This window comes from Aeromonas allosaccharophila, from assembly GCF_000819685.1.
GTDB classification, from domain to species: Bacteria; Pseudomonadota; Gammaproteobacteria; order Enterobacterales; family Aeromonadaceae; genus Aeromonas; species Aeromonas allosaccharophila.
Genome location: NZ_CDBR01000007.1, coordinates 1 through 57,671, shown reverse-complemented (window position 1 = coordinate 57,671; position 57,671 = coordinate 1). Strand labels below are relative to the sequence as shown.

The window sequence follows — 57,671 nt, the reverse complement described above, 5'->3', positions numbered from 1 at the left end:
ACGAAGGAGGCAGCGTTCTTGACGTCTTCTTCTTTAACACCCAGTTGTTCGATGATGATTTTCTTTACGCGTTCTTCGATGTTGCTCATGACCTGAATTTTCCTTTAAAAATACGCTATTTGCGTCTGGTTGGGGTAGTTTATTCAATTGACGTGAGTTTGCAAGTAGCTTGCCGCTGGTCAAACCACGAAATGTGCCAAACTTCGGCGTACTATCGCAAATTTGAACAGATCTCACGACAAATTGATTACACCATGTACATCCCGCCATTAACATGCAGGGTTTCGCCGGTGATATAGGCTGCTTCATCAGAAGCCAAGAATACCACAGCTGCGGCAATTTCTTTTGGATCACCCAAACGGGCGGCAGGCACCTGACTCATGATGCCGGCACGTTGATCGTCATTCAGGGCACGGGTCATGTCGGTTTCGATGAAACCAGGGGCAACCGCGTTCACTGTGATACCACGGGATGCCACTTCCCGCGCCAACGATTTGGTAAAACCAACCAGACCCGCCTTGGCGGCAGCATAGTTGACCTGACCCGCATTGCCCATGGTGCCTACCACGGAACCAATGCTGATGATGCGACCGTGACGTTTCTTCATCATGGCACGCAACACCGGTTTGCTCAGACGGTAGAGCGAGGTCAGATTGGTATCGATGATCTCGTTCCACTCGTCATCTTTCATCCGCATCAACAGGTTGTCACGGGTGATCCCCGCGTTGTTGATCAGAATGTCGATGTCGCCAAAGCGCGCCTTGATGGCGGCAAAGACGGCTTCGATGGATTCCTGGCTGGTCACGTTCAGCGCCATACCGCAACCATGGTCGCCCAGATAGGCGCTGATCGCCTCGGCACCGCTCTCGCTGGTGGCCGTCCCGACGACTTTGGCGCCACGGGCCGCAAAAGTCTCGGCAATCGCACGGCCGATGCCACGACTGGCACCGGTCACCAACACTACCTTATCGGTAAAACTCATCACTTGCTCCTGTTTACTTGATCTGGGCCAGCGCCTGCTCGAAAGAGGCGGCATCGTTGGCGTGAATACCTTCCACGCGCTTGTCGATGCGCTTGGCGAGCCCGGTCAGCACTTTGCCCGGTCCCATCTCGATCTCGAGAGTTACGCCCTCATTGGCCATCCGCTCGACAGTCTCGGTCCAACGAACCGGGCTGAACAGCTGACGCACCAGCGCTTGCTTGATGGCGGCCGGATCCTGTTCACAGGATACGTCGACATTATTGATGACCGCGATGGTTGGAACCTTGATCTCGATCCCGTCCAGCGCAGCTGCCAGTTTTTCTGCGGCAGGTTTCATCAGCGCGCAGTGAGATGGAACGGAGACCGGCAGCGGCAGTGCACGCTTGGCGCCCGACTCTTTCATCAGCACGTTGGCTCGTTCAACAGCCTCTTTGTGCCCGGCGATAACCACCTGGCCCGGGGAGTTGAAGTTGACCGGAGAGACCACCTGCCCTTGTGCTGCTTTTTCGCAGTTGGCCGCGATGGATTCGTTGTCCAGACCGATGATGGCAGCCATGGCGCCGGTGCCTTCCGGTACGGCTTCCTGCATTGCCAGGCCACGCAGCTCGACCAGTTTGACCGCATCGGCAAAATCGAGTGCGCCGCTGCAAACCAGCGCGGAGTACTCACCCAGGCTGTGGCCCGCCATCACGGCAGGCGTTGCCCCACCCTGCTGTTGCCACAGACGCCACAGGGCGACAGAGGCAGTCAGCAGCGCCGGCTGGGTGCGCCAGGTTTTGTTCAGATCTTCAACCGGACCATCCATCACCAGGGCAAACAGGTCATAACCCAGCACCTGGCTCGCCTCGGCGAAGGTCTCCTTGATCACGGCATGTTGTTCGGCCAGCTCGGCCAGCATGCCAACGGACTGGGAACCTTGTCCCGGGAAGGCAATGGCAAATTGGGTCATCATTGATTCCTTTTAGATAAGACAAAAATGAAATCGGTGACGGGATGATGGGTACACCATCCCGCCGAAGATCAGAGGCGAACCAGCGCCGAGCCCCAGGCAAAACCGCCGCCAAAGGCTTCCAGCAGTACCAGCTGACCCGGTTTGATCCGGCCATCCCGAACCCCTTCGTCGAAGGCGACCGGAACGGAAGCGGCAGAGGTATTGCCGTGCTTGTCGAGGGTCAGCACCACTTTATCGAGGCTCATGCCGAGCTTCTTGGCCGTGGCGCTGATGATGCGGAAGTTGGCCTGATGAGGCACCAGCCAGTCCAGCTCGCTCGGTTCGATACCGGCAGCGGCCAACGTTTCGGTGACGATCTCGCTCAGACGGGTGACCGCTACCTTGAAAACATCGTTGCCCTTCATATACATGTAGGCTTCGAGCTCGGCACCCGGCATGCCGCGACGGGGGTGAGGCAGTTTGAGCAGCTCGCCATAACGGCCATCGGCATGGAGATGGGTAGAGAGGATGCCCGGCGTCTCGCTGGCACCGACAATCACAGCCCCTGCCCCGTCACCAAACAGGATGATGGTGCCGCGATCTTGCGGATCGCACATGCGGGAGAGCACATCGGCCCCGACGACCAGCACATGGCGGGCGGCGCCGGATTTGACGAACTGATCGGCAATGGAGAGTGCGTAGGTGAAACCGGCGCAGGCTGCAGCCACGTCAAAGGCAGGAATGCCCGGTACGCCGAGCAACCCCTGCAGCTCGCAGGCAGCAGCCGGGAAGGCATTTTCAGCACTGGTGGTGGCCAGCACTATCATATCGAGATCGGCAGCGGTCAGACCGGCTGCTTCCAGGGCCCGCAGGGCGGCCTGGTAAGAGAGGGTGGCAACGGTTTCGTCAGCCCCGGCAATACGGCGCTCACGGATACCGGTGCGTTCCACGATCCACTCATCACTGGTCTCAACCATCTGCTCGAGATCGGCGTTGGTACGCACTGAACTCGGCAGGTAGCTGCCAGTACCTAGAATTTTGCTATGCATAGAGTTCTTATAGATCCCTGTCAGAGAAGACAGCTTCAAGGCGATCTGCTATTTGCAGTGGAAGTTGATGTTTGGCCTCTTGTGCGGCCAGCAGGATCGCATTACACAGGGCGCGCCGTTCGGCCCGCCCATGACTTTTTACCACAATGCCGCGCAATCCTAACAGACTTGCCCCGTTATACTGGTCGGGGTTCAGGTAAGAAAAACGCCGTTTGAACATAAATCCGGCGATCCGGCCAAGAAAACTGCGTTTCTTGCGGGGATATCCGGCCAGCTGGGCCATCATCCGCACCACCCCTTCTGCCGTTTTGAGGGCGACATTGCCGACAAAACCGTCACAGACAATCACATCGCTGTCACCGCTGAAGATGCGATCCCCTTCGACGAACCCGACATAATTGAGCGCGTGGCACTGGCGCAACAATTCGGCGCTGTGACGCACCAGATCGTTGCCCTTGATCTCCTCCTCGCCGATGTTGAGCAAGGCAACACGAGGTGACGCAATGCCTTCGACCTTTTCGGCCACGACGGAGCCCATCACTGCAAACTGCAGCAAGGTATCGGCATCGCAACTGACATTGGCGCCGAGATCCAGCATCACGGTGCGTTTACCGCTCAAGGTCGGCAACGCCTTGATGAGGGCCGGTCTGTCTACCCCCGGCAGGGATTTGAGCACGCACTTGGCCATCGCCATCAGCGCGCCGGTATTGCCGGCACTGACACAGGCATCGGCCTCACCGGCTTTCACCAGATTGAGTACCACCCGCATGGAGGAGTCTTTCAGAGTACGCAACGCCACGATCGGTTTATCGCCCATGCCAACCACCTGGGATGCATGTACGAAACGGACGCGGGGATGATTCAGCAAGCCATGTTGCTGCAGCAAAGAAGAGGTCTGGTGCTGGTCGCCGACCAGGATCAGTTTTAGCTGGGGTAAAAGAGACAGTGCCTGCACGGCGGCAGGCACTGTTTCCGAGGGGCCAATATCTCCCCCCATGATGTCTAGCGCGACAGTTTGCGTAGACAAAGGCAATCCTTAAGCGATTACCTTTTTACCGCGGTAGAAACCATCGGCAGTCACGTGGTGACGACGATGAATTTCGCCACTGGTCTGATCAACAGTCAGGGCAGCGGTGGTCAGCGCATCGTGGGAACGACGCATGCCACGCTTGGCACGGGTTTTACGGTTCTGTTGTACGGCCATTGTAGGCTAACTCCTAAATTCACTTACGTTTAAGCTCTTCAAGAACTGCAAAGGGATTCGGCCGCTCATCAGCAGGTTCGATTTCACCCCAGGTCATCTCCATGTTACCTCTCGGGCAGGCATCCATAGGATGCATTGCGACTTGAGGCAACGAGAGGATAAGTTCATCCTCCAGGATTTTATGAAGATCTATCTCGCCGTTTTCGTCCAACTCAATGGGCTCATAAGCTTCCGGCAGTTCTTCCTCGTTTGTTCTTTCGAACAGCGGAGTGTATATAAATTCAGCTTCACAGAGGTGTTCGAATGTCTCTCCGCAACGTTGGCAAACCAAGTCAACCTTGGCATGGGCAGTGCCTTTCATAACGGTCAACTTCTGGACATCTTTGCCAAAGTGCAGTGATACATCGATATCACTCTGCAAGCCAGCGGTTGATTCCTCCAGCCTGGGCATCTGCGACTTTTCCACTATCCCGATGTAATCGAGCAGCTTCAAGGCACTACGGACTGGATCAACCTTAACGGGCAACTTCACCTTTTGCATAGGGCGCGAATAATATAGGTCCAACAACTGATAGTCAAAGGAAAAAGTCCTTACCGCCGATGATTTTAACGTCACAAGTCCCTAGAATGCCGGTACTCGCTTTCATCGGTATTCGGATTATGCCACAGAATCTTATCCTCGCCTCAACTTCTCGCTATCGCAAAGCCCTGCTGGAGAAGCTTGGCCTCCCCTTTGAATGTGCCGCCCCAGACGTTGATGAGCGCCCGCTGGCTGGCGAATCCGCCAACGCGCTGGTAGCCAGACTGGCCCGCGCCAAGGCTGATGCCATCGCCGGGCAACGTGATCACGGCTTGATCATCGGATCTGATCAGGTGTGTGTCTGCGATGGTCGCATCCTTGGCAAACCGGGCACCATCGACAATGCCATCGCCCAGCTGATGGCGGCCCAAGGGCGCAGTGTTACCTTCTATACCGGCCTGTGCGTGGTGAATGCCGCAACCGGTGAGGCTCATCAACTGGTGGAACCCTTCACCGTCCATTTTCGCAACCTCGATGAAGCCGCCATTCGCCGCTATGTAGAAGCAGAATTGCCCCTCGATTGTGCCGGCAGCTTCAAATGTGAAGGGATGGGGATCGTGCTGTTCAAAGGGCTGGAGGGGCGCGACCCCAATGCCTTGATCGGCTTGCCGCTGATCGGTCTGATCGAGCTGCTGGATCGCCACGGCATCGCCCTGCCCTGATGTCCGGTGTGCTGGCAACCCGCCGTCTCGCTGAGATGCCTGCCTGACAAATGCTTATGACAGGTGGCGCACTGGCGCGCCGCTTCAACCCTATCAACCGGGATCCTGATTGTGCGTATAGATGATTTGAGGCTTTTTCTCTCTGTGGTCGAACTGGGCAACTTTGCCGCCGTGGCACACTCCCTCGATGTGCCACGGGCCCAGGTCAGCCGACGCATTGGCGATCTGGAACATGCTCTGGGCTGCAAGCTGTTTACCCGCACCACCCGCAAGCTAACCCTGACGCCAGCCGGCACCGACTATTTTATGCAGTTGCAGGAGATCATTCCGCGACTAGAGACTCTTAACCAGAGCATCAAGAACCAGAGTTCGGCCCCTACCGGTTCGGTCAAGCTGGGGTTGATCGGGGATGCCGACATACTGGCCCACGACTTGCTGGTCAATTTTCTCGACAAGTATCCCCTCATCACCCTGGAGACCCACGTCAGCAACCTCGGTTATCACGACATCATGAACTACGGGCTCGATGCCTGCGTCCATATTGGCGAGATGAAAGAGAGCTCGTTTGTCGCCCGTCCCCTGACCACGGTCTCACGCAAACTCTACGCCAGCCCGGCCTATGTGGCCGCCCACTGCATGCCGCAACAACTTGACGATCTTCATCAACACGCCCTGCTGATCCATCGCCTGGCCAGCGGCGAGCTGGAGGATTGCTGGAACTTCAATACCGGCCCGCTCAAGGTCAGCAGCCGGCTCATCTCCAACAGCAGCCACTATATCCGCTACGCGGTGCTCAAGGGGGCCGGGATCAGCCTGCTGCCCGAGCTGAGTGTCAAGGCACAGGTCGCCAGTGGCGAATTGCTGGAGATCCTGCCGACCCACAAGGTCTATCTCGATGATGCCTGGCTGGTGTATCCCAGCCGCAAGGGGATGACCCATGCCGCCCGTCTGCTGATAGAGAGTCTGTTGGCAGAATCGGCGTTGTTATTCGGCTGATTGTCACAAATTACGAGACATAGAAGCATAGATAGACGGGATTAATCACAAGGAGTGATTCAATTAGACTGGCGCCATTTGATAACGCTTGTCTAAAGGAATCCTCTCATGACACCTCCCCGCTTCAAAACAACACTGCTCGGCAGCGCTATCCTGCTGCTGTTGAGCGGTTGTGGCGCCGACGCCACCACGCCAGCTGCGCCGCAACCACCGCAACTGCGCGCCGTCCGGGTCATGACCCTGAAAGCCCCCGTCGCCACCCGCCAGCACACCTTCAGCGGCGTGCTGAAATCGGCCCGCACCACCGATCTGTCGTTCCGGGTACATGGAATGTTGCAGGAGCTGGTGGTGACCGAGGGGACACGGGTCAACAAGGGGGATCTGCTTGCCCGCCTCGATCCCCACGATTTCCAGGTCTCTGTCAGTCAGGGAGAGGCCCAGCTGGCCGAAGCCCGTGCGGCCCATCGGCTGGCGCGCATTGAGCTGCAACGGATCAGGCAGGCCACCGCCGACAACGCCATCGCCGATGTCAATCTTGATCGGGCCATCAGTGCCGAAGCCCGCGCCGGCGCGGCGGTCGAGATGGCCAGCCAGGGGCTGCAAAAAGCCCGCGATGCGCTGGCCTACAGCGAGCTGCGCGCCCCCTTTGACGGGATGATCGGCAAGCGACACATCGACAACCACGAGTTTGTGCTGCCCGGCGTCAAGGTACTGACCCTGCACCAGCCGGCGCGGCTCAATGTGGTGATCGACGTACCGGAGCGCCAGGTTGCCAAGATCACTCCCGGCCTGCCTGGCCGCCTCGCCTGGGGCCAGCGCCAGCAAAATATCGCGGTGACGGTGACCGATATCGCCTCCATCCCCGCCCCGCTCAAACGTACCTACGAGGTGACGCTCTCCCTGCCGCGGGATCAGAACAATCTGGTGGCAGGCAAGTCGGTCAATGTCACCCTCGACCTGCCGCAGCAAGCAGACACCCACCTCTTCTGTCTGCCCGCCATGGCGGTCAACAGTCAAGATCGCCAGTGGCATGTCTGGCGGGTAGATGCGGATCGGGTGGTCCGGGTGCCGGTGTCGCTTCATGGCCAGCAGCGGGATGCCCTCTGTGTCAGTGGTGAGTTGGCGACGGGTGATCAGCTGGTGGTGGCAGGCAGCGCTTTTGTCAGCGAGGGTGAACAGGTCGCCGTGATGGCAGATCGCGCGTTGGAGCAGGTGGCCAAATCATGAATCTCTCCACCTTTGTACTGCGTCAGAAGACCTTCGTGATCTTCTTCACCCTGCTCTGCACCCTGGTCGGGCTGGTCTCCTACTTCCAGCTCGGCAAGCTGGAAGATCCAGCCTTCACGGTCAAGAGTGCGGTGATCGTGACCCTCTATCCCGGCGCTGATGCCGGTGAGGTGGAGCGGCTGGTCACCGATCCCATCGAAACCAAGTTGCAGGAGATGGAACATCTGTGGAAGCTGCGCTCTCTCTCCCGTCCCGGCAGTTCGATGATCTTTGTCGATCTGCAAGAGCAGGTGAACTCGGCCGAACTGCCCCAGCAGTGGGATCTGCTGCGGCGCAAGGTCAATGACGTCAAGCTCTCGCTGCCTCCCCAGGCCCAGCTCACCATAGTGCAGGACGAATTCTCCGAAGTGTATGGCATGCTCTTCTCCCTCTATGGTGACAGTGTCGCCATGGCCGAGCTCAAGGATCACGCCCGCGAGCTGCAACGCCGGCTCAAGGCCATCGAGGGAGTGAAGAAGATACAACTGCACGGTATTCAGGAGCAGGTGATCAACATCGATGTCGATGATGAGCGGCTGGCGCAGGCCAACCTGACCACCCTGCAGTTGTTCGAACAGCTGGGTAGCCAGAACCTGCCACTGCACAGCGGCGATTTCACCATGGGCATCGAGCAGATCCGCGTCGAACAGGCCGGGGCATTCGGCAGTGTGGAGGATATCCAGAACCTCAGCATCAAGACCGGCATCAATGGTCTGGAAAGCGCCACCGTGCGGCTGGGTGATATCGCCAACGTCTACCTCGACTATCAGGATCCCGCCATGACCCTGAGCCGTTTCAACGGCCAGCGGGCGATCACCCTGGCAGTCAGCCCGGTCAACGGCATCAACGTGGTCAGCATTGGGGATACCCTCCGCCAGGAGTTGGCACAATTCGAAGCCACTCTCCCGGAAGGGGTTCATGTCGGCGTCGTCGCCTATCAACCGGAGGAGGTGGCCAAGTCCGTCAGCAACTTCATCATCAACCTGGCCGAGAGCGTGATCATCGTGGTGATCGTGCTGCTGATCTTCATGGGTTGGCGCAGTGCCGCCATCGTCGGAGTCAGTTTGTTGCTGACCATCCTCTTTACCCTGATCTACCTCAACCTGACCCAAGTTGATCTGCAGCGGGTCTCGCTCGGTTCATTTATCCTGGCGCTGGGCATGCTGGTGGATAACGCCATCGTCATCGTCGATCTCGTTGAGACCAAATTGCGTCAGGGGATTGCCCACAATCAGGCGGTGAGCGACAGCATCCGCGAAATGGCACTGCCGCTGTTGGCGGCGACCCTGATCGCCGCGCTGGGTACGGCGCCCGTGCTCTTCTCCGAGACCGATGCGGCCGAGTTCGCCCTCTCCATCGTGCAGGTGCTGTGCAGCTCGCTGCTGCTCTCCTGGCTCATCGCCATGACGGTCACCCCGCTGCTCTGCTGGTATTTCATTCCCGCACCGACCCAAACTGATGAGCCGATCCCGCCTTCACGGCTGGCAGCGCTCTACCAAAAAGCGGTCTGCTGGTCGGTGGACAACCCGGTCAAACTGCTGCTCGGGGTCGCCCCGGTATTGCTGCTGACCCTGGCGATCATCCCATTGCTGAAGGTCAACTTCATGCCCTCCTCCGATCGCCCCATGCTGTTTCTCGACTACTGGCTGCCCAACGGCGGGCGGATTGCCCAGACCTCTGCCGACATGCACAAGATTGAGCAGTGGTTGCTGCGCCAGCCACAGGTGACCAGCCTCTCCAGCCATATCGGCGAGAGTGCCCCCCGTTTCTCGGTCACGGTAGAGCCGGAACCCTTCGACAGCAGCTATGGCCAGATCCTGATCAACACCCGCAGCTATGAGGATATTGCCACCCTGACGGCGGCAGGCGATGCCTGGTTGCAGGCCGAATTTCCCTACGCCGAGCCCAGATTCCGCCCGCTCAAGCTGGCCACCAAGGACAAATTTGCCATCGAGGCACGCTTCGTCGGACCGGATCCACAACAGCTGCACCGGCTCGCCAATGAGGCCAAACGGCGGCTGGCCGCCAACCCTCACCTCATCTATATCAGGGATAACTGGCGCCAGGAGAGCAAGGTGCTGGTACCCCTCATCAATCAGGATGCGGCGAGGATCGCCGGCATCAACCGCGCCGACATCGCCAACGCCATTACCCGGGCAACCGATGGCAGCCTGATTGGCCAGATGCGCCGTGATGATGACCTCATCCCCATCAAGCTGCGCAGCAGCAATGCCAACCTGGCCCAGTTTGACAATATTCCGGTGCGCTCCCTGCTCGGCAGCCACAGCGTGCCGATGGGACAGGTGGTCGATGGCATCGAGTTCAAGGGAGAAGAGAGCATGCGTTGGCGCTACAACCGCCAGCCTGCCATCACGGTGCAGGCAGACGTGAGGGGCGATACCCCCTCCAATGTGCGCAAGGCGATTGCCCGCGAACTGGAGGCGATTCCCCTGCCCCCCGGCTACACCATGGCGTGGGGCGGTGAATATTATGACGAGAAGCGCTCGGTCGATGATCTGATGACCCAGACCCCCAAGGCGATGGTGCTGATGACCATCATTCTGGTCGCCATGTTCAGTGCCTACCGTCAGCCGTTTATCATTCTGGTGACGCTGCCGCTGGCCTCCATCGGCATTGTCTGGAGCCTGTTGCTGCTGGACAAACCGTTCGGCTTTATGGCGATTGTCGGCATGATCTGCCTCAGTGGCATGATCATCAAAAACGGCATAGTGCTGATCGACCAGATCGAACTGGAGCGCAAAGGGGGCCGGGCTCTGGCTGACGCGGTCAAGAGAGCGACCCTCAACCGTACCATGGCCATCTCGATGGCGGCGCTCACGACAGTGCTCGGGATGATCCCGCTGCTGACCGACCGGCTGTTTGATCAGATGGCCGCGACCATTGTTGGCGGGCTCTCTGCCGCCTCCTTCCTCTCCCTCTTCGTGATGCCAGCCCTCTATCAGCTGCTCTATCGGCGCGAAGCGCAAGGCGCACTCATCCCTTCCCGCAGCAAGGAGCCATGCCATGACTGATCTTCGACTCACCCTGGTGGCCACGGCTCTGCTGCTGGCCGGTTGCAGCATGACCCCTGACTATGAGGTGCCACAGGTGGCCGTGGGGAATGTCTATCTCAACGCCAGCCGTGCCGAGGGGATCAGTGAGGCCAAACCGGAGCCCGGACGACTCTGGTGGCAACAGTTCAATGATCCGCAGCTCGATCGGCTGGTCATGGCGGCCCAGCAGCAGAATATCCCCATCAGGATGGCCAGCGAACGCATCAAAGCGGCGCAATCCTACCAGGCCGCGGTCTCCTCGCTGAAGGTGCCCACCATCGCCATCAACGCGGGTTATATCGATATGCGGTTGAGCGAAAATGGCCCGCTAAGCGGCCCTGCCGTTGCCGAGTTCACCTTGCCGCCTCAACTCGGGGGGAGCAGTCTCAGTGTGCTGGATCGTGATAACCAAACCCATCTGGCCAGTGCCACCATCGGCTGGGAGGCAGATCTGTTTGGCCGGATCGATGCCCTGAGTCAGGCGGCCAGCATTCGGGTAGCGCAAGCCGAACTGCTGCAGCGCAATCTCACTACTCTGATGACCGCCGAGGTGATCAACAACTATCTGCAATACCGCGCCGCCGGGGAGCGCGTCACCATCACCAGACAGATCATCGCCGAACAGCAACAGGTGTTGACGCTGGTGCAGTCGCTGCATCGTCATGGCTATGGCTCCGAGCTGGATCTGGCCAATGCCCGCGCCGCCCAGGCCGCGACAGAGGCCATGCTGCCGATGCTCGACAGTGCGCGCGCCGCCCATCTCGGCCGGCTGGCCATCCTGCTCGGAGAGAGCACAACGCAGACCCGCAACCGGCTCGGCGAGGGCTCGCTGCCACAGATGTCGGGCCTGATCCCGGTGGGGTTGCCCTCTGAACTGCTGAACCGGCGCTTTGATATCGCGCTGGCCGAGCGGGAGATGGCAGCACGCAACCAGCAACTGGGCGCCGCCATCGCCAACCGCTATCCGAAACTGGTATTGACCGGTACCCCCGGTGTGTCGGCCAGCGATCTCGACGATCTGATCTCCTCCGGTTCAGTGGGCTGGTCCCTCGGCGCAGGCATAAGCTGGAACCTGTTCGATGGTGGGCGGGGAGCCGCCATGGTGGATCTGCAACAAGCGGGGTTCAGGGAGTCGGCCCTCGCCTACCAACAGGTGGTGAATGGCGCCTTCAACGAGGTCGATACGGTGTTGAGGGCCTATGCAAACAGCCAGCAGTATCAACAGTTGATCGCCCGGGCCGACGATCAGGCTCAGATAGCCGTCAACAAGGCGACCAGCCTCTACCGGGCGGGGCTCGAGAACCACCTGAGCGTGCTCAATGCCCAGCGTGTCAGCAACAACCTGCAGGATGCCCGGGTACAGGCCCGCCTCAATACCGCCACCACAGTAGTGCTGCTGCACAAAGCATTGGGTGGCGAGTGGCGAGTGCCACAGGACGCGCCTCAAGAAGATGAGGCGTTAACAGAAGAGGCGACATAGCAATGAGCCCGGCCAATTGGCCGGGCTCATTTTTTTTCAATCAGCACCCTGTTGCTCGCAAGGAGAGGGTCACAACAGCGCTCTGAGCGCCGCCATGGAGTCCACCACGGCCACAGGCCCGTGACGACCGAGGGCATCACGACTATCCACCCCCCAGGTGACGCCAATGCGCGGCATGGCGATCGCCTCGGCCATCGCCATATCGTGCACGGAGTCACCGATCATCACCGCCTGCCGGGGTGACAACCCCAGCTCGGCCAGGATCTGCTCAAGCATCAACGGATCGGGTTTGGAATTGGCCTCATCGGCGCCGCGACTGGTAACAAACAGCGGGCGCAGTCCGGTCTCATCCAATACCCGATCCAGCCCGCGGCGTGATTTGCCGGTGGCGACCGCCAGTTGCAGCCCCTGTGACTGCCAGTCATGCAGCAACTCACCTGCCCCGGCGAACAGCGGGCTGGGGGTGGCATCGTGCAGATAGTGATGACGATAGCGATCGATGAGTGCGGCAATCAGGCGCTCATCGCTGGTAGCGCCACTGTCACTGCATAAGGGGAACAGACGGGACATGGCGACATCGAGGCTCAATCCGATGATCTGCCGGATCCGGGCTGGCGTAGGCACCGCCAGTTCACAATCTCTGGCGGCTCCTTGCACACAAGCAACGATCCGGCCCACCGAATCCATCAGGGTACCGTCCCAATCGAAAATGGCGAGCCGGATATCTTGCATTAGTGCGCCAACTTTTCCAGGAAACCGTCAAGCTCGGGTGCAAGGGGGGCTTCCACCTGCATCTCGCGACCATCGGCCGGATGAGTGAAGCTGAGCTTCCAGGCATGCAAAAAGAGCCGTTTCAGTCCTTGGCTGCGCATTTTCTCGTCAAACGCCGCTTCACCGTACTTATCGTCACAGGCGATCGGGTGACCGGCATGCAGGGTATGCACACGGATCTGGTGGGTACGGCCGGTGATGGGGCTGCACTCGACCAGGGTCGCTTCGGCAAATTGACGCACGATGCGGAACCGGGTTTCGGAGGGCTTGCCATCGGCACTGACCCGCACCACCCGTTCACCGGATTGCAGATCGTTCTTGCGCAGCGGGGCGTTGACCACCTTGACGTGGGCCTGCCACTTGCCACGCACCAGCGCCAGATACTGCTTGCGCATGGTCTTGACGCGCAGCTGTTCATGCAGGCTGCGCAGGGCGCTGCGCTTCTTGGCAACCAGCAGTACGCCGGAGGTATCGCGGTCGAGGCGGTGCACCAGTTCGAGGAAGCGGGCTTCCGGACGCAGGGCGCGCAGTCCCTCGATGACGCCAAAGCTCAGACCGCTGCCACCGTGCACGGCCATGCCGGAGGGCTTGTTCAGCACGATCATGGCATCGTCTTCGAACAGGATCTGACTCTCCAGACGCTGGATAACCCCGAGGTTGGCCGATGGCAGCTCATTTTTTTCGGCAACACGTACGGGGGGTACCCGCACCTCGTCACCCGCGCAGAGTTTGTACTCCGGTTTGATGCGCTTTTTGTTTACCCGCACTTCGCCTTTGCGAAGGATGCGATAGATCAGGCTCTTGGGGACGCCCTTTAGCTGAGTCTTGAGAAAATTGTCGATGCGCTGCCCTTCATGCTCAGCTTCGATGGTGAGCAGCTGCACTTGTTGTTGTATCTGTGTCATGGCGCGGATTTTAACACTGCCAGCGCCCCTTGGCTGCATGGTTTGTTGAAAAATGGCGCCTTGCTATAAAAGAGGTTTAAATGGGATAATAAACAAGGTTTTGTCATTGTGTTCAAGCCTTGTACTAAGTGGCCAAAAAGTATGCCACCCAATCCCGAAACACCGTGTATACAAGAACATGACGGTTCCCGGGTGCGAGGTACAACGCATGGAGAACACAAACATTACCGTTTATTTGTCTCCATTTCGGCATCCTTATTCATCCCTTCTCGAGAAGTGATGACCAGAGCGCCCTTAGTTTGCGCCTCATGCATACCCCAACCGGGAGGTTGCCCCAGTATGCTGAAGACCCGAGGCCGGCGCCGGCAGGACCCCAGATGGAGGAAATCAAAATGACACAATAATGAGAACTCAATGAAAAGAATGCTTATCAACGCAACTCAAGAAGAGGAGTTGCGCGTAGCGCTGGTTGACGGACAACAGCTCTACGATTTGGATATTGAAAGTCCGGGACACGAGCAGAAGAAAGCGAACATTTACAAGGGTAAGATCACCCGCGTAGAACCCAGCCTTGAAGCTGCTTTTGTTGACTACGGCGCCGAGCGCCACGGTTTCCTGCCGTTGAAGGAGATCGCCCGCAATTACTTCCCCTCCGGTTACTCCTATCAGGGTCGTCCCAACATCAAAGAAGTGGTCCGTGAAGGTCAGGAAGTTATCGTCCAGATCGACAAGGAAGAGCGTGGCACCAAGGGTGCAGCCCTCACCACCTTTATCAGCCTGGCCGGTAGCTACCTGGTGCTGATGCCCAACAACCCCCGTGCCGGTGGTATCTCCCGCCGTATCGAGGGTGATGAGCGGACCGAACTGAAAGAAGCCCTGAGCGGATTGACCGTGCCGGAAGGCATGGGCCTGATCGTGCGTACTGCCGGTGTGGGCAAGTCTCCGGAAGAGCTGGAGTGGGATCTGAACGTTCTGCTCAACCACTGGGACTCCATCCACAAGGCGTCACAAGAGCGTACCGCTCCCGTGCTGATCCACCAGGAAAGCAACGTGATCGTGCGCGCTATCCGTGACTATCTGCGTCGCGATGTCGGTGAGATCCTGATCGACGATCCGGTGATTTTCGAACGCGCCAGAGCCCATATCGAGCTGGTTCGCCCCGATTTCCTCAACCGTGTGAAGCTGTACAAGGGTGAAGTTGCCCTGTTCAACCACTTCCAGATTGAGAGCCAGATCGAGTCAGCCTTCCAGCGTGAAGTGCGCCTCCCCTCCGGCGGCAGCATCGTTATCGATCCGACCGAAGCCTTGACCTCCATCGATATCAACTCCTCCCGCGCCACCAAGGGCGGCGATATCGAAGAGACTGCGCTGCAAACCAACCTGGAAGCGGCCGACGAAATTGCCCGTCAATTGCGTCTGCGCGACTTGGGCGGCCTGATCGTTATCGACTTCATCGACATGACCCCGGTTCGCCATCAGCGCGAAGTGGAAAACCGTCTGCGTGAAGCGGTGCATCAGGACCGAGCCCGCATTCAGCTGGGCCGGATCTCCCGTTTCGGTCTGCTGGAGATGTCTCGCCAACGTCTGCGTCCCTCCCTCAACGAGTCCAGCAGCCATATCTGCCCCCGTTGCCAGGGTCAAGGGGTCATCCGTGACAACGAATCCCTCGCCCTGTCCATCCTGCGTCTCATAGAAGAAGAGGCCATGAAGGACAACACCGAGCAGGTTCACGGCCAGGTGCCGGTGGATGTTGCCGCCTATCTGCTTAACGAGAAGCGTGCCGCCATCGCCAGTCTGGAACAGCGCAATGATGTGCGTGTTTACATCATTCCGAACCAGCACCTGGAAACCCCGCACTACGAAGTAACCCGCATTCGTCAGAACGAGATCCCGGAAGCGGCCAGCTACGAGCTGAAAACCGAAATTGCCAAGCCGACCTACCAGCCGAAACAGGCCCAGGTGATCGAGCGTGAGCAACCGCTGTTGCAAGGCTTTGCCCAACCGGTACAACCGGCCCCTGTTGCCCCGCAACAGCCGGTGGCGCCCGTTGCTGCAGCCCCTGCCGAAGCCGGTTTCTTCAGCAAGCTGATCAAAGGCATTAGCGGCCTGTTCAGCAGTGATAGCGCCCCTGCCGAAGTGAAAGCGCCCGCCGAGAAACCGGCAGCGCGGGAAGCTCGCAAGGATGAAGGTCATCGTCACCAGCGTGATGAGACCCGCGCCCGTGGCCAGCGTCCCCGTCGTGACGACAATCGCAACAACCGCAACACTGCGGAAGCTGGCGAGAAGCGTGAAGGTGGCAACCGCGAAGCCGGTGAAAACCGCAATCGCCGTCCCCGCAAAGAGCGTGAGCCCCGTCAGGAACGTGAAGCCCGTAGCGAGACCCGTGGTGAAGTGCGCAGCGAACAGCGCATGGAACGTGAACCTCGTCAGGAGCGCGAGCCTCGTGAACCTCGTCAAGAGCGTGCGCCACGTCCGGCCCGTGAACCGCGTGCTCCCCGTGAGCCGCGCGCCGAGGTCGTTGTTGAAGCGGTAGAAGCCGTTGATGCAGTCACCATCGAGCCGCGTCAGGAGAAAGAGCAGAAAGTGGCCGAGCGCCGCGAACGTCGCCAACTGCGCAAGCAGATCCGCGTCGATGTCGCCGCAGCTGACACCCCTGCCCTGCCGGTTGACGATGCAGCAGTGCAAGCTGAGGTGATCGATGCAGTGGGTAACGAGCAGGAAGAGCAGAGTGAAGGGCAACGCCGTTCACGTCGCACTCCGCGTACCCAGCGTATCGAAGGCCAGCGTCGCAAGCGCATCAACGAAGATGCCCGCAGCCAGCGTGATGAAGAGCAACCAGCAACAGAAGGCCAGCTCACTACCGCTGCCCAGGCTGATGCAGCCAAGGTAAAAGCCGAAGAGCCGGTAGTACCTGTGGTCACCATCCCGAGCGCGGAAGCCATTGCTGCCGCCCTGCAGGCCTCTTCCGCGCTGACCGAGCACGTCGTTGCTGAAGCCATTGCCGAAGAAGCTGCCGAGCAGGCCACTGCCCTGGTTGCAGCAACTCAAGCCGATGTTGCTACCAGCCCGGTTGTTGAAGCTGTCGCTGAGGTTGTCGTTGCCTCAGAGCCAGAAGTAGCCGTTGTCGCTGCGCCGGTTGCCGAAGTGGTCACCGCCACCGTGGTTGAAACCGCACACGTTGTTGAAACGGCTCCGGTTGTTGAAGAAGCACCTGCCGTAACAGCTCCTGTTGTGGAAGCCGCACCTGTCGCCGCTGTTGTCGAAACACCAGCACCTGCTGCTGTCATCGAAACCCCGGCTACCGTGGCTGCGGTTGTGGTGGAAGAGGCGCCGGTCGTCGCCAAACAGGTAGTACACGGTGCTGGCTTGCTGGCTCGTGCTCGCAAGGCATCAGCGCCGATGGCAACGCCTGCCGAAGCCCCTGCCCTGCCTGCTCGTGAGCCGGTTAACCACCCGCCGCTGGTACGCAACGAGGTGAGCACATCCGGTCGTCATGGTGGTAGCACAGCTGCCGTCAACGTGGCTACCAGCCCTGCTGGTCGTCCGTAACCGATCCGGGTTAGCCCATTAATCAAAGCCACACCAATCGGTGTGGCTTTTTTATTACTCTCTTCCCTATTCTCTTATAGATACAGCCCCCCTCGGCTAGACTCACGCGCTACCTTTGTTCGCTGTTCCCAGCTCTCACTCGTGCTTGCGCTTTGAATATCCCCGAGAGCGCCTACTCAAAGCGCTCATGTTCAGCATCATGCCAATTGATATTGTTAGTGCAGACTCTCCTCTTGTTTGTTGGCATACAGCAATCATTCGGATGACCGTTTTAAAGATTGAATTCAATGAAACCATGCATGACGGCAGACTTGGTGGTGGTTGCTGTTTGGTCTAATCATCCCGGACACCATTTTAGGTGGTACAGTCGCCACCAGACCAATTAAAAGAGCAAGCTCCCATCACCTTGGTCTGCTGTGCTTTCGGTGTTCCAACATCCTGTTTTTACGACTATCTGGCTCGCAAGCGGACGATTAACCGTGAGCGGATACAGCAACGCAGCGAGTTGCGCCGGTCATACTTGGCGGGTCGCCGGCTGGGCGATGTCTGACAAGCCTGATGCAGAGTTGACAATAAAAGCACTGGAGATGGCCTATCAGCAGCGGGGTTGTCCATCCGGTGTGTTGTTTCACTCCGACCAGGGTAGCCAATATGGCAGTCGGGCATTTAGGCAACGACTGTGGCGCTATCGCATGACCCAGAGCATGAGTCGCCGTGGTAATTGCTGGGATAACGCACCGATGGAGCGATTGTTCAGAAGCCTGAAGTCAGAGTGGCTCCCGGCAACGGGATATATGGGCCTACGGGAAGCGAAGCGGGTACCTGATAGATTACTACAACTGGCAGCGTCCACATCAACACAATGACGGGATGCCGCCAGCAAAAACCGAGGATCGGCCTAACCAAGTGTCCGGATTTAGTTGACCACTACAGCCGTCGGTAGAGATTGAAAGGCTGCTTATTTTTCAGCAAAAGAGTGTCTAGAAAACCAGAGGTGACCCAATCGTAGATATGAAAAAAGGGCCCGCAGGCCCTTAAAAAAAAGTAACGATGTTATCCACCAAACAGATGGTGGCTGACGATGAACAGGCCGCCGGAGAGCAGCATGGTCAGCGGCAGGGTCAGCACCCAGGCCATCAGGATGGTCTTGATGGTCTGGCTCTGCAGGCCGGATTTGTTGGCAATCATGGTACCCGCCACCGCAGAAGAGAGGATGTGGGTAGTAGACACCGGCATACCGGTCAGACTGGCGACCCCGATGGAGGTTGCAGCCGTGATCTGGGCCGCGATGCCCTGACTGTAGGTCATGCCGGTGGTACCGATCTTCTCGCCCACGGTATGGACGATACGACGCCAGCCCACCATGGTGCCGCAACCGAGCGCCAGTGCGATGGAGACGATCACCCAGGTCGGTGCGTATTCAGCAGTCGCAGTCAGATCCTTGCGCCATTTGGCCAGATCGGTCAGCTCCTTGGCGGGCAGCGGCAGCTTGGCAGCCTTGCGGGCGGTGTCATCGATACAGAGCAGCAGACGACGCACTTCACGGCGATCAGTCAGGCTCATCTGATCATAAGTACGCACGGCAGCCAGACGGGCATCCAGGGTAGCCATCGCCTGCAGCACGCCATCGGCGGAGCAGTGGGTCATCAGCTCTTCCTGAGCCGTTACCGGTGCAGAGAAGTTGATGACGCCAGAGAGCGCGGGCTGGTTGCGCTGGTAGATCTCCATGATGCGCTGGTTGGCATCCTGAGTCCGGTCCAGATCATAGGAGCGGCTGCTCATGTCCAGCGCGAAATAGGCGGGCGCCATGCAGATCAGCACCAGCATCACCAGACCGATGCCCTTCTGGCCATCGTTGGAGCCGTGCACGAAGCTGACGCCCATGGCAGAAGCCACCAGGGTCAAACGTGCCCAGAACGGCGGGTGCTTCTTGCCATCCACCAGCTGACGCTCTTCCGGCGTTTTGTGGATCTTGTTGCTGGTCCAGACCCGCTTCATCGCCAGCAGCAGCAGCGCCGCAATGATGAAACCGATGGTGGGAGAGATAATGAGGGAAAGCATGATGTCGATCGCTTTGCCCACGTTGATCCCCTCGGTCACCGGTTTATGGGTGATCCAGGCATAGGCGCCGCCTACCCCCAGAATGGAACCGATCAAGGTATGTGAACTGGAGGCCGGGATCCCGAAGAACCAGGTACCCAGGTTCCACACGATGGCGGAAAACAGCAAGGAGAAGACCATGATCAACCCTTGGGTGGAATCCATCCCAAGCAGCAGGTCGATGGGCAGCAGATGGACAATGGCATAGGCCACCCCCAGTCCGCCGAACATGACGCCGAAAAAGTTGAAGATCCCCGATGCGACCACCGCCAGGTGAGCCGGCATCGCCTTGGTATAGATAACCGTTGCTACCGCGTTGGCGGTATCGTGAAAGCCGTTGATAAATTCATAGGCAAGCACAAAAAAAACGGCCAATACCAAACCGATTGACCACCACAAACCCAAACCACTAAACATTTCAAACATAAAAAAAAGCCTGTTTATGAGTTGCGGCGGATTATGCCAGATGGCGGCCAACACCATAGCCACCATTGAAATATTTCAGCCATAAAAAAAAAGAGCTTTTTGGTAAAAAATATCCTAGAGCCAGTCTTTATGCGGCTTGCCATTGATTAATTAAAGCCATCAATGATTGCGCGAAAGGGCAAAAATAGCTGATATTTAAGCCAATAATTTCATTTTTATGACGTTTTTATGACAGAAAAATGGGCAAAAATGGTGATAAAACACCCCTTCCCTGCCAATCTCATCCGACCAGCACCTCAAACCCCATACCCGTTTGATTCCAGATGCAAAAAGGGAGCACCTTGTGCTCCCTTGAATCGTTGCTGTGCAGCAGGTTATCAGTCCTGATTGATGCGGCTGGCAACGGCGCCCTGCTGGCTCTTGTACTTGGCATTTTCCCGCTTGTTGTACGGACGGGCGGCGGCGCCGGAGAGCATTTCGAAGTTCAAGGCGCCGATCTTCATCTTCGGGCGCAACGCCAGTGGCAGTTTGCCGCCGTTGTAGAACTCCAGCACGATGCGACCGGACCAACCCGGATCGATGCGGTGTGCGGTCACGTGTACCATCAGACCCAGGCGCGCCAATGAAGAGCGGCCATCCAGCCAGCCGACGATATCGGCAGGCAGGGTGACGGATTCATAGGTCACCGCCAGCGCCAACTGGCCCGGGTGCAGATAGAAGGCTTCACCATCGGGGACGTGGATCTCGTCACTCATCACCCGATCGATGGCATCGGCCATCTCGCTGTTCGGACCGCTCAGATCAATATAGGGAGCGGTGTGATCGCGAAACACCCGAAACTCGTTACCCAGCAGCACATCGACACTGACACCACTGATCCGCTCTACCCCGGGCCGTGGCTCAATGACGATCTTGCCTTCATCCAGATGGCGTTCAATATCGGTATCACACAGACGCATTGGGCGACTCTCCTGACAAATTGTGCTTTTAAAAAAGCCGGGCATCACCCGGCTTGTTTCATCTTAACCAATCAACATGTGGCGAATACGCGCCTTGAGCATGTCGATGGCGATGCGGTTCTTGCCCCCACGGGGCACGATCACATCGGCATACTGTTTGGACGGCTCGATAAACTGCAGGAACATCGGACGCACCGTCTTCTGATACTGCTTGAGCACGGAGTCCATGGTACGACCACGCTCCTGCACGTCACGCACCAGACGGCGCAGCAGGCAGATGTCGAGCGGGGTATCCATGAAGATGGAGGCATCCATCAGATCACGCAGACGGCTGTCGGTCAGCAGCAGGATCCCTTCCAGAATGATCACCCGGCGCGGCGCAAACGGGGTCACTTCGCTCATCCGGGTATGTTCGGTGTAGGAGTACTGGGGAATGGCGACCGCATCACCTTTGACCAGCTGACTCAGGTGCTGTACCAGCAGGTCGTGGTCCAGCGCATTGGGGTGGTCATAGTTGGTTTTGACCCGTTCTTCCATGGTCAGGTGGGTCTGATCACGGTAGTAGCAATCTTCGGTGATCACACCAATCTGACCTGCGCCCAGTTCGGCCACCAGCTCTTCATAAATGGTCTGGGCGATAAGACTTTTGCCAGACGCAGATGCGCCCGCAATACCGATGATCACACACGAATGTTGAGTATCAGACATGACAAATACCTAAAAGAGAAGAGCAGTGGGGATGGTTTAAACCGATCCATTATATAAAAAAGGGTGGGTCATGCCCACCCTCAATTCCCTTTCAAGTGACCGATAGCCGATTATTCATCCAGCGCCATGGCATAGAGGGGGGTCGCAATCGGTTTTGCGCTGAAAAAGAGTTCAGCCCCTACCCTGCGCGCCAGTTTCAAATAGGCCTGAGCCAGACTTCCTTCCGGTGCGCCGAACACCGTCGGGCAGCCATCATCCATGTGCTGGCGGATATCGATGTGCAGCGGCAGCTGGCCAAGCAGCGCCACTTGATACTGCTCTGCCATCTTCTGGCCGCCACCGGTACCGAACAGCGGCTCATGGTGACCACAGGCGCTGCAGACGTGGTAGCTCATGTTCTCGATGATGCCGAGCACCGGCACATTGACCTTGTTGAACATGGCGATCCCCTTGCGAGCATCGGCCAGCGCCACATCTTGCGGGGTCGTGACGATCACTGCCGCCGAAGTGGGCACCTGCTGGGCCATGGTGAGCTGGATATCGCCGGTGCCCGGCGGCATGTCCACCACCAGATAATCCACTTCACCCCAACGGGTCTCATGGAGGATCTGCGCCAGCGCCTTGCTCGCCATCGGGCCACGCCAGATGGTGGCATCCTGTTCGGAGACCAGATAGCCGATGCTGTTGCTCTTGAGGCCACAGGCCATCACCGGCTCCATCAGTTTGCCGTCATGACTGACCGGGCGCTCCTTGAGGGTGCCCATCATGGTGGGAATGGAGGGGCCATAGATATCGGCATCGAGAATGGCGACCCGCGCCCCCTCTTTTTGCAGGGCCAGCGCCAAATTGACCGCGGTGGTGGATTTACCCACCCCGCCCTTGCCGGAAGCAACCACGATGATGTTGCGAATGCCCTGCACGGCGTTGAGCCCCTGCGCCCGTGGCATGCTGGCGACATCTATATCCAGTGCCCAGTCGATACGGGCGGCGCCGGTGGCGCTGCGCAGCCTGGCATCGTAATTCTCTTTGAGCTGATCGAGCAGCGAGAGACCGGCAAACGGCAATACCAGCCGGATAGTGAGCCCCTGACCCTGATTGATGATCTCGCGAACGAATCCGGCATCCACCAGATCCTTGTGCCAGCCTGCTGGCTTAAATTCGGCGAGGATCTGTTTTACTGAATCAATCACCATTAACTCCTCATTATCTTGTCATTATCTTGAGGTGAACGGTTACCGCACACAAATCAGTGGCTTGCCTGCCATCGTCACAGCAGGTTCTGCCAAGGTTGGCACAGCCACAACCCTAGGCAGGCTACCCCCAATTCGGGTAACATGCACGGCACTCTATCATCCCAACAAGCACATCAAGAACGTAATATGGCAACTGATCCTCGTAAAATGCTGGTAACCTGCGCCCTCCCCTATGCCAATGGCTCCATCCATCTTGGCCACATGCTGGAACACATCCAGGCCGATATCTGGGTTCGTTATCAGCGAATGCGCGGTCATCAGGTGCACTTCATCTGTGCCGATGATGCCCACGGCACCCCGATCATGCTCAAAGCGCAACAGATGGGGATCACCCCGGAAGAGATGATTGCGGCCGTCTCCAAAGAGCACCAGACCGATTTCGCCGGTTTCAACATCAGCTTTGACAACTATCACTCCACCCACAGCGACGAAAACCGCGAGCTGGCGGAACTGATCTACGGTCGTCTGAAAGAGGGTGGCTTTATCAAGGGCCGCACCATTACCCAGCTGTTCGATCCGGAAAAATCCATGTTCCTGCCGGACCGTTTCGTCAAGGGCACCTGCCCCAAGTGCAAATCTCCGGAGCAGTATGGCGACAACTGTGATAGCTGCGGCGCTACCTACAGCCCGACCGAGCTGATCGATCCGAAGTCTGCCGTCTCCGGCGCGACTCCGGTAATGAAGGACTCCGAGCACTTCTTCTTCGACCTGCCGCAATTTGAAAAATGGCTCTCTGAGTGGGTGCGCGGCTCCGGCGCCATTCAGGAAGAGATGGCCAACAAGATGCAGGAGTGGTTCGAGAGCGGCCTGCAACAGTGGGACATCACCCGTGACGCCCCCTACTTCGGTTTCGAAATCCCCGGCGCGCCGGGCAAGTTCTTCTACGTCTGGCTCGATGCCCCCATCGGCTACATGGCCTCCTTCAAGAACCTGTGCAACAAGCGCGGCGACATCGACTTTGACAGCTACTGGAACAAAGACTCCAGCGCCGAGCTCTACCACTTCATCGGTAAAGATATCGCCTACTTCCACTGCCTGTTCTGGCCATCCATGCTGGAAGGGGCCAACTTCCGCAAGCCGACCAAGGTCAACGTGCACGGCTATGTGACCGTCAACGGCGCCAAGATGTCCAAGTCCAAGGGCACCTTCATCAAGGCGTCTACCTACCTGAACCACCTGGATCCGGAGTGCCTGCGTTACTACTACGCCGCCAAGCTCAACAGCCGCATCGACGATCTGGACCTGAACCTCGATGACTTCGTGGCTCGCGTCAACGCCGACGTGGTCAACAAGCTGGTCAACCTCGCCTCCCGCAACGCCGGCTTTATCGCCAAGCGTTTCGACGGCAAGCTGGCTGCCACCTGCGCCGAGCCCGAGCTCTACGCCGAGTTCGCCAACGCCCGTACTACCATCGCCGAGGCCTATGAGGCACGCGAATTCAGCCGCGCCATCCGCGAAATCATGGCGCTGGCCGACAAAGCCAACCGCTACGTGGATGACAAGGCTCCCTGGGTCATCGCCAAGCAGGAAGGGGCTGACGCCCAGCTGCAGGAAGTCTGCTCCGTCGGTATCAACCTGTTCCGCGTGCTGATGGCTTACCTCAAGCCGGTGATGCCGCTGCTGGCCGAGCGTGCCGAAGCCTTCCTGGGTGAAACCCTCTCCTGGGATGGCGTGGCCCAGCCGCTAACCAACCATCAGCTGACCCCGTTCAAGGCGCTCTTCTCCCGTATCGAGCCCGCCAAGGTAGAAGCCATGGTAGAAGCCTCCAAGGAAGATCTGGCCAAAGAGCAGGCACCGAAAGTGACCGGCCCGCTGGCGGACGATCCCATCAGCGAGACCATCAGCTATGACGACTTTGCCAAGATTGACCTGCGCGTCGCGCTGATCAAGAAGGCCGAAGCGGTACCGGAAGCCGAGAAGCTGCTCAAGCTGCAACTGGATATCGGTGGCGAGACCCGTCAGGTGTTTGCCGGTATCAAATCCGCCTACAACCCGGAAGATCTGGAAGGCAAGCTGACCGTAATGGTAGCCAACCTGGCACCGCGCAAGATGCGCTTTGGCATGTCCGAAGGCATGGTGCTGGCCGCAGGCCCGGGCGGCAAGGATCTCTGGATCCTGGAGCCGCAGGAAGGCGCCCAGCCTGGCATGCGCGTCAAGTAAGCGTATCGCTGACTGCGACCACAGCAAGATAGAGAAGAGAGGCCAAACGGCCTCTCTTTTTTTGTCTCGCATGTTTGTCCTGGATAGTTTTTGTGGATGCAGGTCGCGAATGGCTGTCCCGAATTTATCTGCCACTCAGCTTGGCAGGATCTGCGCTTTGGTCCGAATCACTGACCACCCGACTGGGCATTTTATCCCTGTTGTGAGCCTGCCAGCATCGCCAGTTTGAGCGCCACCAGCTCCGCCTGCTGACAGTCCAGTTGACGCAAACGGGCGCTGATCTTTCCCTTCAACTGCAGCCGCAGCGTCGTTTGCTTGTGGGTGCGTCCCTTTTCTGCTCGCAATGCCCGCCGCCATTGACGCCAATCCTGCAACTGGCCGAGTCGCTCCTGCCAATGCGTCAGGGTGGCCAACCAGCCCGGATCCCCTCCCCCCAGCGCCTGCAGCAGCTCAACGCCATAACGGACCTGCTTGATCTCGAGGCGCAGCCGATGCCAGCGGCGCAATTGTTGACGAAGGGTGTGGGCCGATTTTCCGGCAGAGAGAGGATGTTCATCGAGGGCGCACTGCGCCTCATCAAGCCGCAGGGCCAGATGTTGCTGATAAAGCGGCACCAGTGCCCACGCATCCGGCACCTGCGCCACCGCCACGAGCCAGCGGGCCAGTCGGCGCGACAACAGGGGCACGCGGCAGGTCGATTTGTGGGTATCAACAGTGCTGGCGGGCGGCTTGCCAAAACGTTCGGCGTAGACCTGCGCATCCCTCAGCGCCGAGAGCCGCCCGACCGAGCGCAGCAAACGCAGCTCCAGTTCGGGGTGATAGATCAGTGGCCGCCACAGGGCGAGCAGCGCCAGCAAGCGGCGCGCCGCGATACGGTAGCCATGCACGGTCGGCTCGCTGGCCTCTTCACGCACCGCCCGCGCCGCCTCCTGATAACGGGCGACCCAGACTTTTGCCTGAGTCAGCAACAGACATTCCTTGTCAGCGTCCATCTCGTCCCTGCCGCTTCAGTTAGTGTGAAAGCCCTGACCGGTGGGTGGCAGCGCCTCTTCATACTCCATGCGGGTCACTCTGGCGGTGCGCGGGCCATGCTCCAGCCACCCCAGCATCATCTGCACCCCCTGAGCGGGGCCGCTGATCAGGATCTCCACCGAGCCATCTTCGAGATTGTAGGCATGGCCCCGCAAACCCAGTTGCAGCGCCCGCTCACGGGTGAAATAGCGAAATCCCACCCCCTGCACCTGCCCCCACACCCGAATGACAAACGATTGCTCTCCCATTTCTCGCACCTTCCACTTAAGAAAAAATTTCCCGCGACGATAATGTGCCCGACACCCTATCTTCTGCAGGATGCAGCTCCATTATGAAAGAAGTTAAATTCCGGTGGGTTGACCGCTATCTCATTCACCTCACCATCAGTGAAAAATTCCATATCGCGTTCTGGTTACCGCTCTTTATCATCGCCTTTCTCAGCTGGTACATGCTGGCGGCCAGCCATCAGCAGGAGATCTCCCTGCGGGTAGCGTAGTTGCAGCAACGGGTCGAGACCACGGCGCAGCTGATCAGCCAGCAGCCCACCCTGGTGTTGCCTGCGGATCTGCGTCTGACCCGGCAAGGCCGCAGCGGGTTGCAGCAGCAAGGGGCTCACTACCTGTTTACCGCGCCAGCGGGTCAGGCAGGCTACGTCACCGGCGATCTCGATACCGGCAACCTCTCCATGTGGGACGGCCAAGGCTCGACCCTGACCCTGATCGCCGCACTGGCCGCCCTGATGGCGCTGGTGATCCACTACATGATGACTTTTGTCTCCGGTGCGCTCTACTCCACCAACAAGGCGCTGCAAACCGTGGCGGACGGGGATCTCACTTTCCGTCTCAACTTCTTCCCGGTGCGCGACGAGTTCTCCACCCTGGCGGGCAGCATAGACCGCTTTACCGACCGCCAGCACCAGATCGTCAAACTGGTGGAGGAGTCTGCCGAAGCGCTGACCATGGCCGCCGACGAGTTTCGTGACCATGCCCGTGAAGGCGAGAGCATGGCACGCTCCCAGCGCCAGCACATGGATTCACTGGCCACCGCCATGGAGCAGATGTCGGCGGCGATCCGCGAAGTGGCGCGCAATGCCAACGACACCCTGCAACAGACCCTCCAGTCGAGCGAAGAGGCGGCCAATGGCGCCAACCGGGTAGCCCGCACCATCGAGGCGATCCGCACCCTGGCCGACGAGATTGACAACGCCTCCGGCGCGGTCGAGCGGCTCACCCACAACGCCAACCGGATCAACGAAGTGGTCAACGTTATCAACGCCATCTCCCAGCAAACCAACCTGTTGGCCCTCAACGCCGCCATCGAAGCGGCCCGTGCCGGTGAGCAGGGTCGCGGCTTTGCGGTGGTGGCCGACGAGGTGCGCACCCTCGCCAGCCGTACCCAGCAGGCGACGGTGGAGATCCAGCAGATGATCGAGGAGCTGCAGACCGGTACCGGCGCCCTCAACGAGATCATGGAGAAGACAGTTGGCCGCGCCGCCAGTAGCCAGCAGCTCATCAGCGAGGTGGGGCTGGATATCGAAAAACTGAGCAACCACAGCGATGCGGTGCTGGAGATGAGCACCCAGATCGCTACCTCGAGCGAGGAGCAGAGCTCGGTCGCCGCCGAGATCACCCACAATCTCGATCAGGTACGCCATGAAGCGGCGCAGGTGGAAGAGTCTGCCAGCGCCTCGGTAGCCGGTACTCAGGGACTGAAAGCCACCGCCACCGAGCTGACCCAGGCACTCAAGGGGATTAAGATCTGACCATTCGCGGTGCCAGATCAGGGCAATCCGCTCCATTACACTGGGTTGTTTGAGTTTTACCTGCGGGCCACATAGAATGTGGCCCCTTTTCTTTCTACCATCGGCAAACACCCATGAGCGTTTTCATCTATCTCGTCAAAGGCCGCGAAAAATCCCTGCTGCGCCGTCACCCCTGGATCTTCTCCAAGGGGATTGAGCGGGTTGAAGGCAACCCCGTTGACGGCGACACCGTCGAGATCTATGCCAACGATGGCAAGTGGCTCGCCCGTGGTGCCTGGTCAGGCAGCTCCCAGATCCGTGCGCGGGTCTGGACCTTCGATAAAGAGGAGACCATCGATCTCGACTTCTTTATCCGTCGCCTCAAATATGCCCAGGAGTCCCGTGATCCGCTGATCAAGCGTCAGGGTCTCACCGGCTATCGCCTGTGCGCCGCCGAATCCGACGGCCTGCCGGGTCTGACCATCGACCGTTATGCCGATTTTCTGGTGTGCCAGATCCTCTCTGCCGGTGCAGAATTCCAGCGTGAGCTGATCACCCAGGCACTGCGTACCCTCTACCCCGAGTGCAGCATCTATGAGCGCTCCGACGTGGCGGTACGCAAGAAGGAAGGGCTGAAAGAGCGCACCGGCGTCATCTATGGCGAGACGCCGAACGAGCCGGTGGTGATCGAAGAGAACGGCGTGAAGATCCTGGTGGATATCCGCAACGGCCACAAAACCGGTTTCTATCTGGATCAGCGTGACAACCGTCAGGCGGCCGCCAAGTACACCGAAGGCAAGCGGGTGCTCAACTGCTTCAGCTATACCGGTGGTTTTGGCGTTTATGCCCTCAAGGGCGGTGCCAAAGAGTTGGTCAACGTTGACCTCTCCCAGAATGCGCTGGATATCGCCCGCCAGAATGCCGAGCTGAACGGGCTGGATACCAGCAACACCCAGTTTATCCGTCACGACGTGTTCAAACTGCTGCGTGAATACCGCGAGAAGGGCGAGAAGTTCGACGTTATCGTGCTGGATCCGCCCAAGTTCGCCGAGAACAAGGCCCAGCTGCTGGGTGCCTGCCGCGGCTACAAGGACATCAACATGCTGGCGTTCCAGCTGTTGGCGCCGGGTGGCGTGCTGCTGACCTACTCCTGCTCCGGCCTGATGGAGCAGAGCCTGTTCCAGAAGATCGTTGCCGATGCGGCGCTCGATGCCGGTCGCGATGCCCAGATCCTGGAGCTGCTCTCCCAAGCGTCCGATCACCCCATCGGTACCGCCTATCCGGAAGGCTTCTACCTCAAGGGTCTGGTAGTGCGCGCCCGCTGATCGGCAACCCCCCTCCCCTTGTGATCAATCAGGCCCCTTGCGGGCCTGATTGTTTTGCGGTGCTGTGTATTGGGCTGAGTAACACTCGCCACCATCCCTATTCCACCCTATCTGCTTGCACTTCTTTCCCAGCCTGTTCTCCACTTTATTCTCTGTTTAAATTTCTTTGCACAATAACTGCACACTTATGATTCAAATCACACTCGTATGACTCTCTTTCTCGTAGAGTGATCCCGCCTGCGACAGCCAAGCCGGGGCAACCGTCCAGTCAGGAGTGATGGCGGCACAACAACAAAATCGATGTCAGGCCAAGCTGAACATCACAAGGGATCCCGATATGAATCAATCATTGCCGCTGTTAACGCCGCTGCGGGGCATCGCTGCCCTGATGGTGGTGCTGTTCCATGCCCGCTTGCTGCTCTTTCCCCAGTGGATGGAGTCGATCGCAGGCCACACCCAACTCATCGAGAATGGCTACCTCTGGGTCGATCTGTTCTTTATTTTGAGCGGCGTGGTGCTAGCCCATGTCTATGGAGAGGCCTTCACCCGCACGCCACGCACCGTGGGCTATGGCCGCTTTCTTTGGCTGCGGCTGAGCCGCGTCTACCCCCTCTATCTGGTGACCCTGCTATTGCTGGTTGGCTGGGAACTTTACAAGGCGCAGCACGGGGTGGGTTTCTATGCCGGCCCCTTGTTCAAGATGTGGGAGTGGGAAGGGATGCCGCCTTTCGGTTCCCCCTTCACCCCGGCCGAGGCGCTGCCCAGCGCCTTCCTGCTGCTGCAGGTGGTGACCGATCACGGGCTGACCTGGAACTTCGCCGCCTGGTCCCTGAGCGTGGAGTGGATTAGCTACCTGCTGTTCCCGCTGCTTATCCCGCTGGCGGTGACCCGCAGTCGCTGGAGCCATCTCGCCCCCCTGCTGGCGCTGACGGTGCTGGCCTTTATCGTGCACAGTCGCGGCACGCTGGATGTCACCAGCGGGGTGCTGGCGGTGGGGCGCGGGGTGAGTGAATTTGTGCTTGGCCTCTGGCTGCTGCCGAGGGTCAAGGCCGCGCAAGGCTTGCCCATGATGAAGCATGATCTGCCGCTGCTCATCGCCTTTGTGCTGCCCTTCGCGCTGATGCAGTTCACCATGACGCCACAGCTGACCCTGCTGCTGATCGGCTCCTACGTGCTGCTGATCTGGATTTCAGCCGCTCAGGGGGAGCGCCAGAGTCCGCTGCTGCGCCTGCTGGATAACCGCTTCACCAACTGGCTGGGAGATCTCTCCTACTCCATCTACCTGCTCCATGCGCTGGTGCTGCTCACCGGCTGCGAGTACATTCATTATCTGGCGCCGGGGCTCACCGAGTGGTGGTATGGCCAGACCAACCCGCTGCTGGGGGTAGTGGCAACCTTGCTGATGCTGGCGGTACTGATAGGCCTCTCGGCATTGAGCTACCACCTGCTGGAGCGGCCACTGCAACGGCGCCTGCGCCGTTGGGGCAAGGCACGGCAACCGGTAATGGAGCGTGCAGATTAAGTTAACCCCACCCTGTCTGGATGAGTTGACGGGTCTTATGCCAACTCATCCAGCACCAATTCATCCAGACTGCTCATCACCCAGGCACTCGGGTGCTGGCTAAATCCGAGCTTGGGGTAGTACGCCACCGCCTGCGGCGCAGCCAGCAGGATCAGCTTGCAGCCCGGCTGCAATTGCAAAAATGTCTCGCGAATAAGTGCTTTGCCAATCCCCAGCCCCTGCACCGACTCGGCCACCGCCAGATCCGAGAGGTAGCAACAAAAATGAAAATCGGTCACCGAGCGGGCCACACCGACCAGGGTCTCGCCCTGCCAGGCGGTGATCAGCAGATTGGCGTGATCCAGCATGCCCTGCAGGGTGGCCGGATGATCCAGCGGCCGTCTCGCCCCCAACGAGGTCTGCGCCAGCAGCGCCGCAAACTGCGCCGTGGTAATGGGGTGGTTAACCAAAAACGTGGTGGTCACGAAGATCTCCTCCTTATGGCGCAGTGGTTGCGTGCGCTATTGCTCTCAATTGACGTTCTCTTGGCTGCATCTGTACTGCAATCAAGCAGTGCGCGGCGGTTCCAGCCTGTTGACAAGCAAGTGCGGGCAATTCCCTGCTGTTTATGTGAATTCCTGTTCGAACCCCAAGGGGCAGATGTGGCATAATGCTCCGTCCTGTGGCCCTTGGCGGGGCTGCGCTGGCGCACCTGGTCGCCCTCTTGTTCCCCGTCCGGCCTGGCGGTCCTCCATAACTGCCAGTCATCGCTGCCCCTGTTGGCACCGAGGCCACCCATATTTGCGGCTTCTTGTCTTCCAATCTACAAGGCCGCCCATTGACCAAGACGGCTCCACAGAGCCTCTGCATAAGGGGTAAGTATGTCTTCCATTCGTCTGACCCAATACAGCCACGGCGCTGGCTGCGGCTGCAAAATCTCTCCCAAGGTACTCGACACCATCCTCAAGAGCCAGATCCCGGGCTTCAACGACCCGACCCTGATCGTTGGCAACAGCAGCAAGGATGACGCGGCCGTGGTCGATATCGGCAACGGCCAGGGCATTGTCTCCACCACCGACTTCTTCATGCCCATCGTCGATGACCCCTTCACCTTTGGCCGCATCGCCGCCACCAACGCCATCAGCGACATCTATGCCATGGGCGGCAAGCCTATCGTTGCCATCGCCATCCTCGGCTGGCCCATCAATACCCTGCCTGCCGAAGTGGCCCAGCAGGTGATCGACGGTGGCCGTCAGGTGTGCCACGAAGCAGGGATTTCGCTGGCCGGTGGTCACAGCATCGACGCCCCCGAGCCCATCTTCGGCCTCGCGGTCACCGGTATCGTACCGCTGGATGCCATCAAGCAGAACGACACCGCCAAGGTGGGTGACACCCTCTATCTGACCAAGCCTATCGGTATCGGCATCCTCACCACCGCCCAGAAGAAGAGCAAGCTCAAACCCGAACATGAGCAACTGGCCCCTAACGCCATGTGTACCCTCAACAAGATCGGTCAGCGTTTTGCCGAGCTGCCGGGTGTGCACGCCATGACCGACGTCACCGGCTTTGGTCTGGCCGGTCATCTGCTGGAAATGTGTGAAGGCTCTGGCGTCAGCGCCCGTCTCGACTTCAAGGCGCTGCCGCTGCTGGATGAGGTGGATTACTACCTCGCCGAGGGCTGCGTACCGGGCGGCACCCTGCGCAACCACGACTCCTACGGCCACAAGCTGGATGCCATGGACGATCGCACCCGCAACATCATGTGCGATCCGCAAACCAGCGGCGGCCTGCTGGTTGCCGTGGGTAAAGAGAGCGAAGCCGAGCTGCTCGCCATCGCGCGCGAAGCTGGGCTAGAACTCTCGCCCATCGGCCAGCTCAAGCCCCTTGAGGGCACCCGCTTTATCGAGATTGTCCAATGAGTGAATTGCCACTGGCCACGGACTACGCCCGGATTTTTTTAGGCGATGTGCCGTTGATTGATGTGCGCGCCCCCATCGAGTTCAAGGAGGGGGCCTTCCCCTGCTCGACCAATCTGCCCTTGATGACAGACGATGAGCGCGCCCAGGTGGGGACCTGCTTCAAGAAGCAGGGTCAGGCCGCCGCCATTGAGCTTGGTCACAAGCTGGTGGGGGGAGCAGTACGCGCCGAGCGCATCGAAGGCTGGCTGGCGCAGTTGCGCCAGCAGCCCGATGCCCTGCTCTACTGCTTTCGCGGCGGCCTGCGCTCGCAAACCGTACAACTGTGGCTCCATGAAGCGGGGGTCACTCGCCCCCGCGTCGCCGGTGGCTACAAGGAGCTGCGTCGCTTTTTGATCGACACCCAGGACAAGGCCTCTGCCGAGTGCCACTGGACGGTGTTAACCGGCATGACCGGCTCAGGCAAGACCCATATGCTGGACCATGTGGCCCAGGCGCTCGATCTGGAAGGACACGCCCATCACAGGGGCTCCTCCTTCGGTCAACTGCCCGGTGGCCAGCCCAGCAATATCAACTTTGAAAACAACATGGCCATCGAGCTGCTCAAGCGTCGCCATCAGGGCGAACACGCCTTTGTGGTGGAGGATGAGAGCCGCCTGATCGGTCGCTGCTGCCTGCCGCTCTCCCTCCATGAGGCCATGAGTCAGGCGCCGCTGGTGGTGGTGGATGTACCGCAGGAACAGCGAGCCGAGCAGATCCGTGAAGATTACGTGCACGATCTCTGGCTGCGCTATCAAGCCATGTATGGCCAGGAAGCCGGATGGCCGCTGTTTGCCGCCTACCTCACCGATGCGCTGGCCCGTCTCAAGCGCCGTCTCGGCGATCAGGCCCACCGCGAGCTGGATGCCCTGATGCAGACCGCCCTCACCAAGCAGGAAAAGAGCGGCGATACAGGGCTGCATCTGGCTTGGATCACCCTGTTGCTGACCCGCTACTACGACCCCATGTATCTCTATCAGCTTGGCAACAAGCAGGAGCGCATCGTATTCCGCGGTGACAAGCAAGCCTGTCTCGACTATTTCGCCGAGCAGCGTGCCAACGGGCTACAGGGCTGACCCGTCGCCTTGCCAACAAGAGGACCCCACATGTTGAAATTCGAGGTGATCCCGGTCACCCAGTTCGCCCAGAACTGCTCCCTCATCTGGTGTGACGAGACCCATCAGGCGGCGCTGATCGATCCGGGCGGCGAAGCGGATAAGCTGCTGGCGGCCATCGCCAAGCGCGGCCTGACCCTGACTCACATCCTGCTGACCCACGGTCATCTGGATCACGTAGGGGACGCCGCCGAGCTGCGCGAAAAAACCGGCATCACCATCACCGGCCCCCATAAGGAAGACGCCTTCTGGTTCGACATGCTGCCCCAGCAGAGCCAGATGTTCGGCTTCGCCCATACCCCTGCCTTCACGCCGGATCGCTGGCTTGAACAGGGCGACAGGGTGCAAGTTGGCCTGTGCGAGCTGGATGTCTACTTCTGCCCCGGCCACACCCCGGGCCATATCGTGCTGCTCTCCCAGGCCGAAAAACTCGCCTGGGTCGGTGACGTGCTGTTTGCCGGCAGCATCGGCCGCACCGACTTCCCCCGTGGCGATCACGGGATGCTGATCAAGTCGATCACCGAAACCCTGCTGCCGCTGGGGGACGACATCGTCTTTATCCCGGGCCACGGCCCCAGCTCCACCTTCGGTCGCGAGAAGGTGAGCAATCCCTACCTGACCCAGCCTATCTGGTGATCAAAAAAGGCAGCGGTGTTAACCGCTGCCTTTTCTCTCTTCTCTCCTTTGTATTCTCAATTCCAGGCCATCCGGCCAACCTCGAACACTCTGCTTTCCCCAGATCGGCATGCCTGTTTCTTCCTTTCGCCCAATAAAAATCCCCACCCGAGGGTGAGGATTGATTTATAGGTGCAACACTCTGGTGGCTTATTGTGCCAGCAGGTGACCTACCAGCTCATGACGCCACCCTTGCAGCAGCATCGGCTTGTCGCTGCGGGCCCGCTCTTCGTCGTTCATCCGCCAGCTCCAGGTGAAGTACTGGTGAATGATCTTCTTGCTGGCAATCAGCTCGGGCGGAATGTTGCTGGCCTTGGCCTTCTCTTCCACCATGGCCTTGATGCGCTTGAGCTCGGCCTTGTACTGGGGGAAATCCACCAGCCGGCGAATGGGCTCGGGCCAGCTATCCGGCTCGCTCTGCTGCGCCTTGGCGACGATATCGAGCATCCGCTTGCCGTGGATCTTGATCTCGATAGGCGAGAGGCCCAGCTCGTTGAGATCCCGCAGGGAGGCAGGACGACGCTCCGCAACCTTGAACAGGTGCAGCTCTTTCACCACAAAGTTGAGGGCCAGATCGCGGCGCACCGCCTCTTGCTGGCGCCAGGCGGCCAGCTCGCGCAGAATGGCGAGTTCGCGGCGACCCAGTTGCCAGGCATTGACTATTTCGAGATAGGCCTGACGGGGATCGCTACCCTGGGTCTTGCGGGCGGAGTGGTTCTGACACTCCTGCTCGAACCAGGCAAACTTGCCGCTTTCCCGCAGTTTGGCCATCACTTTCTCGTAGAGCGGCATCAGGTAAAAGACATCCGCCGCCGCGTATTCGAGTTGACGTGGCGTAAGCGGGCGGGCCAGCCAATCGGTGCGCGCCTGATCTTTTTCCAGCTCGACCCCGAGGAATTCGTTCACCAGCGCACCAAAGCCGACCGAGACGCCGTAACCGAGGAAGGCGGTAGCCAGCTGGGTGTCGTGCATCTGGTTGGGCAGGTGGCCTGCCTGATGCTGGATAAGCTCCAGATCTTCGCCAGAGGCGTGCAGGATGGCGATCTGCCCTGCCCTGCCCAGTCGCTGCCAGAGGGCGGAGAGATCCAGCGTCAGCGGATCCAGCAACGCCAGATGCTCGCCGTCATAGATCTGGAACAAGCCAAGCTGGGGATAGTAGGTACGGGTGCGAACGAATTCAGTATCGATAGCCAGGGGAACGTCGGCCAGAGAAGCGAGATAGTGCTCAAAGTCGGCTTGCTGAGTGATAAGTTGATAGTGCATCTGTGCCTGCGCGGTTGATCAGGGCCAAAAAGAAAAAACCGTGGGATGACCCACGGTTTTGCATAACGACGGTGCTGGTTTGCAGAGGGTTCTACAGCCGCAGTCCGGTTATTGCTTGGCAATCTCCTCGTCGCGCAGTACGCGGCGCAGGATCTTGCCCACATTGGTCTTGGGAAGTTCGTCACGAAATTCTACCAGTTTCGGCACCTTATAGGCAGTCAGATGTTTGCGGCAGTGGGCAATAATCTCGTCCTCCTGCAATTTTGCATCTTTCTTGACCACAAAGATCTTCACCAACTCGCCGGAGACCTTGTGCGGCACGCCGACGGCGGCCACTTCCAGCACTTTCGGGTGCAGGGCGACGACATCTTCGATCTCGTTCGGATAGACGTTGAAACCGGAGACCAGGATCATGTCCTTCTTGCGGTCAACGATCTTGAAGAAGCCCTGCTCGTCGCACACGGCGATATCACCGGTACAGAGCCAGCCATCCTGCATCACTTCGGCGGTCGCCTCGGGGCGCTGCCAGTAACCGGTCATCACCTGCGGGCCGCGTACCTGCATTTCGCCGGGGGTACCGAGGGCGTGAACCACCTGGCCGCAGTCATCCACCAGACGAATGTCGGTGGAGCAGACCGGCAGACCGATGGAGCCATTGTAATCGGTCAGATCGTAAGGGCAGACGCTCACCAGTGGCGAGCACTCGGTCAGGCCATAGCCTTCCAGCAGCGGGGTATCGGTCAGTGTCTTCCACTTCTCCGCGACCGCGCGCTGCACCGCCATACCGCCGCCGATGGTCAGCTTGAGCTTGTCAAAGGCGATCCCCTGAAACTCTTCGTTGTTGACCAGCGCATTAAACAGGGTGTTGACCCCGGTAATACAGGTAAAGGGGTACTTCTTGATCTCTTTGACAAAACCCGGGATGTCGCGCGGATTGCTGATCAGCAGGTTGTAACCACCGATACGCATAAAGAGCAGGCAGTTCACGGTCAGAGCGAAGACGTGATAGAGCGGCAATGCGGTGACCACGAACTCCTTGCCGCGCTCCAGCATGGGGCCATAGACGCCGAGGCACTGCTCGACGTTGGCAATCATGTTGCGATGGGTCAACATGGCCCCCTTGGAGAGGCCGGTGGTGCCACCGGTGTACTGCAGGAAGGCGAGATCGTCGTTGGTGATCTCCGGCTTGATGTACTGCAGGAAACGCCCCTTGGAGAGGGCCTGACGCATGGTGGTGGCGTGGGGCAGATTGTATTTCGGCACCAGCTTCTTGACGTACTTGACCACGAAGTTGACCAGAGTGCCCTTGGCCAGCCCCAGATTGTCCCCCATCCGGGTCAGGATAACGTGCTTGATCGGGGTGTCGTAGACCACCTTTTCCAGGGTATGGGCGAAGTTGGAGACGATGACGATGGCCTTGGCACCGGAATCTTTGAGCTGATGCTCCAGCTCGCGCGGGGTATAGAGCGGGTTGACGTTGACCACGATCATGCCGGCGCGCAGGATGCCGAACACGGCGATGGGATATTGCAGCAGGTTCGGCATCATCACCGCAACCCGATCCCCTTTCTCCAACTTCAGCTCGTTTTGCAGGTAGGCAGCAAAGGCGCGGGACTGCTCTTCCAGTCGGCGGTAGGTGATGGTTTGGCCCATGTTGACGAAGGCGGGCTGATCGGCAAACTGGGTCACCGAGGATTCGAACATCTCGACCAGGGAGCTGTATTGGTCTGGATTGATCTCGGCGGGGACCCCTTCCGGATAACGTTTCAGCCAGACTTTTTCCACAAACTTCTCCTGCATAACTAGCACCTGTGCGCTCACTGTGTTGCCTCCGTCCCGGTTCACATCCATTTTAATCGGTTGTTTTAAGCTGATGCTCTAATGCCGCACATATTTACACAGCGCAACATCAATTAACAGCAAATTAACAACAGAAAAATGTGAGGGAGAAAACAAACCTGGAATTATTGAAAGCTGGCGATTCTACCGAACTTGACAAAACTTTACGATACAAACGGCCGTATCAACCGAATTTTCCATATGAAAATGGTGGTTTCCACCCAATATGACCCGCTCGATCTGCTGGAAGGCATCCTGACGGGCCTGCCATTGGGCTTCCAGCGCAGCAAAGCCCTGCTCCCCCTGAATCAACAGCACAGGACAACGGATAGCCGCCATCAGTGCCCGAGCTTGTCCTTCGCTCATTCTCAAGGGCGACAGATCCCGCAAGCGGGGGTCGCTTCGCCAGTGCCAGCGCCCTGCCCGCTCTTCAAGCTGCCGCTCACAGATAAGACGCGCCGCCTGCTGCGTGATATCCGCCACTTTGCAACGGGCGGCGACAGCCTCATCGATGGAGGCAAAGCCGTTGGCACTGCGCTCCCGGGTGCGACTACGGTTTAAAATCGCACGTCGCAGCTGGGCAGGAGCCTCCTCATCGGGCTGGCTCAGCGGCCCCAGCCCCTCCAGCATGATCAACCGCTCCACCTGTTCGGGGAACACCCCGGCATAGGCGGAGGCGATCAGCGCCCCGAGGGAGTGACCGAGCAGAGTGAAGCGCGACCACCCTGCCGCCTGCACGATCTGGTAGAGATCGTCCAGCCAGTCGACAAAGACATAAGGGGTGGTTTTGTGATCGGAGTGACCATGTCCCGGCAGATCGACACAGATGAGGTGAAAATCCCCCAGATGCGGCGCCAGCGGCAAGAAGCTGGCGCTATTGTCGAGCCAGCCATGCAGGGCGATCAGCAGCGGTTTACCCTGCTGATAATGCTCAGCGGAGTAGTTCTCCAACAGGGCAACCCGCCGACCATCTGCCAAGGTGAGCAGACGTTCGTGCAGAGTGCTTTTGATGCTCTTGATCATGGCAAGCCTTAGCGACGCAGCGGCCGTCTCGGCCAGAAGGGATCATAGAAGGGGTCGTAGAAGTAGGGGTCCATATAGCGTACCTCCACCTCTTTGACTGGCGGCCACAGCTTGCTGCCCGTCACATTGAGCACCGAGAAGCGGTACTTGTGCTCGCCAATCTGGCTATCCACCGGTTTGCCTATGGTGCCAAGCACCGTCAGGCTGCGCCCCTTGGCGTAGAGGGTCGGATCGACAAAACCCTTCATGATGGCCAGAAAACGGCCCGGGCTCTGCTCGGTCTGCTCCGGCACACCGTTGGACTTGAGCGACAGATAGACCACTTCAATAACGCTCTGATCCGCCTTGTTGTGCACCGCCGAGATAACGCCGCTCCAGCGGGCCGGTTTGCCCTCCATTCCGCCAAGGGCGGGCTGATAGGCCACCAGCTGGTTTTCTGGCTCATAGGCCAGTTCCTTGGGGACCGAACTGCAAGCCCCGAGCAGCAGAGCCAGCGCCCCGACCACCATAGTGCGTTTCATCATGTCGCTTCTGCTATTACGCATCATGTCACTCTCCTGTTGCCAGCATGGCCCGTCGGGGCCACCCGCTTGTGTTGCAGCTGATGAGCGGCAAGAGCGACATGCCTCTTGCCCTTATTCGCGACCCGGCAGTTTTTTCCAGGTCACCTTGTCACGCAAATAGACCGGCGTTGCTTGTTCTACCGGCACCGCCTCCCCCGCCAACCAAGCGGCGCGGGCCAATGGCAACATGTCTGCTGCCGCCGGGAAGCGCACCTGACTCACCGCCAGCTCATCGGCCAAACCACTCAAGGTCTCGCCATAGGTTTCAAAACCGGTGCCAACGCAGGTCACACGACCCGCCAGCTTGCCACGGACGTCAACCAGTGCCGAAGGATCGCTCACCACCTCGTCACCCACCAGCTGCATACGGCCGTCAATTAGCTCATAGCGGCCGAAATAGACCTCGTTCATCCGCGCATCGATGGCGGTCAGTACCTGCTCGGCGCCATCCAGTCGATAGGCGCCTTGTGCCATGGCGGCCAGGGTCGAGATACCGATCAGCGGCACACCCGCACCAAACGCCAGCCCTTGCGCCACCCCGATACCGATCCGAACGCCGGTAAAGGAGCCGGGGCCACGACCGAACGCGATGGCGTCGAGGTCACTCAAACTTATCCCGGCATCGTCTAACACAGCCTGAACCATGGGCAGGATTTTTCGGGTGTGATCCCGTGGCGCCTCCTCCCAGCGGGAGAACAGCTTGTCACCCACCAGCAAGGCGGCGGAGCAGGCTTCGGTGGCGGTATCTACGGCCAGGATCTTCAACTCGTTCATGCTTTCCAATCTCTATAAAATCAGTCAATTACATAACCGGCAAGCGAGAGATGCTCACCCGTTGTTCAAATCTGTTATCTGGCGGCACACTTATTCACCGCGTTCAGTGCGATCGAAAAAGCTCCCCAGCGTCCCCAACTCCCGGGTGCGAGGGATGGCGGGCAGACTCTTGATAAAGGTGGCGCCGTAGGGTTTGTTGACCATCCGTGGATCACAGATCACCAGCACGCCGTGATCACTGCGATCACGAATAAGCCGCCCCACCCCCTGTTTGAGTGCAATCACCGCCTTGGGCAACTGCAGCTCGGCGAAGGGATCGCCCCCCTTGAGCTTGCAATCATCCACCCGCGCCTTGAGCAGCGGATCATCCGGGCTGGCAAACGGCAGTTTGTCGATGATAACACACGACAACGCCGCCCCTCGCACGTCGATCCCCTCCCAAAAGCTGCTGGTCGCCACCAGCACGGCGCGGCCATTTTCGACAAACTCCTTGAGCAGCCGCTGCTTGTTGTCCTCTCCTTGCAGCAGCACGGTGCGGCCAATCTCCCGGCGCAGCACCTCGGCTACCTGACGCATCACCTGATGGCTGGTGCAGAGGAAGAAACAGCCTCCCGGCGTCTTGTTGATAAGCGGGATCATCAGATTGGCCAGCTGCTCGCCGCGACCAAAGGCGTTGGGCTCCGGCAGATAGCGGGGCACACAGAGCCGCGCCTGCTCGCCATAGTCGAACGGACTGTCGAGAATAAGCTCGGCGCTGCCCGCCAGCCCCAACTCAGCCTTGAAGTGATCAAAACGCATATCCACCGTCAGGGTGGCAGAGGTAAAGACCCAGGCCACCTCCGGCTTTTGCACCTCGGCACTGAATCGCTCGGCCACCGAGAGCGGCGTCAAATTGAGGGAAAAATGCAGTCGCGAGCAGTCATACCAGTAGGAGAAACCGGTCTGGTTGACCGCCAGCACCTCGCCAAGGCGGGTGCGCAGCTCGCAGATCCGCTCGAAAGCGTGATCGAGCTGCTCGCCACGGCCGAGCGCGAGTTTGAGCACCTCGTAGCAGAGCCCGATGGCGTCGTTGAGACGAGCCAACGCCTGGCCCCAGAGCGATTGGCGCAGCATGTCGCGGGTATTGCCGCGACCACCATCCACCCCGAAGGCGAGGCGCAGATCCTGACTGGCGATGGAGAGCCGGTCCGCCGCCTTGCCAAGCTGGGCCATATCGTGGGCCTCTGCGCGATAGGCCAGCTGGATATCCTGCGCCAGATCCTGGATGGTGCGGCTGCCCACCGACTTGCCGAAGTAGTTGGTGGCGATCTCCGGCAGCTGATGCGCCTCATCAAAGACATAGACTTGCGCTTCTGGCACCAACTCGCCAAATCCGGTGTCTTTCACCGCCATATCGGCGAAGAAGAGGTGATGATTGATCACCACCACCTGGGCATCCATGGCGCGGCGGCGGGCCACAACCAGATGGCAATCGTCGTAATAGGGACAGTCGCGACCAAGGCAATTGTCGTTGGTGCTGGTGACGTGGGCGAGGATCTCGGCGTTCTCCTGCAGTCCCGGAATATCCCCCACATCGCCGTTATCGGTGGCGGTGGACCAGGATTTGACCTTCACCAGATCGTTCAGGACTTCAGGCTTTTGCAGATGGGATTCACTCAACAGCCGGTTCATTCGCTCGATGCAGAGATAGTTGCTGCGCCCCTTGAGCAGGGCCACCGGCGGGGTGTAGGAGAGCGCACCTGTGATGGTCGGGAGATCCCGATAGAAGAGCTGTTCCTGCAGGTTCTTGGAGCCGGTGCTGATCACCACCCGCTTGCCGGACTCCAGCGCTGGCACCAGATAGGCGTAGGTCTTGCCGGTACCGGTCCCCGCCTCCACCAGCAGACGGCCACCACTCTTGATGGCGCGCGCGACCGCTTCGGCCATCTCCAGTTGGGGAGCGCGGGCTTTGAAACCGTCGATATGGCTGGCCAGAGGGCCATCTGGCTTGAACAGGGTCTGGATGGTCAAAAGGGCGTCCCGCAGCAAAAGCGGCCATTATGCCAAAAGCGCGGCAAAAGCGGGACAGATAATCTGCCTAGACGAACAGATCGATCTGATGGTCGGGATCCGGTTTGTGATCATCCTCTTCCACCTTGGGCTGATCACGCTTGGCGGGCGTGCTATACGCCTGCTGGCGCTGCTGGGAGTCACTGTTGTCCGTGCTGGTCTTGCGCAGCTGGTGCTTCTTGCTGATCTGGTTCACTTCCCGCTTGATCTCTTCGCTGCCGGGCGCAGCGGGTGCCCGGGGCAAAATGGGGAACAACAGGTCCTGGCTGGGCATGATGGCGACTCCTGCAAGGGGTTATTGTCTAGTTATCGACCAGAAAACCGTTTTCTCAACTTTAATCGATCAAATCACAATTTCGGGTTGCATTTTCTGTCAAGGCAGGTAGTTTAAATCAGGCGTCAACTACGACATCTTATTTTGTAAAGGATTGATTACATGAAGTTCACCACCCTGAAGACTCATCACCACCATCATCATCCCGACTAGTCTTTCAGGAGGTTGACTGCTGGAAGACACTTAACTGGTGACTTCCAAAAGGACCGCAAGATTCATAAACCCTCGGAAGCACACACTTCCGAGGGTTTTTTCGTTTTTGACTAGAAGGAAATCGAGCAAATGGAAACACAACGTCTGCGTATCGCCATGCAAAAGTCCGGTCGTCTGAGCCAAGACTCCCAGGCCCTGTTCAAGAGCTGCGGCCTCAAGATCAACCTGCGCGAGCAGCGCCTTATCGCCCATGTCGAGAACATGCCCATCGATATCTTGCGGGTGCGCGATGACGACATCCCGGGTCTGGTGATGGAAGGGGTAGTCGACCTTGGCATCATCGGCGAGAACGTGCTGGAAGAGGTGCAGCTTATTCGTGCCTCACAGGGCCTGCCGTTCGAGGTCAAAACCCTCAAGCAGCTCGATTTTGGCGGCTGCCGCCTCTCGCTGGCGGTGCCGGAAGACGTCACCTACACAGGGCCACAGAGTCTGGCGGGCAAGCGTATCGCTACCTCCTACCCGGGGCTGCTCAAGCGCTTCTTTGATGAAAAGGGTCTTGGCTTCAAGAGCGTGATGCTGGGCGGCTCGGTAGAAGTAGCTCCCCGTGCGGGCCTGGCCGATGCCATCTGTGATCTGGTCTCCACCGGCGCCACGCTGGAAGCCAATGGCCTCAAAGAGGTGGAGGTGATCTACCGCTCCAAGGCAGTGCTGGTACAGGCCCCCAACCCCTTGTCCGATGCCAAGCAAAAACTCATCGACAAACTGCTGCCCCGCATTCAGGGGATGCAGCAGGCCCGCGAGAGCAAGTACATCATGCTGCACGCCCCCAAGGACAAGCTCGATGCCATCACCGATCTGCTGCCGGGCGCCGAGCGCCCCACCATCATGCAGCTGGCCGGTGACACCAATCAGGTGGCCCTGCACGTCGTCTCCAGCGAGACCCTGTTTTGGGAGACCATGGAGCAGCTCAAGGCCCTCGGTGCCAGCTCCATTCTGGTGCTGCCCATCGAAAAAATGATGGAATAAGGAAGGGACATCATGCAGACCCTGATCTGGAAGACCCTCTCCCCCGCCCAGCAGGCCGACGTGCTGACCCGGCCTGCCCTCAATGACGAGGCCGATATCGGCGTCGTAGTGCGGGATATCATCGCTGCGGTGCGCAGCCGGGGCGATGAGGCCCTGCGCGAACTGAGCCTGCGCTTCGAGCGCGCCCCCCGTGAGCAGTTGCGCGTCAGCGAGTCCGAGATTGAAGCCGCCTGCGCGCGGCTGGATGACGAGATCAAAAACGCCATCGAAGCGGCGATTGCCAACATTCGCACCTTCCACGCCGCGCAAGTGCAGCCGGTAGTGCGGGTGGAAACCCAGCCCGGGGTGGTGTGCGAGCTGCGCACCCAGCCCATCAGCCGGGTCGGCCTCTATGTGCCGGGGGGCAGCGCGCCGCTCCCCTCCACCGTGATGATGCTGGCTATTCCGGCTGCTATCGCCGGTTGCCGTGAAGTGGTGCTCTGCACCCCATCCCCCGCCAGCGACGAGATCCTGTTTGCCGCCCGCGCCTGCGGGGTCGAGAAGGTGTTTGCCATCGGCGGCGCGCAAGCCATCGCAGCCATGGCTTACGGCACCGAGAGCATTCCCAAGGTGGACAAGATCTTCGGCCCAGGCAACGCCTATGTGACCGAGGCCAAGGGGCAGGTTTCGCGCGACTGGCGCGGCGCCGCCATCGACATGCCCGCCGGCCCCTCCGAGGTGCTGGTGATTGCTGACGAGAGCGCCAACCCGGCCTTCGTGGCGGCGGATCTGCTCTCCCAGGCCGAACACGGTCCCGACAGTCAGGTAGTGCTGGTGACTACCTCGCCGCTGCTGGCCGATGCCATCGCTGGCGAAATCAAAAGCCAGCTGGCCAAATTGAGCCGCCGTGATATTGCCGCGCAGGCGCTCGGCAGCAGTCTGGTGATCCTCTGCGACGATCTGGCCGAGGCGTGTGCCATCTCCAACGCCTATGCCCCGGAGCACCTGATTGTGCAGACCCAAGTGCCTCGCGATCTACTGGATCAACTTGAAAACGCCGGTTCCATCTTCCTCGGGGCATGGACCCCCGAGTCGGTCGGTGATTACGCCAGCGGCACCAACCATACCTTGCCCACCTATGGCTATGCCCGTACCTGCTCCAGCCTTGGCCTCGCCGATTATCAGCGCCGCTACACGGTGCAGGAGCTGAGCGCGCGCGGCATTCAGGGCCTTGGCCCCATCGTCGAGCGCATCGCCCAGGCCGAAGGGCTTGATGGCCACAAGAATGCCGTCACCCTCAGGTTGAACGCCCTGGCCGCCGCGCCCCAACAAACAGCACAGCAGAAGGATTTGTCATGAGCATTGCCAACCTGGCGCGCCGCGTGGTGCGGGCCCTCACCCCCTATCAATCCGCTCGCCGCATCGGCGGCAAGGGCCACGTCTGGCTCAACGCCAACGAAGCGCCGCTGGCCTATCCCTTCACCATCGAAGGCAGCCGTCTCAACCGCTACCCCGAGTGCCAACCGGCCGAGGTGGTCAACGGTTATGCCGCCTACGCCGGGGTCAATCCGGATCAGGTGCTGGTCAGCCGCGGCGCCGACGAGGCCATCGAGCTGCTTATTCGCACCTTCTGCGAGGCGGGTGAAGATCAGATCCTCATCTGCCCGCCTACCTACGGCATGTACGCCATCAGCGCCGAGACCTGCGGCGTCGGTATCGTCGAGCAGCCGCTCACCGCCAGCCGCCAGCCGGATTGGCCCGCCATCGCCGATCGCCTCGGCGATGTGAAGCTGGTGTTTCTCTGCTCCCCCAACAACCCCACCGGGGATCTGGTGGGTCGCGACGGCCTCATTGCCCTGCTGGAAAAAGCCCGGGATCGCGCCATCGTGGTGGTGGACGAGGCCTATATCGAGTTCTGCCCCGATGCGTCTGTGGTGGACCTGCTGGCCCGCTTCCCCAATCTGGTGGTGACCCGCACCCTCTCCAAGGCCTTTGCCCTGGCGGGGATCCGCTGCGGCTTTACCCTAGCAAATCCCGAGGTGATCGCCATGCTGGCCAAGGTGATCGCCCCCTATCCCATCCCCGAGCCCATCGCCCAGATCGCGGCGCAGGCGCTCTCCCCCATGGGACTGGAGCTGATGCGCGAGCGAGTGATGGAGCTCAACAAGCAAAAAGCCGCCTTCAAGGCCGCGCTCGACGAACTTTCCTGCGTAAAAGAGGTATTCGAAGACAAGGGCAACTTCGTGCTGGTGCGCTTTGTGGATGGCGCCGCCGTCTTTGCCGCCATGAAGGCCGCCGGCATCATACTGCGGGATTTCTCCAGCAAGCCGGGTCTGGACAACAGCATTCGCGTCACCATCGGCTATCAGGGCGAGATGGATGCCGTGCTGGCGGTATTGCGTGACCTGCCCTCTCCCACTTTGTAAGACAAGGATGTAGCGATGAAGACCCCGTTTTTGTTTATCGACCGCGACGGCACCCTGATTGAAGAGCCGGTGACCGACAAGCAGGTGGATAGCCTCGCCAAGCTGCGCTTCGAGCCTATGGTCATTCCGGTACTGCGCGAATTGCAGGCCGCCGGCTACGTGCTGGTGATGGTGACCAATCAGGACGGGCTGGGCACCGCCAGCCTGCCGCTGGAGAACTTCCAGCCACCCCACGACCTGATGATGCACCTGTTTGAATCGCAAGGGGTGAAGTGGGAGCAGGTGCTGATCTGCCCTCACCTCCCCACCGACGGCTGCAGCTGCCGCAAGCCCCATCTCGGGCTGGTGAAAGAGTACCTCGCCTCCGGTCGCATCGACTTTGCCAACTCCTTCGTGATTGGCGATCGCCAGACCGATCTGCAACTGGCCGAGAACATGGGCATTGGCGGTATTCGCTACCACCCGCAGGATCACGACTGGCTCGCCATCCGTGATCAGCTACTGTCCAAGGGGCGCGTAGCCTCGGTGGAACGGTACACCAAGGAGACCCGTATTCAGGTGGCGGTGGATTTGGACCCTTCTGCCACCAACAAGAGCGGCGGCAACCAGATCGCCACCGGTATCGGCTTCTTTGATCACATGCTGGATCAGATAGCGACCCACGCCGGTTTCCAGCTCAAGCTGAACGTCAGCGGCGATCTGCATATCGACGATCACCACACGGTAGAGGATGTGGGGCTGGCGCTCGGTCAGGCGCTGCGTCAGGCCCTTGGCAACAAGCGTGGAATCGGCCGCTTCGGCTTCGTACTGGCGATGGATGAAGTGCAGGCGGTGATCGATGCGCGCCCGCTGACCGAGCAGGAGGTGAGCACAGCACTGGATCTGAGCGGTCGCCCCTACTTCGTATTTGACTGCCCGAGCGGCTTTGGCCGCGACAACGTGGGCGAGATGGCCACCGAGATGGTGCCACACTTCTTCCGCTCGCTGTCGGACGCCATGGCCATCACCCTGCAGATGAAGGTGGGCAGCGGCAACACCCACCATCAGGTAGAGGCGCTGTTCAAAGGCTTTGGCCGCGCCCTGCGTCAGGCCATCCGGGTGGAAGGGTCTGACCTTCCCTCCAGCAAGGGAGTGCTGTGATGGATGTGAGCAAGCAGAAGCTGGTCATCATCGATACCGGCTGCGCGAATCTGGCCTCGGTCAGAATGGCGTTCGAGCGCCTCGGCGTAACGCCGCTGGTCTCCAGCCAGGCGGCCGATATCGAGCAGGCGGACAAGCTGATCCTGCCCGGTGTCGGCACCGCGGTGGCCGCCATGAAGAATCTAAACGAACGGGGGCTGGTGCCGCTTATTCGCGCCGCCAAACAGCCGCTGCTGGGCTTTTGCCTCGGCATGCAGATGCTGGCGGAGGCCTCCGAAGAGAGCATGGGCACCGAGGATTCGCCAGATACCCTTATCAACTGCCTTGGCATAGTGCCGGGCAAGATCCGGTTGATGGAGGTAGGCAATCTGCGCCTGCCCCATATGGGCTGGAACCAGATTGAGCATGACGAGACCCATCCTCTGCTCAAGGGGATCCCGAGCGGCAGCTACTTCTACTTCGTGCACTCCTATGCGCTGGAGGTGACCGAAGCGACGCTGGCGACCTGCGACTACGGCAAGCCGTTCACCGCCATCGTCGCCGGGGTTGCAGAGCACAGTAACTTCTTTGGTGCCCAATTCCACCCGGAGCGCTCAGGCGCAGCCGGTGCCCGCCTACTGAAAAATTTTTTGGAGCTGTAACAAGGATGATTATCCCAGCCATTGATCTGATTAACGGCCAAGTCGTGAGGCTCTATCAGGGTGACTACGACCAGAAGACCGAATATAGCAGCAGCCCGCAGGCCCGCTTTGATGAATATGTCTCCCAGGGGGCGGTGCAGCTCCATCTGGTGGATCTGGACGGTGCCAAGGATGCCAAGGCACGCCAGCTGCCCCTGTTGACCCAACTGCTGTCGGCCACCGAAGCGCCGGTGCAGGTGGGTGGTGGCGTACGCACCGAACAGGATGTGGCGGATCTGCTGGCTGCCGGTGCCAGCCGGGTGGTGATTGGCTCGACCGCCGTCAAATCCCCGGATCTGGTAGCCAGCTGGATGGAAAAATATGGCCCCGAGCAGATCGTGCTGGCGCTGGACGTCAATATCGATGCCCAGGGTAATCGCCATATCGCGGTGGCAGGCTGGCAGGAGAACAGCGGCGTGACCATCGAAGCGCTGATCGAGCGCTTCCTCCCCGCCGGTCTCAAGCATGTGCTCTGCACCGACATCAGCCGTGACGGCACCCTGGCTGGCACCAACGTCGAGCTCTATCGGGATCTCTGCGCCCGCTACCCGAGCGTGGCCTTCCAGGCCTCAGGCGGCATTGGCGGGATCCAGGACATAGAGGCGCTCAAGGGCTCCGGGGTCAAGGGGATCATCCTTGGCCGCGCCCTGCTGGAGGGTAAGTTCTCGGTAGGTGACGCCATCGCCTGCTGGGGGAATGGCAGCCAGGAACAAGCCAGCTGAAGCCGTCGCTATCAGGACGTTGATTGAGAAGGGGCTCCCTGCCAGATCATCCGGCCGGAAGCCTCTCCATCAAGGGGTAGATCGCGCCAAGCCCCTACCCATTGGTAACAATTGACTCTACACTCGAACTCATTGCGACACTGTCACGGAGCGCTCATGTTCACATCTCACTCCGCCACTATCCTGATTGTCGATGATTCTCCCGAGAATCTGATGGTGTTGACCGACCTGCTCTCTCCCACCTATCGGGTGCTGGCCGCTCAGAGCGGAGAGAAGTGCTTGCGCATTGCCAACGGTAAAACCGTGCCCGATCTCATCTTGCTGGATGTAATGATGCCGGGCATGGATGGCTATGACGTCCTCAAGCAGTTGCACGCCAACCCGCAGACCAGCACCATTCCCGTGGTGTTGCTGACCGCCCTGGCCGATCCCCGGAGCGAGGAGTTCGGCCTCTCTCTCGGGGCAGCCGACTACATCACCAAACCCATCAAACCGAGCATCGTCCAGGCACGGGTACGCACCCAGCTGGATGCCAAGCGGGCCCGTGACGGGCTGCAGGATCAAAATGCGGCGCTGGAAGCCGAAGTGGCCCGCCGGATGACCGAGAATGATCTTATCCAGCAGGTCTCCATTCGGGCGCTGGCTCATCTGGCAGAAATCCGCGACCCCGAGACCGGCAACCACATACTGCGCACCCAGGGCTACGTGCGGCAACTGGCTTGCGCGCTGGCCAGCCACCCCCGCTTTAGCGACACCCTGACGCCCCGCTACATCGATCTGCTGAGTCGCTCGGCCCCCCTGCACGACATCGGCAAGGTGGGCATTCCCGATCACATTCTGCGCAAGCCCGGCAAGTTGACCGCAGAGGAGTGGGACGTCATGCGCACTCACGCCAAACTCGGCAGCGACGCCATCGAGCAGGCAGAACAAGACATAGAGCAACCCCTGGCATTCCTCACCCTGGCCAAGGAGATTGCCCACTGGCACCACGAGAAGTGGGACGGCAGCGGTTACCCCGATGGTCTGAAGGAGGATGCCATTCCCCTCTCGGCAAGATTGATGGCGCTGGCTGATGTTTTCGATGCCCTCATCAATGTCCGCGTCTACAAACCCGCCATGCCTTATGAGGAGGCCAGGACCCTGATCCTCTCGGGTAGCGGCCAACATTTCGATCCGGATGTGGTAGCGGCGTTTGACAGCCATTTCGAGCAATTTGTCGCCATCGCCGAGCGCTATCAGGATGACTGTGAGGCGACGCATGGCTAAACAGCCTCCGTTTACCCGCGCCCATGTCCTCAATGTGGTACTCACCTATGCTGCGGTAGCCAGCCTGTGGATCCTGCTCTCTGACAAGGCGGTGGAGTTACTGTTTCGCTCACCGGCCCAGTTTGCCCTGGCCAGCACCCTCAAGGGCTGGCTGTTTATTCTGATTACGGCGTTCATGCTCTATGCCATGCTGCGCCGACGTATCGATCAACCCACGGTGAGCAGCCGCCTCTCCAGACGCCAACTGCTCCCCTTCATCCTGCTCAACAGCTTGATCATGGTACTGACCGGCATGGCCATCGCCCAGAATCTGGGACAGACCCGAGACAAGGAGGTCGCCCTTATCGAGGCTATCGCCGATCTTAAAAGCACACGCATTACCGAATGGCTCGAAAACCGGGAACAAGATGCCCGCCAGCTCATTGAAAACCCGCTTTACACCGGACTGCTTTCCCGATCTGACAGCCCGGCCGGACGTCAGCAATTGCAGGAACGCCTCATTGAGTTTGTCTCCTTGCGCGAATTTGATGGCGCCACCCTGTTTGGACCAGATCAACAGCGGTTGCTCAGCACACCGTTGGCCGGTGACATGACCCCTCCTTTGCGCGAGGCGCTCAAGGGACTGGAAGCCGGCAAGATCCTGCGGGTAGGCCCCTATCTTGATGCTCGGTCACAGCCCCGGCTCGATTTTGTCGCACCGCTGCCCGCCGGTACGGGCCCTCTCTCCTTCATCGTGCTGCAGACCAACGGCAGCGACTGGATCAACCAGATCCTCAGAAGCTGGCCCATTCCCGACAGCAGCGGGGAAGCCATGCTCTTTCGCCAGCATGGCGAACAGGTGCAATATCTCAACGATGTACGCTACCGGCCCGGCTCGGAGCTCACCCTGCAACTGCCGCTGCAGCAAAAGGAGCTGCTGGCCGCCCAGTTTTTGCGCCAGCATGACAAAGCGGGCGGTCCCCGGCTCTTCTTTGGCAAGGACTACCGTGATATCGCGGTATTTGGCACCATCACCGGGGTGGTTGGCACCGACTGGTATCTGCTGGCCAAGATAGACAGATCCGAGCTCAATCAGTCCGCCCTCCGGGAGAGCATCTGGATTGTGTTGACTGGCCTGCTGGTGCTCTTCATCGCCAACACCGGCATCATTTTGTTGCGTCAGCATACACAGCTGCAAATCGCCGAGCAGGTACGCCACTCCCAGGCGGGTCGATTGCAGGCGCTGCAACTGCTCTCCGCCATTGCCGACAGTTCGGAAGATGCCATCTTCGCCAAGGACAAGGAGGGCAAGTACATCCTGTTCAATCGGGCTGCCTGCCAGTTTGTGGGCAAGTCACCTGAAGAGATCCTGGGACAGGACGATCTGGCCATCTTTCCCCCCGATCAGGCACAGATGCTGATGGAGCTGGGACGCCAGGTGATCGCCAGCAACAAGGTCGAAACGCGGGAAGAGTACCTGACCCTGCCCAGCGGTGACCGGGTATTTCTCGCCACCAAGGGACCACTGCAAGGCAGCGATGGCGAGGTGATCGGCATCTTCGGCATCTCCCGCGACATCACCGACTTCAAGCGCGCCGAGGCCGGGTTACAGGAGCGCGAGGGGCTGTTTCGCGCGCTGGTGGAGCAATCTCTCGCCGGTATCTACATCATTCAACGGGGAGAGCTTAGCTATATCAATCCGGGGTTTGCCCGCCTGTTTGGCTACCCCTCCACCCACGCCCTGCTCAGGGTGGGAACCCTGCCCGCCCTGATCAGCCCGAAAGACAGCGCCAGAGTGGCGGAACAACTGCAGCACTGCGAGCAGGAAGAGTGCGAGATCCACACCCGCTTCACCGCGTTGCACCACGATCAGCAGAACATAGAAGTAGAGCTCTACGGACGGCATGTGGACTACCGCGGCCAGCCCGCCGTACTTGGCCTGTTGTTGGATGTGACCGAGCGGGAGCAGGTCGAGCAGGCTCTGACCCGACAGGCCATGGAGCTGCGTCAGCAGAACAGCGAACTGGAGCGTTTCAACCGGGTGATGGTGGACAGGGAGCTGGCCATGCTGGCACTCAAGCACCAGATCAATGAGCTGTCACGCCAGCTCGGACAGCAACCGCCCTATCCACAGGCACCACCGCCCCCCGAGGAGTCCCTATGATGCAGTGGCTCGGCGCATGGCAAAAACGAGGGTCTCGGCAACAGTGGGGAGCATGCCTGCTGGCTCTGCTGCTGCCACTGTTGATGCTGCAACTCAGGATCCAGCTGCCCATCGCCTTTGGCGAGCGGCCCCTGCTGGTACTGTTCATGCTACCCATCATTGTCTGTGCCCTGCTCGGCGGCCTGTTGCCGGGTCTGCTCAGCACCCTGGTGACGGCCCTGATCACCACCTACTACGTGCTGCCGCCGCTGCATCAGCTCGCCATCGGCATGGGACAGGATCTGGTGCAATGGGGGATCCTGATTGCCAACGGTGTCCTCATCAGTCTGCTCAGTGCCGCCATGCACAACTCGCGGGCCAGAGAGATCCAGCGCTGGCAGGAGTTGCTGAGTACCCAGTCCCGCCTGCAGCAGAGTGAAACCCGTTTCCAGGCGACCTTCGAGCAAGCCGCAGTGGGCATCGCCCTCGTCTCTCCCGATGGCAAGTGGCTGCGGGTCAACCAGCGTTTGTGCGACATGGTGGGCTATCAGGCCGACGAGTTGATGAACATGACGTTTCAGCAGGTCACTCATCCGGACGATCTGTTCATCGACCAATCCTATGTGGCCCAGATGCTGGCGGGGAAACGCCCCCACTACACCCTGGAGAAGCGCTACCTGCGCAAGGGCGGCGAGGTACTCTGGGTCACCCTGACAGTGGCGCTGGTCAGAGATCTCAACGGCGAGCCCGACTACTTCATCTCCATCATCGAGGATAATCAGCAGCGCAAGGAGACCGAAGAGGCCCTGCGCCGCAACGAGGTGATCCTGCGTGAATCCCAGCACCTGGCCAAGATAGGCAACTGGCGCTGGCACATTGCCGACGACACCCATTTCTGGTCGCAGGAGATCTACCGCATCTATGGCCGTGATCCCGCGCTGCCGCCAGCCATCTATCCGGAAGTGAAAAAGTATTTCAGTCAGGAAGGATGGCGTGCCATTTCCCAGGCTGTAGAACGCTGCCTGCAAGACGGTCAACCCTACGAGTGCGACGCCGAGGTGCTCCACGAGCACGAAGGATCTGTCTGGATCATCGCCCGGGGAGCGGCGCTGCGCAACAGCGAAGGCACCATCGTCGAGCTGTATGGCACCGTGCAGGACATCACCGAGCGCAAGCTGGCCGAACAGCAGTTGCTGCATAATCAGCAACTGGCGCTCGATACCCAGCGCCGTGCCCGTCTGGCGGCGCTGAATCTGATGGATGATGCCATCAGCGCCCGTATCAAGGCCGAAAGTACCAGCGCCGCCCTGCGGGAAAGCGAACAGCGACTGCTGATGGCGCAGGAAGGGGCCCATGCAGGTATCTGGGAGTGGGAGATCCCGAGCGGCAGGATCTTCTTCTCGGCCGAATGCGCCCGTCTCTATGGCCGCAGCGTGGAACAACTCGGCCATTTCAATGACTGGCAAGCCTGTCTGCATCCCGATGATCAACCCCGGATCGCCGCGCTGTTGGCCCAACTGCCCCAACCGCCCCGCCCGCTGGATCTCGAATTTCGCATTCTGCTGCCAGATGGCAGCGTACGCTGGATCAGCAGCAAGGGCAGCGTCTATCGGGATGCGCAACAGCAACCGCTGCGCCTGCTGGGCATACACCTGGACATTACCGAGCGCAAACAGGCCGAGCAGCAGTTGCGCCAGCTCTCGCTGGCGCTGGAGCAGAGCCCGGACGGCGTCTTTATCACCGATATCGACTCTCGCATCGAGTATGTCAATGCCGCCTTCCTTGCCGCCAGCGGCTATCAGAAGAGCGAAGTGATAGGCCAGACCCCCTCTCTGCTGCGATCGGGGCTCACCCCGCAGGCGACCTATGTGGCCCTGTGGGATGCCATCAAGCATGGTCAGCGCTGGCACGGTGAGTTTATCAACCGGCGCAAGGACGGCTCCCACTATCAGGTGCTGGCCACCGTCTCCCCCATCCGTCAGGAGAACGGCGAGATCAGCCACTTTGTCACCGTGCAGGCCGACATCACGGAGAAAAAGCAGCTCGGCGAGGAGCTGGATCAATATCGCTACCATCTGGAAGAGATGGTCAATGAGCGCACCTTGCAGCTGGCGCAGGCTCACCAGCGCGCGGAGAGTGCCAACCGCGCCAAGAGTGCCTTCCTTGCCAACATGAGCCACGAAATTCGCACCCCCATGAATGCCATTCTGGGGCTCACCTACCTGCTCAAGCGAGATACCCCCGACGGCACCCAGCATGAACGGCTGGAAAAAATCGACAACGCCGCCCAACACCTGCTCAGCATCATCAATGACATCCTGGATCTCTCCAAGATAGACGCGGGCAAACTGGCGCTGGAGCTGGACGATTTATCCCTCACCGCCATGCTGGACAATGTCAGTGCCCTGATGAGCGAGCAGGCCAGGGCCAAGGGGCTCACCATCATCGTCGACATCGGTGACACCCCCGCCTGGGTTCATGGCGATATCACCCGACTGCGCCAGGCACTGCTAAACTATGCCGCCAACGCCATCAAGTTTACCGAGCAGGGGTCAATCACCCTGCGGGTGCGGGTACAGCAACCGCTGCCAAGCGGCTATCTGCTGCGCTTTGAAGTGGAGGATACCGGCATCGGTATCAGCAAGGAGCAACGGAAAAAGCTGTTCCAGGCCTTCGAGCAGGCCGATGTTTCCACTACCCGCAAATACGGCGGTACCGGGCTCGGGCTCGCCATTACCAGTCGGCTCGCCGCCCTGATGGGGGGCGAGGTGGGTGTCAGCAGCACACCGGGCAAGGGCAGCCTCTTCTGGTTTACTGCCCGGTTGTCCCCGGGGCGCGGTGAGCCACAACAACCCGCCCCCCTTGAGCAGACGGTGCAACAGACGCTCTATTTTGCCAACCATGCCAGAGTGTTGCTGGTGGAGGATAACGCAATCAACCGTGAGGTAGTTCTGGAGCTGCTCAACAACAGCGGACTGGTAATTGAAACCGCAGTCAATGGTCAGGAAGCGCTGGAGCGTGTCAGCCAGCACCCTTTCGATCTCATCCTGATGGACATCCAGATGCCGCTGATGGATGGCTACAGCGCCACCCGCGCCATCAGGGCCCTGCCAGGCTGGGACAAGGTGCCGATTCTGGCACTCACCGCCAGCGCCTATGAAGAAGATCGCAAGGCGTGCGAGGCGGCAGGCATGAATGACTTTATCGCCAAGCCCGTAACCCCGGCCAAACTGTTCGAGGCGCTGCGGCTCTGGCTGCCCGCGGCCGCCTCACCCCTTCAAGAGACTCAACGCGCGGCCAGCGACACCCTGCAGCCCCCGCTCGTCAGGCTGCAGAGCTTGCCGGGGATGGATCTCGCCGCCGGACTCGCCAGCCTGCAGGACAATCAGCCGAAATACCTCGCCTTGTTGCGCCATTTCACGCTGGAACACAGCCAGGATATGGCGCAATTGACCCGGTTGCTGCAAGCACAGGATCAACAGGCCGCCCGCCGACTGGTGCACACATTGCGCGGCGTTGCCGGCACCTTGGGGCTGACAACGCTGGCCGACCTTGTCCTGCAGCTCGAACATGCCCTTGCCCGCTCTCCCGACACCCGGGGTGAGCTGATGGCGCAGATCTCTTCGCTACTGGCCCAACTGACTCGGCAACTGGGGGATGTAGAAACCGAACCTGCCAAGGCCGCCTCCCCGGCCAGTCACCATCAGCAGCAACAGTGGTTGCGCCAGATGGAAGGACTGCTGCTGCAAAGCGACACGGCCGTTATTCCCCTGTTCGAACAGCATGCCGACAGCCTGCTGGCAAGCCTGGGCCCCCAGGGACCCTTGCTGGCAAGGCAACTGCGAGGCTTCGACTTCGATGCGGCCCTGCTGACCCTGCGCGCCCTCCACGGCGACGATGTGACGGCCAAGGTGACCAGTGGCCGCCCATCCGGAACGACAAAGAGGGATAAAGGGTTGAATCACTGAATAAAGTCATGCATATAGTGGTGGTTCCCCCGGCAAGCACGCACCTCAAACCGCGTCTTTTTCCACAACGGATCCCGCTGTGAAAGCATGTCATTGGCGTTACCCGCCTGACCTGGAAGTCAGTCGGCAAACATGATGTTTTAACCGTGCGTTACATGGAGCAACGAGCATGTTGTCAAAGCGTATTATCCCCTGTCTCGACGTCAAAGATGGCGTGGTGGTCAAGGGAGTGCAATTTCGAAATCATGAGGTGATGGGCGGCATTGTCGAGCTGGCGCGCCGCTACGCCGAGGAGGGGGCTGACGAGCTGGTGTTCTATGACATCACCGCCTCCAGCGACGAGCGGGTGGTGGACAAGAGCTGGGTGAGCCGGGTGGCGGAGGTGATCGACATCCCCTTCTGCGTCGCCGGTGGTATCAAAAGCGTGGAGGATGCCCGCCAGATCCTCGAATTTGGCGCCGACAAGGTCTCCATCAACTCCCCGGCGCTGGCCGATCCGACCCTCATCAGCCGGTTGGCCGAGCGCTTTGGCGTGCAGTGTGTGGTGGTGGGAATTGACTCCTACTTCGATGCCGAAACGGGCCACTATCAGGTCAAACAGTTTACCGGTGACGAGAGCCGCACCCGCACCACCGCCTGGCACACCCTCGACTGGGTGCAGGAGGTGCAAAAACGCGGCGCGGGCGAAATCGTGCTGAACGTGATGAATCAGGACGGCATGCGCCAAGGTTATGATCTCGAGCAGCTCAAACTGGTGCGCAGCGTCTGCAAGGTGCCGCTGATTGCCTCCGGCGGCGCCGGTGCCATGGAGCACTTTCGCGATGCCTTTACCCTCGCCGATGTGGATGGGGCGCTGGCCGCCTCGGTGTTCCACAAGGGCCTTATTCCCATTCCCGAATTGAAACGCTGGCTGAAAAATGAAGGAGTCGCCATCCGTGAATAACTTCTCAGATAACACACAAACAACCGCCAGCGCGCGCCCCCTTGCCGAGCAGCTCGACTGGGAAAAATGTGACGGCATGATCCCCGCCATCGTCCAGCACGCCGCCAGCGGCGAGGTGCTGATGCAGGGCTTTATGACCCGCGAGGCGCTGGAAAAGACCCAGACCACCGGTCAGGTCACCTTCTTTAGCCGCAGCAAACAGCGGCTCTGGACCAAGGGTGAAAGCTCGGGCAACGTGCTCAAACTCGTGGCCATCAGCACCGACTGCGATCAGGATTCCCTACTGATTGCCGCCAGTCCCGTCGGCCCCACCTGCCACAAAGGGACAACCTCCTGCTTTGATGGCCACCCGCTGCCACCGCTCGGTTTTCTGGCAGAGCTGGAACAGATCCTGGCGGCCCGCAAAGGGGCCGATCCGGCCACCAGCTACACTGCCAGCCTCTACGGCAAGGGCACCAAGCGCATCGCCCAGAAGGTCGGTGAAGAGGGAGTGGAAGTGGCACTGGCCGCCATGGCCAAGGATCGGGAGGAGCTCATCAACGAATCCGCCGATCTGCTCTACCACCTGACCGTGCTGCTGCAAAATGAAGGGCTGGGGTTACAGGATGTCGTACAGCGGCTGTATGAGCGGCATAACAAATAAATTTTCTTATTGCTTAACGGGCTATTCAGCCCGTTAAGCTCAGTCAAATGACATCGCTAACTCAACCCAGTTTCTATATACCGACATATCTAATCTGGATTTTTCGTATAGCTCTGTATTTAAAATGTAGTGCTTCAATTTCTCGGAATGGGCGTTAATGGGATGGTCGCCCCTCCCCAAAATGGCATCAGAGTGCCAAAGTGGCGAATGTAAGTTCCCACTGATGAGAGAGGCGACCACCATGAAGGCTACGACTATCGGCATCGATCTGGCAAAACATCTCTTCCAATTACATGGCGTTGATCAACATGGCAAGACGGTCCTCAAGCGACAGTTGAAGCGGGATCAGATGCTCTCATTCTTTAGCAATCTTCCTCCTA

Annotated in this window: 46 protein-coding genes, 3 pseudogenes and 1 other annotated feature (1 of these 50 running past the window's edge); of the genes and pseudogenes, 26 read left to right on the top strand and 23 right to left on the bottom strand. The window is 59.6% G+C overall.

All coding sequences use genetic code 11. From position 1 onward, the window contains the following. The 7 genes from acpP to yceD all read right to left on the bottom strand — a co-directional run. On the bottom strand, positions 1 to 89 hold the 5' portion of the coding sequence (gene acpP / locus BN1115_RS01640; RefSeq protein WP_005300909.1) for an acyl carrier protein. It extends 148 nt beyond the left edge of the window; only the first 89 of its 237 coding nucleotides appear in the window; its start codon is at positions 87 to 89; its stop codon lies off the left edge, out of view. A 158-nt stretch (positions 90 to 247) separates the two neighbouring features. After that, positions 248 to 982, bottom strand: a complete 735-nt coding sequence (gene fabG, locus BN1115_RS01635; protein WP_042062908.1) for a 3-oxoacyl-ACP reductase FabG — start codon at positions 980 to 982, stop codon at positions 248 to 250. Positions 983 to 995: 13 nt separating this feature from the next. Then, entirely contained in the window at positions 996 to 1,931 is a 936-nt protein-coding gene (gene fabD, locus BN1115_RS01630; protein WP_042655783.1) for an ACP S-malonyltransferase, read from the bottom strand. Positions 1,932 to 2,002: 71 nt separating this feature from the next. Further along, positions 2,003 to 2,962, bottom strand: a complete 960-nt coding sequence (locus tag BN1115_RS01625; protein ID WP_042655782.1) for a beta-ketoacyl-ACP synthase III — start codon at positions 2,960 to 2,962, stop codon at positions 2,003 to 2,005. 7 nt (positions 2,963 to 2,969) lie between these two features. After that, positions 2,970 to 3,989, bottom strand: coding sequence for a phosphate acyltransferase PlsX (gene plsX / locus BN1115_RS01620; protein ID WP_042062911.1), 1,020 nt, complete (start codon positions 3,987 to 3,989; stop codon positions 2,970 to 2,972). Between the two features lie 9 nt (positions 3,990 to 3,998). Next, on the bottom strand, positions 3,999 to 4,166 hold the full coding sequence (gene rpmF, locus BN1115_RS01615; RefSeq protein WP_005300935.1) for a 50S ribosomal protein L32: 168 nt from the start codon (positions 4,164 to 4,166) through the stop codon (positions 3,999 to 4,001). Between the two features lie 19 nt (positions 4,167 to 4,185). Next, positions 4,186 to 4,707: a 23S rRNA accumulation protein YceD gene (yceD, locus tag BN1115_RS01610; RefSeq protein WP_042655813.1), complete on the bottom strand. Its 522-nt coding sequence runs from the start codon at positions 4,705 to 4,707 to the stop codon at positions 4,186 to 4,188. A 119-nt stretch (positions 4,708 to 4,826) separates the two neighbouring features. Between yceD and BN1115_RS01605 the strand changes: the two genes are divergently transcribed. The 5 genes from BN1115_RS01605 to BN1115_RS01585 all read left to right on the top strand — a co-directional run bounded on the left by BN1115_RS01605 (position 4,827) and on the right by BN1115_RS01585 (position 12,203). Further along, positions 4,827 to 5,408 carry a Maf family protein gene (locus tag BN1115_RS01605; RefSeq protein WP_042655812.1) on the top strand — a complete coding sequence of 194 codons (582 nt, stop codon included), beginning with the start codon at positions 4,827 to 4,829 and terminating at the stop codon, positions 5,406 to 5,408. A 111-nt stretch (positions 5,409 to 5,519) separates the two neighbouring features. Next, the gene (locus tag BN1115_RS01600) at positions 5,520 to 6,404 is read left to right on the top strand and encodes a LysR family transcriptional regulator (protein ID WP_042655781.1); all 885 of its coding nucleotides are present in this window, start codon (positions 5,520 to 5,522) and stop codon (positions 6,402 to 6,404) included. 108 nt (positions 6,405 to 6,512) lie between these two features. Then, on the top strand, positions 6,513 to 7,631 hold the full coding sequence (locus BN1115_RS01595; protein WP_042655780.1) for an efflux RND transporter periplasmic adaptor subunit: 1,119 nt from the start codon (positions 6,513 to 6,515) through the stop codon (positions 7,629 to 7,631). Further along, positions 7,628 to 10,702, top strand: a complete 3,075-nt coding sequence (locus BN1115_RS01590) for an efflux RND transporter permease subunit (RefSeq protein ID WP_042655779.1) — start codon at positions 7,628 to 7,630, stop codon at positions 10,700 to 10,702. Before BN1115_RS01595 ends, BN1115_RS01590 begins: the two co-directional genes overlap by 4 nt. Beyond that, on the top strand, positions 10,695 to 12,203 hold the full coding sequence (locus tag BN1115_RS01585) for an efflux transporter outer membrane subunit (RefSeq protein ID WP_042655778.1): 1,509 nt from the start codon (positions 10,695 to 10,697) through the stop codon (positions 12,201 to 12,203). Before BN1115_RS01590 ends, BN1115_RS01585 begins: the two co-directional genes overlap by 8 nt. A 69-nt stretch (positions 12,204 to 12,272) precedes the next feature. Here BN1115_RS01585 and BN1115_RS01580 read toward each other — a convergent pair whose 3' ends face one another. After that, a complete protein-coding gene (locus BN1115_RS01580) occupies positions 12,273 to 12,935 on the bottom strand; it encodes an HAD-IA family hydrolase (RefSeq protein ID WP_042655777.1) in 663 nt (220 codons plus the stop codon). Beyond that, positions 12,935 to 13,879, bottom strand: coding sequence for a 23S rRNA pseudouridine(955/2504/2580) synthase RluC (gene rluC / locus BN1115_RS01575; RefSeq protein WP_204356693.1), 945 nt, complete (start codon positions 13,877 to 13,879; stop codon positions 12,935 to 12,937). The genes BN1115_RS01580 and rluC overlap by 1 nt, the downstream gene beginning before the upstream one ends. A 414-nt stretch (positions 13,880 to 14,293) precedes the next feature. On the opposite strand from rluC, the gene rne reads away from it, so the two are divergent. Together rne and BN1115_RS21375 are read left to right on the top strand one after the other, a co-directional pair. Beyond that, a complete protein-coding gene (gene rne / locus BN1115_RS01570; RefSeq protein ID WP_042655776.1) occupies positions 14,294 to 17,428 on the top strand; it encodes a ribonuclease E in 3,135 nt (1,044 codons plus the stop codon). 515 nt (positions 17,429 to 17,943) lie between these two features. Continuing rightward, a pseudogene (locus BN1115_RS21375) lies at positions 17,944 to 18,352 on the top strand (DDE-type integrase/transposase/recombinase); the annotation flags it as partial. 129 nt (positions 18,353 to 18,481) lie between these two features. On the opposite strand, the gene BN1115_RS01565 reads toward BN1115_RS21375, so the two are convergent. The 4 genes from BN1115_RS01565 to apbC form a co-directional block, all read right to left on the bottom strand. After that, positions 18,482 to 19,954, bottom strand: coding sequence for an inorganic phosphate transporter (locus tag BN1115_RS01565; RefSeq protein WP_042655775.1), 1,473 nt, complete (start codon positions 19,952 to 19,954; stop codon positions 18,482 to 18,484). Positions 19,955 to 20,331: 377 nt separating this feature from the next. Next, positions 20,332 to 20,913, bottom strand: coding sequence for a dCTP deaminase (dcd, locus tag BN1115_RS01560; RefSeq protein ID WP_042655774.1), 582 nt, complete (start codon positions 20,911 to 20,913; stop codon positions 20,332 to 20,334). Between the two features lie 63 nt (positions 20,914 to 20,976). Beyond that, complete coding sequence (udk, locus tag BN1115_RS01555) at positions 20,977 to 21,621, bottom strand: uridine kinase (protein ID WP_005345570.1); 645 nt, start codon at positions 21,619 to 21,621, stop codon at positions 20,977 to 20,979. Between the two features lie 110 nt (positions 21,622 to 21,731). Next, complete coding sequence (apbC, locus tag BN1115_RS01550; RefSeq protein ID WP_042655773.1) at positions 21,732 to 22,814, bottom strand: iron-sulfur cluster carrier protein ApbC; 1,083 nt, start codon at positions 22,812 to 22,814, stop codon at positions 21,732 to 21,734. Positions 22,815 to 23,000: 186 nt separating this feature from the next. Between apbC and metG the strand changes: the two genes are divergently transcribed. Beyond that, the gene (metG, locus tag BN1115_RS01545) at positions 23,001 to 25,034 is read left to right on the top strand and encodes a methionine--tRNA ligase (RefSeq protein ID WP_042655772.1); all 2,034 of its coding nucleotides are present in this window, start codon (positions 23,001 to 23,003) and stop codon (positions 25,032 to 25,034) included. A gap of 191 nt (positions 25,035 to 25,225) precedes the next feature. On the opposite strand, the gene BN1115_RS01540 is transcribed toward metG, so the two are convergent. Beyond that, the gene (locus tag BN1115_RS01540; RefSeq protein ID WP_042655771.1) at positions 25,226 to 26,026 is read right to left on the bottom strand and encodes a CHAD domain-containing protein; all 801 of its coding nucleotides are present in this window, start codon (positions 26,024 to 26,026) and stop codon (positions 25,226 to 25,228) included. A 15-nt stretch (positions 26,027 to 26,041) separates the two neighbouring features. Next, positions 26,042 to 26,314: an acylphosphatase gene (locus tag BN1115_RS01535; RefSeq protein ID WP_005345583.1), complete on the bottom strand. Its 273-nt coding sequence runs from the start codon at positions 26,312 to 26,314 to the stop codon at positions 26,042 to 26,044. A gap of 83 nt (positions 26,315 to 26,397) precedes the next feature. Here BN1115_RS01535 and BN1115_RS01530 point away from each other — a divergent pair. From BN1115_RS01530 to BN1115_RS01520, 3 genes and pseudogenes are all read left to right on the top strand, one after another. After that, positions 26,398 to 27,828 (top strand): annotated as a pseudogene (locus tag BN1115_RS01530) (methyl-accepting chemotaxis protein). 113 nt (positions 27,829 to 27,941) lie between these two features. After that, positions 27,942 to 29,132: a class I SAM-dependent methyltransferase gene (locus tag BN1115_RS01525; protein WP_042655770.1), complete on the top strand. Its 1,191-nt coding sequence runs from the start codon at positions 27,942 to 27,944 to the stop codon at positions 29,130 to 29,132. A gap of 337 nt (positions 29,133 to 29,469) precedes the next feature. Further along, the gene (locus BN1115_RS01520; protein WP_042655769.1) at positions 29,470 to 30,654 is read left to right on the top strand and encodes an acyltransferase family protein; all 1,185 of its coding nucleotides are present in this window, start codon (positions 29,470 to 29,472) and stop codon (positions 30,652 to 30,654) included. 35 nt (positions 30,655 to 30,689) lie between these two features. Here BN1115_RS01520 and BN1115_RS01515 read toward each other — a convergent pair whose 3' ends face one another. Beyond that, the gene (locus tag BN1115_RS01515; protein ID WP_042655768.1) at positions 30,690 to 31,118 is read right to left on the bottom strand and encodes a GNAT family N-acetyltransferase; all 429 of its coding nucleotides are present in this window, start codon (positions 31,116 to 31,118) and stop codon (positions 30,690 to 30,692) included. Between the two features lie 396 nt (positions 31,119 to 31,514). On the opposite strand from BN1115_RS01515, the gene selD reads away from it, so the two are divergent. The 3 genes from selD to BN1115_RS01500 are packed head-to-tail and all read left to right on the top strand — an operon-like array spanning position 31,515 to position 34,339. After that, positions 31,515 to 32,552, top strand: a complete 1,038-nt coding sequence (selD, locus tag BN1115_RS01510) for a selenide, water dikinase SelD (protein ID WP_042655767.1) — start codon at positions 31,515 to 31,517, stop codon at positions 32,550 to 32,552. Continuing rightward, entirely contained in the window at positions 32,549 to 33,664 is a 1,116-nt protein-coding gene (mnmH, locus tag BN1115_RS01505) for a tRNA 2-selenouridine(34) synthase MnmH (protein ID WP_042655766.1), read from the top strand. The genes selD and mnmH overlap by 4 nt, the downstream gene beginning before the upstream one ends. 30 nt (positions 33,665 to 33,694) lie before the next feature. After that, entirely contained in the window at positions 33,695 to 34,339 is a 645-nt protein-coding gene (locus tag BN1115_RS01500; protein ID WP_042655765.1) for an MBL fold metallo-hydrolase, read from the top strand. A gap of 189 nt (positions 34,340 to 34,528) precedes the next feature. Here the strand turns inward: BN1115_RS01500 and rnd are convergent, their stop codons facing one another. The 7 genes from rnd to BN1115_RS01465 all read right to left on the bottom strand — a co-directional run bounded on the left by rnd (position 34,529) and on the right by BN1115_RS01465 (position 42,163). After that, positions 34,529 to 35,641, bottom strand: coding sequence for a ribonuclease D (gene rnd, locus BN1115_RS01495; RefSeq protein ID WP_042655764.1), 1,113 nt, complete (start codon positions 35,639 to 35,641; stop codon positions 34,529 to 34,531). A gap of 108 nt (positions 35,642 to 35,749) precedes the next feature. Next, a complete protein-coding gene (fadD, locus tag BN1115_RS01490; RefSeq protein WP_128821552.1) occupies positions 35,750 to 37,426 on the bottom strand; it encodes a long-chain-fatty-acid--CoA ligase FadD in 1,677 nt (558 codons plus the stop codon). Between the two features lie 198 nt (positions 37,427 to 37,624). Continuing rightward, on the bottom strand, positions 37,625 to 38,503 hold the full coding sequence (locus BN1115_RS01485; protein WP_042655762.1) for an alpha/beta fold hydrolase: 879 nt from the start codon (positions 38,501 to 38,503) through the stop codon (positions 37,625 to 37,627). An 8-nt stretch (positions 38,504 to 38,511) separates the two neighbouring features. Continuing rightward, a complete protein-coding gene (locus BN1115_RS01480; protein WP_042655761.1) occupies positions 38,512 to 39,027 on the bottom strand; it encodes a Slp family lipoprotein in 516 nt (171 codons plus the stop codon). 111 nt (positions 39,028 to 39,138) lie between these two features. Next, positions 39,139 to 39,840 carry a tRNA (adenosine(37)-N6)-threonylcarbamoyltransferase complex dimerization subunit type 1 TsaB gene (gene tsaB / locus BN1115_RS01475; RefSeq protein WP_042655760.1) on the bottom strand — a complete coding sequence of 234 codons (702 nt, stop codon included), beginning with the start codon at positions 39,838 to 39,840 and terminating at the stop codon, positions 39,139 to 39,141. A 90-nt stretch (positions 39,841 to 39,930) separates the two neighbouring features. Then, positions 39,931 to 41,850: a DNA repair helicase YoaA gene (gene yoaA / locus BN1115_RS01470; RefSeq protein WP_042062589.1), complete on the bottom strand. Its 1,920-nt coding sequence runs from the start codon at positions 41,848 to 41,850 to the stop codon at positions 39,931 to 39,933. A gap of 67 nt (positions 41,851 to 41,917) precedes the next feature. Further along, a complete protein-coding gene (locus tag BN1115_RS01465; protein ID WP_042655759.1) occupies positions 41,918 to 42,163 on the bottom strand; it encodes a hypothetical protein in 246 nt (81 codons plus the stop codon). A 188-nt stretch (positions 42,164 to 42,351) separates the two neighbouring features. After that, positions 42,352 to 42,480 (top strand) — a sequence feature (His leader region). 25 nt (positions 42,481 to 42,505) lie between these two features. Here BN1115_RS01465 and hisG point away from each other — a divergent pair. The 12 genes and pseudogenes from hisG to BN1115_RS22075 form a co-directional block, all read left to right on the top strand. Beyond that, complete coding sequence (gene hisG / locus BN1115_RS01460) at positions 42,506 to 43,402, top strand: ATP phosphoribosyltransferase (protein ID WP_005352174.1); 897 nt, start codon at positions 42,506 to 42,508, stop codon at positions 43,400 to 43,402. Positions 43,403 to 43,414: 12 nt separating this feature from the next. Beyond that, a complete protein-coding gene (gene hisD / locus BN1115_RS01455) occupies positions 43,415 to 44,740 on the top strand; it encodes a histidinol dehydrogenase (RefSeq protein WP_042655758.1) in 1,326 nt (441 codons plus the stop codon). Next, complete coding sequence (gene hisC, locus BN1115_RS01450) at positions 44,737 to 45,807, top strand: histidinol-phosphate transaminase (RefSeq protein ID WP_042655757.1); 1,071 nt, start codon at positions 44,737 to 44,739, stop codon at positions 45,805 to 45,807. Before hisD ends, hisC begins: the two co-directional genes overlap by 4 nt. Before the next feature lie 15 nt (positions 45,808 to 45,822). After that, entirely contained in the window at positions 45,823 to 46,947 is a 1,125-nt protein-coding gene (hisB, locus tag BN1115_RS01445) for a bifunctional histidinol-phosphatase/imidazoleglycerol-phosphate dehydratase HisB (RefSeq protein ID WP_042655756.1), read from the top strand. Next, positions 46,947 to 47,588, top strand: a complete 642-nt coding sequence (gene hisH, locus BN1115_RS01440; protein WP_042655755.1) for an imidazole glycerol phosphate synthase subunit HisH — start codon at positions 46,947 to 46,949, stop codon at positions 47,586 to 47,588. Before hisB ends, hisH begins: the two co-directional genes overlap by 1 nt. Positions 47,589 to 47,593: 5 nt before the next feature. Beyond that, the gene (gene hisA, locus BN1115_RS01435) at positions 47,594 to 48,349 is read left to right on the top strand and encodes a 1-(5-phosphoribosyl)-5-[(5-phosphoribosylamino)methylideneamino]imidazole-4-carboxamide isomerase (RefSeq protein WP_042655754.1); all 756 of its coding nucleotides are present in this window, start codon (positions 47,594 to 47,596) and stop codon (positions 48,347 to 48,349) included. Between the two features lie 156 nt (positions 48,350 to 48,505). Next, complete coding sequence (locus tag BN1115_RS01430; protein WP_042655753.1) at positions 48,506 to 49,615, top strand: response regulator; 1,110 nt, start codon at positions 48,506 to 48,508, stop codon at positions 49,613 to 49,615. Beyond that, positions 49,608 to 51,758: a PAS domain-containing protein gene (locus BN1115_RS01425; RefSeq protein ID WP_042655752.1), complete on the top strand. Its 2,151-nt coding sequence runs from the start codon at positions 49,608 to 49,610 to the stop codon at positions 51,756 to 51,758. Before BN1115_RS01430 ends, BN1115_RS01425 begins: the two co-directional genes overlap by 8 nt. Next, positions 51,758 to 55,705 carry a PAS domain S-box protein gene (locus BN1115_RS01420; RefSeq protein ID WP_167335538.1) on the top strand — a complete coding sequence of 1,316 codons (3,948 nt, stop codon included), beginning with the start codon at positions 51,758 to 51,760 and terminating at the stop codon, positions 55,703 to 55,705. Before BN1115_RS01425 ends, BN1115_RS01420 begins: the two co-directional genes overlap by 1 nt. A 169-nt stretch (positions 55,706 to 55,874) precedes the next feature. Further along, complete coding sequence (hisF, locus tag BN1115_RS01415; protein ID WP_042655750.1) at positions 55,875 to 56,648, top strand: imidazole glycerol phosphate synthase subunit HisF; 774 nt, start codon at positions 55,875 to 55,877, stop codon at positions 56,646 to 56,648. After that, positions 56,641 to 57,291, top strand: coding sequence for a bifunctional phosphoribosyl-AMP cyclohydrolase/phosphoribosyl-ATP diphosphatase HisIE (gene hisIE / locus BN1115_RS01410; RefSeq protein WP_042655749.1), 651 nt, complete (start codon positions 56,641 to 56,643; stop codon positions 57,289 to 57,291). The genes hisF and hisIE overlap by 8 nt, the downstream gene beginning before the upstream one ends. Positions 57,292 to 57,532: 241 nt before the next feature. Next, a pseudogene (locus BN1115_RS22075) lies at positions 57,533 to 57,671 on the top strand (IS110 family transposase); the annotation flags it as partial.

What these genes read in the sequence shown, in the direction of transcription:
- BN1115_RS01585 (WP_042655778.1), top strand. Translation starts at nt 10,695, where the DNA reads ATGACTGATCTTCGACTCACCCTGGTGGCCACGGCTCTGCTGCTGGCC.
- BN1115_RS01605 (WP_042655812.1), top strand. Translation starts at nt 4,827, where the DNA reads ATGCCACAGAATCTTATCCTCGCCTCAACTTCTCGCTATCGCAAAGCC.
- BN1115_RS01565 (WP_042655775.1), bottom strand. Translation starts at nt 19,954, where the DNA reads ATGTTTGAAATGTTTAGTGGTTTGGGTTTGTGGTGGTCAATCGGTTTG.
- BN1115_RS01625 (WP_042655782.1), bottom strand. Translation starts at nt 2,962, where the DNA reads ATGCATAGCAAAATTCTAGGTACTGGCAGCTACCTGCCGAGTTCAGTG.
- fabG (WP_042062908.1), bottom strand. Translation starts at nt 982, where the DNA reads ATGAGTTTTACCGATAAGGTAGTGTTGGTGACCGGTGCCAGTCGTGGC.
- hisG (WP_005352174.1), top strand. Translation starts at nt 42,506, where the DNA reads ATGGAAACACAACGTCTGCGTATCGCCATGCAAAAGTCCGGTCGTCTG.
- hisA (WP_042655754.1), top strand. Translation starts at nt 47,594, where the DNA reads ATGATTATCCCAGCCATTGATCTGATTAACGGCCAAGTCGTGAGGCTC.
- BN1115_RS01540 (WP_042655771.1), bottom strand. Translation starts at nt 26,026, where the DNA reads ATGGACGCTGACAAGGAATGTCTGTTGCTGACTCAGGCAAAAGTCTGG.
- BN1115_RS01480 (WP_042655761.1), bottom strand. Translation starts at nt 39,027, where the DNA reads ATGATGAAACGCACTATGGTGGTCGGGGCGCTGGCTCTGCTGCTCGGG.
- BN1115_RS01425 (WP_042655752.1), top strand. Translation starts at nt 49,608, where the DNA reads ATGGCTAAACAGCCTCCGTTTACCCGCGCCCATGTCCTCAATGTGGTA.
- selD (WP_042655767.1), top strand. Translation starts at nt 31,515, where the DNA reads ATGTCTTCCATTCGTCTGACCCAATACAGCCACGGCGCTGGCTGCGGC.
- hisD (WP_042655758.1), top strand. Translation starts at nt 43,415, where the DNA reads ATGCAGACCCTGATCTGGAAGACCCTCTCCCCCGCCCAGCAGGCCGAC.
- BN1115_RS01485 (WP_042655762.1), bottom strand. Translation starts at nt 38,503, where the DNA reads ATGATCAAGAGCATCAAAAGCACTCTGCACGAACGTCTGCTCACCTTG.
- BN1115_RS01525 (WP_042655770.1), top strand. Translation starts at nt 27,942, where the DNA reads ATGAGCGTTTTCATCTATCTCGTCAAAGGCCGCGAAAAATCCCTGCTG.
- BN1115_RS01520 (WP_042655769.1), top strand. Translation starts at nt 29,470, where the DNA reads ATGAATCAATCATTGCCGCTGTTAACGCCGCTGCGGGGCATCGCTGCC.
- udk (WP_005345570.1), bottom strand. Translation starts at nt 21,621, where the DNA reads ATGTCTGATACTCAACATTCGTGTGTGATCATCGGTATTGCGGGCGCA.
- BN1115_RS01580 (WP_042655777.1), bottom strand. Translation starts at nt 12,935, where the DNA reads ATGCAAGATATCCGGCTCGCCATTTTCGATTGGGACGGTACCCTGATG.
- BN1115_RS01420 (WP_167335538.1), top strand. Translation starts at nt 51,758, where the DNA reads ATGCAGTGGCTCGGCGCATGGCAAAAACGAGGGTCTCGGCAACAGTGG.
- yceD (WP_042655813.1), bottom strand. Translation starts at nt 4,707, where the DNA reads ATGCAAAAGGTGAAGTTGCCCGTTAAGGTTGATCCAGTCCGTAGTGCC.
- hisF (WP_042655750.1), top strand. Translation starts at nt 55,875, where the DNA reads ATGTTGTCAAAGCGTATTATCCCCTGTCTCGACGTCAAAGATGGCGTG.
- apbC (WP_042655773.1), bottom strand. Translation starts at nt 22,814, where the DNA reads ATGGTGATTGATTCAGTAAAACAGATCCTCGCCGAATTTAAGCCAGCA.
- hisC (WP_042655757.1), top strand. Translation starts at nt 44,737, where the DNA reads ATGAGCATTGCCAACCTGGCGCGCCGCGTGGTGCGGGCCCTCACCCCC.
- metG (WP_042655772.1), top strand. Translation starts at nt 23,001, where the DNA reads ATGGCAACTGATCCTCGTAAAATGCTGGTAACCTGCGCCCTCCCCTAT.
- BN1115_RS01500 (WP_042655765.1), top strand. Translation starts at nt 33,695, where the DNA reads ATGTTGAAATTCGAGGTGATCCCGGTCACCCAGTTCGCCCAGAACTGC.
- dcd (WP_042655774.1), bottom strand. Translation starts at nt 20,913, where the DNA reads ATGCGTCTGTGTGATACCGATATTGAACGCCATCTGGATGAAGGCAAG.
- rne (WP_042655776.1), top strand. Translation starts at nt 14,294, where the DNA reads ATGAAAAGAATGCTTATCAACGCAACTCAAGAAGAGGAGTTGCGCGTA.
- hisH (WP_042655755.1), top strand. Translation starts at nt 46,947, where the DNA reads ATGGATGTGAGCAAGCAGAAGCTGGTCATCATCGATACCGGCTGCGCG.
- rnd (WP_042655764.1), bottom strand. Translation starts at nt 35,641, where the DNA reads ATGCACTATCAACTTATCACTCAGCAAGCCGACTTTGAGCACTATCTC.
- rpmF (WP_005300935.1), bottom strand. Translation starts at nt 4,166, where the DNA reads ATGGCCGTACAACAGAACCGTAAAACCCGTGCCAAGCGTGGCATGCGT.
- hisB (WP_042655756.1), top strand. Translation starts at nt 45,823, where the DNA reads ATGAAGACCCCGTTTTTGTTTATCGACCGCGACGGCACCCTGATTGAA.
- mnmH (WP_042655766.1), top strand. Translation starts at nt 32,549, where the DNA reads ATGAGTGAATTGCCACTGGCCACGGACTACGCCCGGATTTTTTTAGGC.
- BN1115_RS01535 (WP_005345583.1), bottom strand. Translation starts at nt 26,314, where the DNA reads ATGGGAGAGCAATCGTTTGTCATTCGGGTGTGGGGGCAGGTGCAGGGG.
- BN1115_RS01465 (WP_042655759.1), bottom strand. Translation starts at nt 42,163, where the DNA reads ATGCCCAGCCAGGACCTGTTGTTCCCCATTTTGCCCCGGGCACCCGCT.
- tsaB (WP_042655760.1), bottom strand. Translation starts at nt 39,840, where the DNA reads ATGAACGAGTTGAAGATCCTGGCCGTAGATACCGCCACCGAAGCCTGC.
- fabD (WP_042655783.1), bottom strand. Translation starts at nt 1,931, where the DNA reads ATGACCCAATTTGCCATTGCCTTCCCGGGACAAGGTTCCCAGTCCGTT.
- BN1115_RS01590 (WP_042655779.1), top strand. Translation starts at nt 7,628, where the DNA reads ATGAATCTCTCCACCTTTGTACTGCGTCAGAAGACCTTCGTGATCTTC.
- BN1115_RS01430 (WP_042655753.1), top strand. Translation starts at nt 48,506, where the DNA reads ATGTTCACATCTCACTCCGCCACTATCCTGATTGTCGATGATTCTCCC.
- rluC (WP_204356693.1), bottom strand. Translation starts at nt 13,879, where the DNA reads ATGACACAGATACAACAACAAGTGCAGCTGCTCACCATCGAAGCTGAG.
- BN1115_RS01595 (WP_042655780.1), top strand. Translation starts at nt 6,513, where the DNA reads ATGACACCTCCCCGCTTCAAAACAACACTGCTCGGCAGCGCTATCCTG.